Origin of the sequence: Actinobacillus vicugnae, from assembly GCF_901687125.1 — a bacterium.
Taxonomy (GTDB): domain Bacteria; phylum Pseudomonadota; class Gammaproteobacteria; order Enterobacterales; family Pasteurellaceae; genus Actinobacillus; species Actinobacillus vicugnae.
On the sequence record NZ_CABFJY010000003.1, the window covers coordinates 1 to 57,671 of the forward strand.

At 38.7% G+C, this 57,671-nt stretch carries 52 protein-coding genes (1 of these 52 running past the window's edge); 25 read left to right on the forward strand and 27 right to left on the reverse strand.

All coding sequences use genetic code 11. The features are described 5' to 3' along the window. Both F8M47_RS00800 and add read left to right on the forward strand, forming a co-directional pair. Positions 1-99: IS3 family transposase (locus tag F8M47_RS00800; protein ID WP_150538323.1), on the forward strand; the 99-nt coding region annotated here is incomplete at its 5' end. Between the two features lie 161 nt (positions 100-260). Then, a complete protein-coding gene (gene add / locus F8M47_RS00805; protein ID WP_150538324.1) occupies positions 261-1,295 on the forward strand; it encodes an adenosine deaminase in 1,035 nt (344 codons plus the stop codon). 66 nt (positions 1,296-1,361) lie between these two features. Here add and nfuA read toward each other — a convergent pair whose 3' ends face one another. Further along, positions 1,362-1,961: a Fe-S biogenesis protein NfuA gene (gene nfuA / locus F8M47_RS00810; protein ID WP_208790019.1), complete on the reverse strand. Its 600-nt coding sequence runs from the start codon at positions 1,959-1,961 to the stop codon at positions 1,362-1,364. Between the two features lie 472 nt (positions 1,962-2,433). Here nfuA and F8M47_RS00815 point away from each other — a divergent pair, with 472 nt between their 5' ends. The 11 genes from F8M47_RS00815 (at position 2,434) to mnmA (ending at position 11,768) form a co-directional block, all read left to right on the forward strand. Continuing rightward, on the forward strand, positions 2,434-3,765 hold the full coding sequence (locus F8M47_RS00815; RefSeq protein ID WP_150538326.1) for a Na(+)-translocating NADH-quinone reductase subunit A: 1,332 nt from the start codon (positions 2,434-2,436) through the stop codon (positions 3,763-3,765). A 4-nt stretch (positions 3,766-3,769) separates the two neighbouring features. Further along, positions 3,770-5,002 (forward strand): NADH:ubiquinone reductase (Na(+)-transporting) subunit B, encoded by a 1,233-nt coding sequence (locus F8M47_RS00820; protein WP_150538327.1) that lies wholly within the window; start codon positions 3,770-3,772, stop codon positions 5,000-5,002. A 1-nt stretch (position 5,003) separates the two neighbouring features. Then, entirely contained in the window at positions 5,004-5,777 is a 774-nt protein-coding gene (locus F8M47_RS00825; protein WP_150538328.1) for a Na(+)-translocating NADH-quinone reductase subunit C, read from the forward strand. After that, positions 5,777-6,400 (forward strand): NADH:ubiquinone reductase (Na(+)-transporting) subunit D, encoded by a 624-nt coding sequence (locus tag F8M47_RS00830; protein ID WP_150538329.1) that lies wholly within the window; start codon positions 5,777-5,779, stop codon positions 6,398-6,400. Before F8M47_RS00825 ends, F8M47_RS00830 begins: the two co-directional genes overlap by 1 nt. A gap of 1 nt (position 6,401) precedes the next feature. Continuing rightward, positions 6,402-6,998 (forward strand): NADH:ubiquinone reductase (Na(+)-transporting) subunit E, encoded by a 597-nt coding sequence (gene nqrE, locus F8M47_RS00835; protein WP_150538330.1) that lies wholly within the window; start codon positions 6,402-6,404, stop codon positions 6,996-6,998. Positions 6,999-7,008: 10 nt separating this feature from the next. After that, positions 7,009-8,238, forward strand: a complete 1,230-nt coding sequence (nqrF, locus tag F8M47_RS00840; RefSeq protein WP_150538331.1) for an NADH:ubiquinone reductase (Na(+)-transporting) subunit F — start codon at positions 7,009-7,011, stop codon at positions 8,236-8,238. 156 nt (positions 8,239-8,394) lie between these two features. After that, positions 8,395-9,435: an FAD:protein FMN transferase gene (locus tag F8M47_RS00845; protein WP_150538332.1), complete on the forward strand. Its 1,041-nt coding sequence runs from the start codon at positions 8,395-8,397 to the stop codon at positions 9,433-9,435. A gap of 12 nt (positions 9,436-9,447) precedes the next feature. Next, positions 9,448-9,693, forward strand: a complete 246-nt coding sequence (gene nqrM / locus F8M47_RS00850) for a (Na+)-NQR maturation NqrM (protein ID WP_150538333.1) — start codon at positions 9,448-9,450, stop codon at positions 9,691-9,693. 20 nt (positions 9,694-9,713) lie between these two features. After that, complete coding sequence (locus F8M47_RS00855) at positions 9,714-10,127, forward strand: nucleotidyltransferase substrate binding protein (RefSeq protein WP_150538334.1); 414 nt, start codon at positions 9,714-9,716, stop codon at positions 10,125-10,127. Next, positions 10,109-10,429, forward strand: a complete 321-nt coding sequence (locus F8M47_RS00860) for a nucleotidyltransferase domain-containing protein (protein WP_150538335.1) — start codon at positions 10,109-10,111, stop codon at positions 10,427-10,429. Before F8M47_RS00855 ends, F8M47_RS00860 begins: the two co-directional genes overlap by 19 nt. Positions 10,430-10,598: 169 nt before the next feature. Next, on the forward strand, positions 10,599-11,768 hold the full coding sequence (gene mnmA / locus F8M47_RS00865; RefSeq protein WP_150538336.1) for a tRNA 2-thiouridine(34) synthase MnmA: 1,170 nt from the start codon (positions 10,599-10,601) through the stop codon (positions 11,766-11,768). A gap of 692 nt (positions 11,769-12,460) precedes the next feature. On the opposite strand, the gene citC is transcribed toward mnmA, so the two are convergent. From citC to proC, 3 genes are read right to left on the reverse strand one after another with little or no spacing between them, the layout of a single operon-like run. Continuing rightward, positions 12,461-13,516, reverse strand: coding sequence for a [citrate (pro-3S)-lyase] ligase (citC, locus tag F8M47_RS00870; RefSeq protein ID WP_150538337.1), 1,056 nt, complete (start codon positions 13,514-13,516; stop codon positions 12,461-12,463). Then, a complete protein-coding gene (locus F8M47_RS00875; RefSeq protein ID WP_150538338.1) occupies positions 13,509-14,681 on the reverse strand; it encodes a 3-phenylpropionate MFS transporter in 1,173 nt (390 codons plus the stop codon). The genes citC and F8M47_RS00875 overlap by 8 nt, the downstream gene beginning before the upstream one ends. Then, a complete protein-coding gene (gene proC, locus F8M47_RS00880; RefSeq protein WP_150538339.1) occupies positions 14,678-15,499 on the reverse strand; it encodes a pyrroline-5-carboxylate reductase in 822 nt (273 codons plus the stop codon). The genes F8M47_RS00875 and proC overlap by 4 nt, the downstream gene beginning before the upstream one ends. 227 nt (positions 15,500-15,726) lie before the next feature. On the opposite strand from proC, the gene rdgC reads away from it, so the two are divergent. Together rdgC and F8M47_RS00890 are read left to right on the forward strand one after the other, a co-directional pair. After that, the gene (gene rdgC, locus F8M47_RS00885) at positions 15,727-16,635 is read left to right on the forward strand and encodes a recombination-associated protein RdgC (protein ID WP_150538340.1); all 909 of its coding nucleotides are present in this window, start codon (positions 15,727-15,729) and stop codon (positions 16,633-16,635) included. Between the two features lie 9 nt (positions 16,636-16,644). Then, complete coding sequence (locus F8M47_RS00890; RefSeq protein ID WP_150538341.1) at positions 16,645-17,262, forward strand: beta-phosphoglucomutase family hydrolase; 618 nt, start codon at positions 16,645-16,647, stop codon at positions 17,260-17,262. A 123-nt stretch (positions 17,263-17,385) separates the two neighbouring features. Here the strand turns inward: F8M47_RS00890 and F8M47_RS00895 are convergent, their stop codons facing one another. Both F8M47_RS00895 and hutZ read right to left on the reverse strand, forming a co-directional pair. Then, positions 17,386-20,367: a TonB-dependent hemoglobin/transferrin/lactoferrin family receptor gene (locus F8M47_RS00895; RefSeq protein ID WP_150538342.1), complete on the reverse strand. Its 2,982-nt coding sequence runs from the start codon at positions 20,365-20,367 to the stop codon at positions 17,386-17,388. Between the two features lie 65 nt (positions 20,368-20,432). Then, the gene (gene hutZ / locus F8M47_RS00900) at positions 20,433-20,954 is read right to left on the reverse strand and encodes a heme utilization protein HutZ (protein ID WP_150538343.1); all 522 of its coding nucleotides are present in this window, start codon (positions 20,952-20,954) and stop codon (positions 20,433-20,435) included. Positions 20,955-21,302: 348 nt separating this feature from the next. Here hutZ and F8M47_RS00905 point away from each other — a divergent pair, with 348 nt between their 5' ends. Continuing rightward, the gene (locus F8M47_RS00905) at positions 21,303-21,770 is read left to right on the forward strand and encodes a pyridoxamine 5'-phosphate oxidase family protein (RefSeq protein WP_150538344.1); all 468 of its coding nucleotides are present in this window, start codon (positions 21,303-21,305) and stop codon (positions 21,768-21,770) included. 38 nt (positions 21,771-21,808) lie between these two features. Here the strand turns inward: F8M47_RS00905 and F8M47_RS00910 are convergent, their stop codons facing one another. From F8M47_RS00910 to F8M47_RS00930, 5 genes are all read right to left on the reverse strand, one after another. Next, positions 21,809-22,549, reverse strand: a complete 741-nt coding sequence (locus tag F8M47_RS00910) for a TPR domain-containing protein (RefSeq protein ID WP_150538345.1) — start codon at positions 22,547-22,549, stop codon at positions 21,809-21,811. Position 22,550: 1 nt separating this feature from the next. Further along, positions 22,551-22,943: a heme lyase NrfEFG subunit NrfF gene (nrfF, locus tag F8M47_RS00915; RefSeq protein WP_150538346.1), complete on the reverse strand. Its 393-nt coding sequence runs from the start codon at positions 22,941-22,943 to the stop codon at positions 22,551-22,553. Next, on the reverse strand, positions 22,943-23,476 hold the full coding sequence (locus F8M47_RS00920) for a redoxin family protein (RefSeq protein ID WP_150538347.1): 534 nt from the start codon (positions 23,474-23,476) through the stop codon (positions 22,943-22,945). Before F8M47_RS00920 ends, nrfF begins: the two co-directional genes overlap by 1 nt. Before the next feature lie 14 nt (positions 23,477-23,490). Then, complete coding sequence (nrfE, locus tag F8M47_RS00925; protein WP_150538348.1) at positions 23,491-25,392, reverse strand: heme lyase NrfEFG subunit NrfE; 1,902 nt, start codon at positions 25,390-25,392, stop codon at positions 23,491-23,493. Positions 25,393-25,595: 203 nt separating this feature from the next. Beyond that, positions 25,596-28,052, reverse strand: a complete 2,457-nt coding sequence (locus tag F8M47_RS00930) for a class I adenylate cyclase (protein WP_244298025.1) — start codon at positions 28,050-28,052, stop codon at positions 25,596-25,598. Positions 28,053-28,366: 314 nt separating this feature from the next. Between F8M47_RS00930 and fabB the strand changes: the two genes are divergently transcribed. Continuing rightward, positions 28,367-29,584, forward strand: a complete 1,218-nt coding sequence (gene fabB / locus F8M47_RS00935) for a beta-ketoacyl-ACP synthase I (RefSeq protein ID WP_150538350.1) — start codon at positions 28,367-28,369, stop codon at positions 29,582-29,584. A 97-nt stretch (positions 29,585-29,681) separates the two neighbouring features. Here the strand turns inward: fabB and lpxM are convergent, their stop codons facing one another. From lpxM to rsxA, 8 genes are read right to left on the reverse strand one after another with little or no spacing between them, the layout of a single operon-like run. Beyond that, a complete protein-coding gene (gene lpxM / locus F8M47_RS00940; protein WP_150538351.1) occupies positions 29,682-30,638 on the reverse strand; it encodes a lauroyl-Kdo(2)-lipid IV(A) myristoyltransferase in 957 nt (318 codons plus the stop codon). Between the two features lie 8 nt (positions 30,639-30,646). Then, positions 30,647-31,333 carry an electron transport complex subunit E gene (locus tag F8M47_RS00945; protein ID WP_150538352.1) on the reverse strand — a complete coding sequence of 229 codons (687 nt, stop codon included), beginning with the start codon at positions 31,331-31,333 and terminating at the stop codon, positions 30,647-30,649. A 3-nt stretch (positions 31,334-31,336) separates the two neighbouring features. Continuing rightward, a complete protein-coding gene (rsxG, locus tag F8M47_RS00950; protein WP_150538353.1) occupies positions 31,337-31,969 on the reverse strand; it encodes an electron transport complex subunit RsxG in 633 nt (210 codons plus the stop codon). Further along, positions 31,969-33,015 (reverse strand): electron transport complex subunit RsxD, encoded by a 1,047-nt coding sequence (rsxD, locus tag F8M47_RS00955; protein ID WP_150538354.1) that lies wholly within the window; start codon positions 33,013-33,015, stop codon positions 31,969-31,971. The genes rsxG and rsxD overlap by 1 nt, the downstream gene beginning before the upstream one ends. Positions 33,016-33,034: 19 nt before the next feature. Then, positions 33,035-33,679, reverse strand: a complete 645-nt coding sequence (locus F8M47_RS00960; RefSeq protein ID WP_150538355.1) for a trimeric intracellular cation channel family protein — start codon at positions 33,677-33,679, stop codon at positions 33,035-33,037. A gap of 1 nt (position 33,680) precedes the next feature. Further along, positions 33,681-35,921 carry an electron transport complex subunit RsxC gene (gene rsxC / locus F8M47_RS00965; protein ID WP_150538356.1) on the reverse strand — a complete coding sequence of 747 codons (2,241 nt, stop codon included), beginning with the start codon at positions 35,919-35,921 and terminating at the stop codon, positions 33,681-33,683. After that, entirely contained in the window at positions 35,914-36,534 is a 621-nt protein-coding gene (gene rsxB, locus F8M47_RS00970) for an electron transport complex subunit RsxB (RefSeq protein WP_150538357.1), read from the reverse strand. Before rsxB ends, rsxC begins: the two co-directional genes overlap by 8 nt. Then, entirely contained in the window at positions 36,534-37,115 is a 582-nt protein-coding gene (rsxA, locus tag F8M47_RS00975; protein WP_150538358.1) for an electron transport complex subunit RsxA, read from the reverse strand. The genes rsxB and rsxA overlap by 1 nt, the downstream gene beginning before the upstream one ends. 373 nt (positions 37,116-37,488) lie before the next feature. Here rsxA and F8M47_RS00980 point away from each other — a divergent pair, with 373 nt between their 5' ends. The 5 genes from F8M47_RS00980 to nrdD all read left to right on the forward strand — a co-directional run bounded on the left by F8M47_RS00980 (position 37,489) and on the right by nrdD (position 44,565). Next, the gene (locus F8M47_RS00980) at positions 37,489-38,673 is read left to right on the forward strand and encodes a TolC family protein (protein WP_244298019.1); all 1,185 of its coding nucleotides are present in this window, start codon (positions 37,489-37,491) and stop codon (positions 38,671-38,673) included. Position 38,674: 1 nt separating this feature from the next. After that, positions 38,675-40,876, forward strand: a complete 2,202-nt coding sequence (locus F8M47_RS00985; protein ID WP_150538360.1) for a type I secretion system permease/ATPase — start codon at positions 38,675-38,677, stop codon at positions 40,874-40,876. Continuing rightward, positions 40,869-42,092: an HlyD family type I secretion periplasmic adaptor subunit gene (locus F8M47_RS00990; protein ID WP_150538361.1), complete on the forward strand. Its 1,224-nt coding sequence runs from the start codon at positions 40,869-40,871 to the stop codon at positions 42,090-42,092. The genes F8M47_RS00985 and F8M47_RS00990 overlap by 8 nt, the downstream gene beginning before the upstream one ends. 219 nt (positions 42,093-42,311) lie before the next feature. Then, positions 42,312-42,779 carry an anaerobic ribonucleoside-triphosphate reductase activating protein gene (gene nrdG, locus F8M47_RS00995; RefSeq protein WP_150538362.1) on the forward strand — a complete coding sequence of 156 codons (468 nt, stop codon included), beginning with the start codon at positions 42,312-42,314 and terminating at the stop codon, positions 42,777-42,779. A 4-nt stretch (positions 42,780-42,783) separates the two neighbouring features. Continuing rightward, positions 42,784-44,565 carry an anaerobic ribonucleoside-triphosphate reductase gene (gene nrdD, locus F8M47_RS01000; RefSeq protein WP_150538363.1) on the forward strand — a complete coding sequence of 594 codons (1,782 nt, stop codon included), beginning with the start codon at positions 42,784-42,786 and terminating at the stop codon, positions 44,563-44,565. A 76-nt stretch (positions 44,566-44,641) separates the two neighbouring features. Here the strand turns inward: nrdD and pheA are convergent, their stop codons facing one another. The 5 genes from pheA to focA form a co-directional block, all read right to left on the reverse strand. Then, positions 44,642-45,799 carry a prephenate dehydratase gene (pheA, locus tag F8M47_RS01005; protein WP_150538364.1) on the reverse strand — a complete coding sequence of 386 codons (1,158 nt, stop codon included), beginning with the start codon at positions 45,797-45,799 and terminating at the stop codon, positions 44,642-44,644. 126 nt (positions 45,800-45,925) lie between these two features. Continuing rightward, entirely contained in the window at positions 45,926-47,956 is a 2,031-nt protein-coding gene (gene prlC, locus F8M47_RS01010) for an oligopeptidase A (RefSeq protein ID WP_150538365.1), read from the reverse strand. Between the two features lie 156 nt (positions 47,957-48,112). After that, on the reverse strand, positions 48,113-48,850 hold the full coding sequence (gene pflA, locus F8M47_RS01015) for a pyruvate formate lyase 1-activating protein (protein WP_150538366.1): 738 nt from the start codon (positions 48,848-48,850) through the stop codon (positions 48,113-48,115). Between the two features lie 130 nt (positions 48,851-48,980). Further along, complete coding sequence (pflB, locus tag F8M47_RS01020) at positions 48,981-51,293, reverse strand: formate C-acetyltransferase (RefSeq protein WP_150538367.1); 2,313 nt, start codon at positions 51,291-51,293, stop codon at positions 48,981-48,983. A gap of 88 nt (positions 51,294-51,381) precedes the next feature. Continuing rightward, positions 51,382-52,206 (reverse strand): formate transporter FocA, encoded by an 825-nt coding sequence (gene focA, locus F8M47_RS01025; RefSeq protein WP_150538368.1) that lies wholly within the window; start codon positions 52,204-52,206, stop codon positions 51,382-51,384. 201 nt (positions 52,207-52,407) lie between these two features. Here focA and F8M47_RS01030 point away from each other — a divergent pair, with 201 nt between their 5' ends. Next, complete coding sequence (locus F8M47_RS01030) at positions 52,408-52,893, forward strand: YqaA family protein (RefSeq protein WP_150538369.1); 486 nt, start codon at positions 52,408-52,410, stop codon at positions 52,891-52,893. 59 nt (positions 52,894-52,952) lie between these two features. Here the strand turns inward: F8M47_RS01030 and htpX are convergent, their stop codons facing one another. Together htpX and dinB are read right to left on the reverse strand one after the other, a co-directional pair. Continuing rightward, positions 52,953-53,822 (reverse strand): protease HtpX, encoded by an 870-nt coding sequence (gene htpX, locus F8M47_RS01035; protein WP_150538370.1) that lies wholly within the window; start codon positions 53,820-53,822, stop codon positions 52,953-52,955. Positions 53,823-53,908: 86 nt separating this feature from the next. Continuing rightward, on the reverse strand, positions 53,909-54,976 hold the full coding sequence (gene dinB / locus F8M47_RS01040; RefSeq protein WP_244298020.1) for a DNA polymerase IV: 1,068 nt from the start codon (positions 54,974-54,976) through the stop codon (positions 53,909-53,911). A 126-nt stretch (positions 54,977-55,102) separates the two neighbouring features. On the opposite strand from dinB, the gene F8M47_RS01045 reads away from it, so the two are divergent. Then, positions 55,103-56,011 carry a LysO family transporter gene (locus F8M47_RS01045; RefSeq protein WP_150538372.1) on the forward strand — a complete coding sequence of 303 codons (909 nt, stop codon included), beginning with the start codon at positions 55,103-55,105 and terminating at the stop codon, positions 56,009-56,011. Positions 56,012-56,042: 31 nt separating this feature from the next. On the opposite strand, the gene F8M47_RS01050 is transcribed toward F8M47_RS01045, so the two are convergent. Then, positions 56,043-57,323 (reverse strand): isochorismate synthase, encoded by a 1,281-nt coding sequence (locus tag F8M47_RS01050; RefSeq protein ID WP_150538373.1) that lies wholly within the window; start codon positions 57,321-57,323, stop codon positions 56,043-56,045. 173 nt (positions 57,324-57,496) lie between these two features. On the opposite strand from F8M47_RS01050, the gene F8M47_RS01055 reads away from it, so the two are divergent. Next, positions 57,497-57,671 carry the 5' portion of a pyridoxal phosphate-dependent aminotransferase gene (locus F8M47_RS01055; RefSeq protein ID WP_150538374.1) on the forward strand. It continues 1,043 nt past the right edge of the window, so only the first 175 of its 1,218 coding nucleotides appear in the window; it begins with the start codon at positions 57,497-57,499; its stop codon lies beyond the right edge, outside the window.

Genomic DNA, 57,671 nt, shown 5'->3' on the forward strand with positions numbered 1-57,671 from the left:
ACCCTTCACGAGTACATGTATTACTATAACCACGAGCGTATTCAAGTGAAACTAAAAGGACTAAGCCCTGTTGAATACAGAACCCAGTCCTTGAATTAAATGTGTCTAACTTTTTGGGGTCAGATCAAAGGTGGTGTTTTTATATCTGCAAATCTTTGCTGAAATTAAACCGCTTACTTAAGTGGGCATTTTTGTTATAAGTTTATGTTGCGTTTATTCGGCTAGAGTACCCAATTATCAATAATGATCAAGGAGACAATATGGCTTTAAATTTAGCAAAATATGGGGTGATTGATTTACACCTACACCTAGATGGCTCGCTATCTCCAGAATGGATGATAGAATGGGCTACGAAACAACAAATTCAACTTCCCTCAACTGATCCGCAAAAATTACTTTCTTTCATTTCTGTTCCTCAAGATTGTAGCGACTTAAATCAGTATTTAGGTTGTTTCGAATTACCGATTTCATTATTACAAACGCCAGAAGCTTTAGCTTCATCAGTTGTTAATCTGTTACAGCGCTTAGATAAAATGGGCTTGCTTTATGTAGAAATTCGTTTTGCGCCACAACTTCATACCCAGCAAGAAATGAATCAAGAACAAGTGGTATTAGCAGCAATAAAAGGTTTGCAAGCAGGTCTTGCACAAACAAACTTGTTTAAAGCAAATTTAATTTTATGTTGTATGCGTGCAGCGGATAACCAAGCGGAAAATTTAGAAACGATACGTCTTGCACATAAATATTTAAGTCAAGGTGAAGCGGGGATAGTTGCAATCGACTTAGCGGGGGCAGAGGGAATATTTCCAACTGCAAATTTTGCCACAGAGTTTAATTATGCGAATAAATTAGGCGTGCCGTTTACGTTGCATGCAGGAGAGGCTGCGGGGGCTGAGAGTGTAGCGCTAGCATTAAATTTTGGTGCATCACGAATTGGACATGGCGTGCGAGCAATTCAATCAGAAACAGTTATGCATAGACTGATAGCAGACCGAACTCCATTAGAAATGTGTCCATGCAGTAATTTGCAAACTAAAACGGTTCAGCATTTGCAAGATTATCCATTACGTGCTTTTTTGCAACGTGATGTGGTTGCAACGTTAAATAGCGATAATATGACGGTTTCGCAGACCAATGTGCAACATGAGTTTCATGTGTTACAAACGGATTATCAGCTGACGGAAGAAGAAGCAAAACAACTTTTATTAAATGCTGTTGAGGCTACATTCCTTTCGCTTCAAGAGAAAAAAGCCTTATTACACAAAATTCACCAGCGTCATCCAGAGCTATTCTAACAAGCGGTTAAATTTCTCTTAAAATTGACAAAAAAGCACGAGTTAAATGCTCGTGCTTTGTATTTTTTAGTAGTAAGAATGTTCACCGTGTTGATGTTCAGTAACGTCTTTTACTCCGACTAACTCATCAGGGAACATTGCTAATAACTGTTTTTCGATCCCTTCTTTAAGGGTTACATCTACCATTGAACAGCCATTACAGCCACCACCAAATTGGAGGATTGCATATTTATCTTCTGTTACTTCAATTAAAGTTACTCGACCGCCATGACTTGCCAATTGTGGATTGACTTGCGTTTGGATCACATAATCTAAACGCTCAATAAAAGGCGCATCATCTGCAACTTTACGCATTTTCGCATTTGGTGCTTTAAGGGTAAGTTGTGATCCCATTGGATCTGTTACGTAATCAATCTCAGCTTCATCTAAAAACGGTAAGCTAATTTCATCCACAAATGCAGAAAAACCTTCGTATTCAAATTGCGTATCAGTTTCTTCTACCGCATTTGGTGGGCAGTAAGATACGCCACATTCTGCGTTAGGGCTACCTGGATTTACCACAAAAATACGGATATTGGTATTCTCTTCTTGTTGCTCTAAAAGGCGACGAAAATGTGTTTGTGCTGCTTCCGAAATTGAGATATGAATTGCTTCTTGTTCCATGATAAGTTTCCAAATTCGTTATTAAATTGAGTAAAACTGTCGGATATTTTACGCCTTACAAGCGGTTTTTTCTACCCAAAATTTTACCAAAATCAATTGTTAAAAAATTTGCAAAAAGTTTCAAAAATGTAACCGCTTGTTTTTCGAAAAACAAAGGATTTTTTCTTACCTCTTTAGAGGTAAGTTAAAAAAGTTTGGCTAATAAATATTGATTTACTTCAAATATTCAAGGGCTAAAGCCTTAAAAACGTGTGTTTTTGTGGAAAGTTAGCTCGTTTTTGAGGTAAAATACGTCGTTTATTTTATCCTGTGAATTAATAGCAAGATAAGACGCCAAATTTGAGAACTTAATGTAACTTTTTAGAAACAAGTGGGGGAATTCGTTTGTTTTTAAATGCAAAGTTACGGCTCAAGAGAAGTGATTACGATTTTTTCGTAATCTGATTTTTAACCCAACAAAAGTAGTGCAAATAATATGATTACAATCAAAAAAGGCTTGGATTTACCTATTGCGGGTACGCCAGCACAAGTAATCCATAACGGCAATACCGTTAATGAAGTTGCGATGCTTGGTGAAGAATATGTGGGTATGCGTCCTTCTATGAAAGTTCGTGAAGGCGATGTAGTGAAAAAAGGTCAAGTTCTTTTTGAAGATAAAAAGAACCCTGGCGTAGTATTTACTGCTCCTGCAAGCGGTACGGTAGTAACAATCAACCGTGGCGAAAAACGTGTTCTTCAATCAGTCGTAATCAAAGTTGAGGGTGATGAGCAAATTACCTTTACAAGCTATGAAGCTGCGCAATTAGCTTCTTTATCAGCTGAACAAATAAGAACAAACCTTGTTGAATCAGGTTTATGGACTGCGTTCCGTACACGTCCATTCAGCAAAGTTCCAGCGGTGGATGCAACTCCTGCATCAATTTTCGTTAATGCAATGGATACTAATCCATTAAGTGCTGATCCAGCAGTGATCATTAATGAATATAAAAATGACTTTGAACATGGCTTAACGGTATTAACTCGTTTAGGCGTTAAAGTGAACTTAGTTAAAGCGGCGGGGGCAAATGTTCCATCAATTAGCGGTGTAAATACTCATGAATTTGCAGGTCGTCATCCAGCAGGTTTGGTAGGTACACACATTCACTTCATTGATCCCGTTGGATTAACCAAAAGTGTATGGCACTTAAACTATCAAGATGTGATTGCAATCGGCAAATTATTCACAACGGGTGAATTATTTACCGATCGTGTGGTAGCACTTGCTGGCCCACAAGTAAAAACACCTCGTTTAGTGCGTACTCGTCTTGGGGCAAACCTTTCACAATTAACAGCTAATGAGCTAAATGCAGGTGAAAACCGTGTAATTTCTGGTTCTGTGTTAAGTGGTGCAACAGCTACGGGTCCTGTTGATTACTTAGGACGCTATGCGTTACAAGTTTCTGTACTTGCAGAAGGCCGTGAGAAAGAACTATTTGGTTGGATTATGCCAGGTTCGGATAAATTCTCTATTACACGTACTGTATTAGGTCATTTCAGCAAAAAATTATTTAACTTCACGACTGCAGTTCACGGTGGTGAGCGTGCAATGGTGCCAATTGGCGCATATGAGCGTGTAATGCCGTTAGATATTATTCCTACGTTATTACTTCGTGATTTAGCTGCTGGCGATACCGATTCTGCGCAAAACTTAGGTTGTTTAGAGCTAGATGAAGAAGATTTAGCATTATGTACTTATGTTTGCCCAGGTAAAAATAACTACGGTCCGATGTTACGTGCTGCGTTAGATAAGATCGAGAAGGAAGGTTAATAAAATGGGTTTAAAAAATCTTTTTGAAAAGATGGAACCTGCGTTTCACAAAGGTGGAAAATATGAGAAATGGTACACGCTTTTTGAAGCGACATATACCATTCTTTATACACCTGGTACAGTGACTCGTAAAGATTCACACGTTCGTGATGCGTTAGATTCTAAACGTATGATGATCATCGTATGGTTGGCATTATTCCCAGCAATGTTCTGGGGCATGTACAACGTAGGTGCGCAAGCTATTCTTGCTACAAGCCACTTAGGTACATTAGCGGATTCAATCGCAAATAACTGGCACTATGGTTTTTCAGATGCATTAGGCGCAACATTAACTGCAGATGCTGGTTGGGGGAGCAAAATGTTGCTTGGTGCAACATACTTCCTACCTATCTACTTAACGGTTTTCCTAGTAGGTGGTTTCTGGGAAGTGGTATTTGCAATGGTGCGTAAGCATGAAATCAACGAAGGTTTCTTCGTTACTTCTATCTTATTAGCATTAATTGTTCCACCAACTTTACCATTATGGCAAGCTGCACTTGCAACAACATTTGGTGTTGTTGTTGCAAAAGAAGTGTTTGGTGGTGTAGGTAAAAACTTTATGAACCCAGCATTAGCAGGTCGTGCGTTTTTATTCTTCGCTTATCCAGCACAAATCTCAGGTGATTTAGTGTGGACTGCAGCAGACGGCTTCTCTGGTGCAACAGCACTTTCACAATGGGCACAAGGTGGTCAAGGTGCGCTTAAACATGTAGTAACTGGTCAAGAAATTACTTGGATGGATGCTTTCTTAGGTAATATTCCTGGTTCAATCGGTGAAGTTTCAACGCTTATGTTAATCATCGGTGCTGCAATTATCGTGTTCACACGCATTGCTTCATGGCGCATTATTGCTGGCGTTATGATTGGTATGGCTGCAACTGCAACAGTATTTAACTTAATCGGTTCAAACACCAACCCGCTATTCTCTATGCCATGGCATTGGCACTTAGTGTTAGGTGGTTTCGCATTAGGTATGTTCTTTATGGCGACAGACCCTGTATCAGCTGCATTTACTAATAAAGGTAAATGGTGGTACGGTGCGTTAATCGGTTGTATGTGTGTTGTTATCCGTGTAGCAAACCCAGCGTACCCAGAAGGTATGATGTTAGCAATTTTATTCGCTAACTTATTTGCTCCGATCTTCGACTACTTAGTAGTTCAAGGCAATATCAAACGTAGAAAAGCGAAGGCGGCATAAGATGGCTAAATTTAATAAAGATAGCGTAGGCGGTACTTTAACCGTTGTTGTGTTATTAAGTTTAATCTGTTCTCTTATCGTAGCGGGTGCAGCAGTATTGCTAAAACCTACGCAAGATATTCAGAAAGTGCTTGATAAACAGAAAAATATTTTACAAGCAGCGGGTTTAATGCAACCAAATACTAATGTGCAAGAAACCTATGCAAAATTCATTGAGCCAAAAATCGTTGATTTAGCAACGGGTGATTATGTTGAAGGCGTAACAAACTTTGATGCAAAAGCTGCAGCGAAAGATCCTGCACAAAATGTAGCGATCAACCCAGCAGACGATAAAGCAAATATCAAAGTGCGTGCTAAATATGCAGAAGTATATTTAGTAAAAAACGAAGCGGGTAACGTAAGTCAAGTAGTACTTCCAATGTACGGTAATGGTTTATGGTCAATTATGTACGGCTTCGTTGCGGTTCAACCTGATGCTAACACAGTAAATGGTATTACTTACTATGAGCAAGGTGAAACTGCAGGTCTTGGTGGTGAAATCGCAAATCCAAACTGGCAGAAAAACTTTGTAGGTAAGAAATTATTCAACGCAAATAATGAAGTTGCATTAACTGTAGGTAAAGGCGCTTCAGCAGATAAAGAGCATGGTGTTGATGGCTTATCGGGTGCAACACTTACTTCAAACGGCGTAGATGGTTCATTTAAATATTGGTTTGGTGCTAATGGTTTTGGTCCATATTTAGCCAAATTTAAAGCAGCAATGGGAGCTAACTAATGGCGAGTAATAATCTTAAAAAGTTATTGTTATCTCCGATCGCAGATAACAACCCAATTGCATTACAGATCCTAGGTATCTGTTCTGCATTGGCGGTAACGACTCAGCTACAAACAGCATTTGTTATGGCGATTGCAGTAAGTTTGGTTACTGCGTTCTCTAGCCTGTTTATTTCAATGATTCGTAACTATATTCCTAATAGTATTCGTATCATTGTTCAAATGGCGATTATTGCATCACTTGTGATCTTAGTTGACCAAGTGTTACGTGCGTATGCATATGATTTATCGAAACAGCTTTCTGTATTCGTTGGTCTTATCATTACTAACTGTATTGTAATGGGGCGTGCAGAAGCATTCGCAATGAAATCTGGTCCAGTAGAAAGTTTTGTAGATGGTATTGGTAACGGTTTAGGTTATGGTGCAATGTTAATTATTGTTGCATTTTTCCGTGAATTAATTGGTTCAGGTAAAATCTTCGGTATTACTGTATTAGAAACTATTCAAAACGGTGGCTGGTATCAAGCAAACGGTTTATTCCTATTAGCACCAAGTGCGTTCTTTATTATCGGATTTGTTATCTGGGCAATTAGAACGTGGAAGCCAGAACAAGTGGAGAAATAAGATGGAACATTATTTAAGTCTATTTGTTAAGTCTGTATTCATTGAGAATATGGCACTTTCTTTCTTCCTTGGTATGTGTACATTCCTTGCGGTGTCTAAGAAAGTTTCAACAGCTTTTGGTTTAGGTATTGCGGTAATCGTAGTATTAGGTATTGCGGTACCTGCAAACCAATTAGTTTACACACACGTGCTAAAAGCAGATGCACTAGTTCAGGGAGTAGATTTAAGCTTCTTAAACTTTATTACCTTTATCGGTGTTATTGCAGCACTTGTTCAAATTCTTGAAATGATTTTGGATAAGTTCTTCCCTGCTTTATATAGTGCATTAGGTATCTTCTTACCATTAATTACCGTAAACTGTGCGATTTTTGGTGGTGTGTCATTCATGGTTCAACGTGAATACAACTTCACTGAATCAGTGGTTTATGGTATCGGTGCAGGTACAGGCTGGATGCTAGCAATTGTAGCACTTGCAGGTTTAACTGAAAAAATGAAATATGCTGATGTTCCAGCAGGTCTTCGTGGTTTAGGCATCACCTTTATTACGGTAGGCTTAATGGCGTTAGGTTTCATGTCATTCTCAGGCATTCAATTATAAGGAGCATATCGTGGATAGTAATTTTATTTTCGGTATTGTCGCATTTACTGCTCTGGTATTAGTGCTTGCGGTGATCATTCTTTTCGCTAAATCAAAATTAGTGGATTCTGGTGATATCACCATCTCAATTAACAATGACCCTGAAAAAGGTATTACCCTTCCAGCAGGCGGAAAATTGCTTGGCGCTTTAGCGAGCAAAGGTATTTTCGTATCAAGTGCTTGTGGTGGTGGTGGCTCATGTGGTCAATGTAAAGTACAAGTAAAATCTGGCGGTGGTGAGATTCTTCCAACCGAGTTATCACATATTTCTAAGAAAGAAGCGAAAGAAGGCTGGCGTTTAGCGTGTCAGGTAAACGTGAAATCTTCAATGGATGTTGAACTTCCTGAAGAAATCTTTGGTGTAAAAAAATGGGAATGTACGGTTATTTCTAACGATAACAAAGCAACCTTTATCAAAGAACTTAAACTTCAAATTCCTGAAGGTGAAGAAGTACCTTTCCGTGCGGGTGGTTATATTCAGATTGAAGCAGAGCCTCATACAGTTAATTATAAAGACTTCGATATTCCAAAAGAGTATCACGAAGACTGGGATAAATTTAACTTATGGCGCTATGTGTCAAAAGTGGATGAGCATATCATTCGTGCATACTCAATGGCTTCATATCCAGAAGAGAAAGGCATTATTATGCTTAATGTGCGTATTGCAACGCCTCCACCACGTAACCCAGATGTACCACCAGGTCAAATGTCGTCATATATTTGGTCATTAAAACCAGGTGATAAAGTGACTATTTCTGGACCGTTCGGTGAATTCTTCGCGAAAGACACTGATAATGAAATGGTGTTTATCGGTGGTGGTGCTGGTATGGCGCCAATGCGTTCACATATTTTTGACCAATTAAAACGCTTAAAATCTAAACGTAAAATGTCATTCTGGTACGGTGCTCGTTCTAAACGTGAAATCTTCTATCAAGAAGACTTTGACCAATTAGCGGCAGAAAATGATAACTTTGAATGGCACGTAGCGCTTTCAGATGCGTTACCAGAAGATAACTGGACAGGTTATACAGGCTTTATTCATAACGTACTTTATGAAAATTATCTGAAAAATCATGAAGCACCAGAAGACTGCGAATACTATATGTGTGGTCCTCCAGTGATGAATGCAGCGGTAATCGGTATGCTGAAGAGCTTAGGTGTTGAAGACGAAAATATCTTATTAGATGATTTCGGTGGTTAATACTTAACTCTCTGACAAGCGGTCAAATTTGCAGAATTTTTTGCAAATTTGACCGCTTATATATAAATTTTATTTAGAAAATACTCTTTTTATGGCATTTTCTAAATAAAATTTGCAACATTACGAAATATTACCTTTTTTTAAATCATTAAAAGTATGAAACTAAAATCTCTTTTTATTTTTGCAATCTTTTCCTTATTTTTAACCGCTTGTAACAAAACTCCAGAGCAAATTACCTTACAAGGTAAAACGATGGGGACGACTTACACCATAAAATATATTGATGATGGTAATGCAAAAGATTTACCAACTTCGGAAGAAATGCAAAAGCAGTTAGACAGCATATTGGTTGCGGTAAATAATGAAATGTCTACTTACCAAAAATCTTCGCAAATTAGCCATTTCAACCAATTAAGTACGGTAGGGCAAGCGGTCAATATTTCTCAAGATTTTGCAAAAGTGGTTGCTGAAGCAATTAGGCTGAACCAAATAACTGAAGGGGCATTAGACGTTACTGTCGGGCCTTTAGTCAATTTATGGGGATTTGGTCCAGATAAACGCCTTAATAAAGTGCCTTCTGCTGAACAAATTTCTGAACGAGCAAAAGCAGTAGGGATTGAAAAACTAAAATTGGTTACGGGTGAACAGCCATCATTAATTAAATTAGTGCCAGATCTCTATCTCGATTTGTCTTCAATTGCTAAAGGTTTTGGTGTTGATAAGCTTGCAGAGCATTTAGAAGGCTTTGATATTGCTAATTATCTGGTTGAAATCGGTGGTGAATTACGTGGCAAAGGCAAAAATTTACAAGGCGTTGATTGGCGCATCGCAATTGAACAGCCAACCTTAGTACAAGGTCAATCAGCACAAATTACCGTGCCATTACATAATCTTGCTATGGCAACATCAGGTAACTACCGCAACTATTTTGAAGATGAGCAAGGCAACCGCCTTTCGCATATTATTAATCCGAAAGAATTACGCCCTGTAAATCATAAATTAGCTTCTATTACCGTATTTTCGCCAACGACGATGACGGCAGATGGTTTATCCACTGGTTTATTTGTATTAGGTCCAGAAAAAGCACTTGAAGTGGCAGAACGTGAAAATTTGGCTGTTTTCTTGATTATTAAAAATGGCGATACTTTTGAAACGAAAATGTCGAGTGCATTTGAAACATTAATTAACCAAAAATAATTGGAGTGAACAATGGAAACATTATTAATTACTTTCGGCTTTTTTATTGCTGTGATTTTTGCGATGTCGATTGGTTTTATTATCAAAGGTAAAACTATTAAAGGTAGCTGTGGCGGCATTACCGCATTAGGTATGAAAAAAATGTGCGACTGCGAAGAGCCTTGCGATAACTTAAAAGCAAAAATGGCAGACGGCACAGCGGATCCTGAAGAAGTTGCTCGTTTTAATAAAGAACCTCAATTTTATGAAGTGAAATAACCTTTTGAGGGAGCTGTACAATGCAAAATATTCGTTTTAAACAGCGCCTGGATAATTATTGTAAAGCGGTGGATTATTTACAGGCAGAGATCAGCCAGTATGCGGATACAGAGCTAGATATAGTAAAAAAAGGCATTGTTCAGAGTTTTGAGATTACCCATGAACTAGCGTGGAAACTCATGCAGGATATTCTGAAAGAAGAAGGTGAGCAGGATATTTTTGGCTCTAAAACCGCCACACGGTTGGCATTTAATCGAGGGCTCATTTCTCAAGGTGAAATTTGGTTAGATATGGTGAAAAGCCGTAACTTAACTGTTCATACTTATGATGAAATGATTTTAACTGAAGAATTTAACAAAATTATTCATCGTTATTTGCCATTATTTATTGAGTTTAAACAAAGACTTCAACAGTTATGGCAGAATTTGGATTAAGCGAGAGAGCTTGTCGTACTATTTGTACTATTTTAGCTAAATATCCTGAGGTGGAGCAGGCGATTATTTACGGTTCAAGAGCAAAAGGCAATTATCGGGAAGGTTCGGATATTGATTTAACCCTCAAAGGAAGCCAACTAAACCAAACTATTCTAGGTCGTATTTGGTTAGATTTGGATGATTCTGATTCACCTTATCTCTTTGATTTATCTATTTATCATCAACTCACTAACGACAATTTGCGGTCTGAGATTGATCGTTCAGGAAAACTTTTCTATCAACAAGAAAAGAAACTATTTTGAAATACAAGCGGTAGAAATTGTGAATTTTTTTGCAAATTTGATCGCTTGTAACATATCTAATGGCATAAACTCTCGTGTTTATGCCGCTTTCAATATGGGGTAAGTGAATACTTACACTTTTGTTAAACCAACCAATGTGCTTCGCCTTAACCGAAGTTACGGGAGAATTATGACAAATCAAACTCAACTTAACTCAAAAACTTATGACGCACACTTTCCTAAATTAACGGCCGAACAGCTGGCAGAAAATGCGAAGAAGAAAGTGATTATCGGTATGTCTGGTGGTGTAGATTCTTCAGTATCAGCCTTTATTTTGCAGCAGCAAGGCTATCAAGTCGAAGGCTTGTTTATGAAAAACTGGGAAGAAGACGATGATACGGATTATTGCACTGCTGCTGCAGACCTAGCGGATGCCCAAGCAGTTGCTGATAAATTAGGTATGAAGCTACATAAAATTAATTTTGCTGCAGAATATTGGGACAATGTATTTGAACATTTCTTAAATGAATACAAAGCAGGACGTACGCCAAATCCAGATATTCTGTGCAATAAAGAAATTAAATTTAAAGCCTTTTTAGAATATGCCGCAGAAGATTTAGGGGCTGATTATATTGCAACTGGACATTATGTGCGCCGTAGTGATGATGATAACAATGCACAATTGCTACGAGGCTTAGATGAAAATAAAGATCAAAGTTATTTTCTTTATACATTAAGTCATAAACAAGTGGGGCAAAGCTTATTCCCTGTCGGCGATATTGAAAAACCAATTGTACGCCAAATTGCAGAAGATCTTGGTTTAGCAACGGCGAAGAAAAAAGATTCAACAGGTATTTGTTTTATTGGCGAACGTAAATTTAAAGATTTTCTCGCGCGTTATTTACCTGCACAACCTGGTGAGATTAAAACGGTAGAGGGTAAAGTGGTTGGTCGTCATGATGGTTTAATGTATCACACTCTTGGTCAGCGTAAAGGCTTGGGAATTGGTGGTGTAAAAGGCTTAAGTGAAGATCCATTTTATGTAGTAGAAAAAGACTTGGTTAATAATGTCTTGGTGGTAGCGCAAGGGCATGATAATTCGGCATTGCTTTCAAACGGATTAATAGCGACTCAACTACACTGGGTTGATCGCCAACCGATTCGTGAAAACCTACGTTGCACGGTTAAAACACGTTATCGCCAAACGGATATTGCGTGCGAAATTCAACCGCTTGATGATAATACCATTCGTGTGATTTTTGATGAGCCACAAATCGCTGTTACTCCAGGTCAGTCTGCCGTGTTTTACCAAGGCGAAATTTGCTTAGGTGGTGGTGTGATTGAAGAGCAGTTGAAGTAATTATTAACATATCTTTGGTGTAATTAATCATAAATGATAGATATATTTTGATAAATATTTATAAATAAGAACTAAACTAAAAGGGCGAAAGCCCTTTTTTTATTTTATATGTGTTCATTGTTTTAATTAAAATAACTTGTAGATAAATCAAAATAAACGTACCAATCGGATTTACAGTATTTTTCAACTAATATTGGCTTTTTGTTATCTAAATCAAGTTTTGGATTTTAGATTATCTTTCCCAACTATTCTTTAAATAATTTAAATACCCGCAGTATGTAAGTTGATACAGAGTTGGGCATTATCCTTGAATGTAAGGAAGTTACTCAAAATATACGCCATCCTTTATGGGGTCACATACCAATAATGAGCTTAAAGCAAATCCGTTAGATATGTAATTTTGATAAAACAGAAGCAATTGTTAGAATGTGCTTTACAACAAGGGCAAGGAGATGTTCTCTGTCACTAGAAATAGGTTTTGCAATAGATAAAAAATATGATCTAGCTAAGCGGTAAAAATTATTGTAATTATCAACTACCTCTGCTTTGGGCATATCATCGAGAGTTGTGTGAGTAGTTAACTGGTTGTTACAAGCACAAATAAAGATACACAGAGCATCAGCATATAATTCGTTTTATTGGAAACATTTATCCTCTCCTTATTATTAATGAATATAAATCGTGGAATAGCCCTAATAATGTTTTACATTTTCGGTGGCTTGAATTTTAGAAATAATTGGTTTTGCCTGTTCACTAATAAAGAATTGATAGGTGGAGTCTGGTACCATAGTCTTCATTTTTGCCCAATCATTGTGTTTGAGTGCTTCTCTCACCGCAGATGCACTAATAATTTGTGCATTTACACTTTTTCGATTAACCACAACACATTCCAACCCATGTTCAACTAATTTTTCTTGCATAATTTGATTATAAATATTGGTGACGCGGCTAAACGGCTCATCGCCCACATAGCGTCGCTGAATGCCGAGCGCTTTAGCAATAGCCGTAAATATTTGCAGATCTAACATTGCATTACTTTCGATCACCGCGTTATCATTTTCTTGGAAATAGCTAGGAAAGGTAGCAGAGCTAATAATATAAGAGCCACTTTCATGACAAATAACATTACTTAAATGTGCAACACCTTGTAACACCAATTGCTTTCTTACCGAAAAGGGCACTAAGCTTTTATCTTCCGATACTATAAAAAGATGCACTAGATCATTTTCTTTTGCCGCTTTTTCAACTAAATAAAGATGACCTAAAGTAAAAGGATTGGCATTCATTACAATGGCTGCCACTCGTTGAGATGCTTCTGGAGCAGGGCAAGAAGCGGTCAAATTAGCTAAATAATTTGCAAATCCAGTACGTTGATTTTCCATAAAGGAAATTTTCCCTTCAATTCGAGCAATCTCATAAAAGCCTAAACTTTTAAAGAATTGGCTGGCTGAAGTTTTGGTATAGAGGAAAATATGCGAATTACCACGCTCAAATTGCTGATTGACTAAATGAGTTACAATTCGATTCATTAAGCCTTCACCTTGATATTGCTGAGATACTGCTAAACAACGTAATGTATTTGCAAAGCAACTGCCTGTCGCAATCACTTGATCATCTTGATTGAACATTGCACAGGTATAATCAAGATTATGATCGCGGCGAATACCTTCTTGGGCTAATAAGCGATCAATTGCCTGATAAGTTGATTTATCAAAATCAAAAACTTCACCAATATTATATTCAGCCACGCTTTTCCCCCTTTATGAGTTTTACTTCGAATTTTTTCGGCACAATAAAAATAGCAGGAATCACAATAATGGCCATTAGCCAGAAAGCAAAATCAGGCATTTGTTGATAAATCATACCTGAGGCAAAAGTGAAAACTGCCATAAAACCACAGTTTGATAGTGCAAAATAGAGCCCTTGTAGCTTAGTGATTTTTTCGGATTTTTGAGTGGAAATATAGCGGATCATTGCATAATGTGCCATGCCGAAAGTGATTGCGTGGAAAGTTTGCGAAATGGCAAGCGGTATGATTTCAGTGGTTGAAGCCAAAATTGTCCAGCGCAGAATAGCAATCACACTGGCAACTAGCACTAAATGTGAAATTCTCCATGACTTAAATAAACGGTTTGAAAAAAGGAAAAATAAGATTTCGGCACTCACCGCAAAGCCCCATAAAAAACTACTGGTTTGTGTAGAAATACCCGCATTCGCCCAATGAATGGTGCTATAAGTATAGTAAGTGGCGTGTGAGCCTAAAATTAATGAAATTGCAAGCAACATACGTAATGTGGTTGGCTCTTTGAGCAATTGCCAATAGCTTAAATTAGCTGATTGCTGTTGATTTGATGTTGTTTGGAACGTTATCTTGGGCGTAAGTAGTTGCCCTGCTCCTAACAGTACAAAAAAGCTAAACATAATCCAAATAATTGAGCTTTCACCGAGCCAACCTGTTAAATAACCAGTGCTTAGCGAGCCAATCACAAAAGCAATTGAGCCAAACAAACGCGCTTTGCCGTAATCAATTCCTACTTGCTGTTGCCAAAGTGAAGCAATACTGTCGCCGATAGGCATCGCACCTGCATTGAAAATATGGAAGAGCATTAAAATAGGAAACAGTAACCAGATAGATTCAACCGACCAAGCGATTAAAGCGATCGCTAATAAATTTAGTAAAGTGAGCCAACGAGCGATGGGAATTAATTGATTTGGCTCTTTTGCCCACATTGAAGAGAGCATTCCACCCGTAAAGCGAAATAGATAGCCAAATGAGGCAAGTAAGCCGATTATCTCTGTGCTATAGCCATATTGCTTGAGCCAAACGGGTAAAAAAGGTTGAAGTACACCATAAGCGCAAAAAAAGCCAAAAAAGTTAAATGCAGCCCATTGGAAAGGCGAGGTTTTTATCATAGTTGTTGCTCCATTTCTTCAGCGCGGTGAATAGCTGCCCACATTGCTTGATCAACTGTTTGAGCCAGCTGTTTTTGCTCAAATACCGCAAGTGCTTGGGCGGTTGTTCCTCCTTTAGAGGTTACATTTTCTCTGAGGGTAGCAAGCGGAATATTTGGGTTCGCCTCGACTAATTTCGCTGCCCCAACAGCAGCTTGTTGCACCAATAGACGTGCATCTGTTTCACTAAAGCCCATTTGTATGGCACTTTGTTGCATTGCTTCCATAAAATGGAAAAAATACGCAGGGCTTGAGCCTGTAATCGCAATAATATGATTGATTTGTTGTTCTTGCTCTACCCAATAGCATTTGCCTACAGCCGACATGAGTTCCTCCGCAAATCGACAAGCAGTTGAATTTACAGATTTTTTTGCAAATAGCCCTGTCATTCCCTCTCCAATCAGTGAAGGTGTATTCGGCATACTACGTACGATATTGGTTGCGGTCGGTAAAAGCTGTTCTAAACGTGCAACCGAAACTCCTGCTGCAATGGAAATAACCGATTTATGGCTAAAGTCAATGTCGGCAAGCTCAGCACAAACCTCGGCCATCATTTGTGGTTTAACCGCTAACACCACCACTTCTGCTCGTTTAACAGCTTCTTTATTTGCAAAATTTGTGTTAATTCCGACCGCTTGTAATGCTTGTCTACGAACGATATTACTTTTATTACAAGCAATAATTTGTGAGGCGGGATAGCCGCTTTTTAATAGCCCTTGAATAATAGCGTACGCCATATTGCCAGAGCCAAGGAAAGTGAGGAGAGGGTAATGTTTCATCTTTATTTCCCGCTAGTGTTAATCAATTTTATCTGTTGTTACCACTTTATTGACTTAGCCAAAGAAAGTAACCAAAAAATAGGAAAATTGGTTATTTACCCTCTTAGGTCTGCTTACTTTCTTTGTATTAAAATAGTGATAAATAAGAAAAGTCACAAAGGATTCGGATTTTTCGGTAAAATACTTCCTTCATTGTAGCGCAAATATGAAAAAAAGGATCTGTAAAAATGATTTGGTTCAAGAATGTAATGATTTATCGCCTGACTTCGCCACTTTCGCTTGAAAGTAACAGTCTAGAAGCTCAGTTACAGCAAACAAAATTTACTCCTTGTTCGCAAAGTGATATGAGTAAATTTGGTTGGTCGAATCCGCTTGCGAGTTCGGAATTATTGCACTTTTCACAAGCTAAGCAATTTTTATTGGTTTCGCATAAAGAAGACAAATTATTGCCTGCTAATGTAATCAAAAAAGAAACAGAAGAGCGAGTGGCAGCTTTAGAAGAGAAAGAAGCCCGTAAGCTTAAAAAAACCGAGAAACAGGCGATTAAGGATGATGTAGTTGCTATGCTACTTCCTCGTGCATTTAGTAAACACCAGTTTACGGCGATTTGGCTAGATTTAGAGGCACAATTAGTTTATGTCGATGCCGCATCGAGTAAACGAGCCGAAGATACCTTAGCACTGTTACGTAAAACGTTAGGCTCTCTGCCTGTTGTGCCGATTTCTTTTTCGCTGTTGCCAAGTGAAGTGATGACCAATTGGATTGCGAAAGGGCATACGCCAAATTGGCTAAATTTATTGGAAGAAGCGGAACTTAAATCTTTTGATACGGATAGCATTATTCGTTGTAAACGACAAGATCTTGAAAGTGATGAGATTACTCAGCATTTACAAGCGGGCAAATTTGTCACAAAACTTGCAATTGATTGGGAAAGCCATTTTTCATGTGTACTAAACGAAGATGCAACCCTTTCTCGAGTGAAATTTGCTGATGAAGTTCGAGAAAAAAATGACGATATTTTAAAAGAGGACATTGCCCAACGCTTTGATGCAGATTTTTTATTAATGACCGAAGAACTCAGATTATTTACCCAAAAAATAATTGCGGAATTTGGCGGTATTAAAGAGCGTATTTAGGGGGCATTTATGTTATTGGAACCAGATATTCTTGAAAAATATCAAGCACTTATTTTTGATATGGATGGTACGCTAATTGATACAATGGCAAGTCATGCTAAAGCGTGGGAAATTACAGGTGAACATTTTGGCTACCAAGTAGATAGTAGCGTGATGTACGAATTAGGCGGAGCAACTACTTACACGATTGGGCGCGAGATCATGAAACGAGCCAATATGCCACTGGAATTGCTTGAAGATGTTGTGCAAATGAAGCGACAAATTGCGATGGATTTAACCTATCAACATGCTTCATTATTACCCACATTTGAAATTGTGCGATATTATTCAGGCAAAAAGCCACTGGCAGTTGGCACGGGAGCCCATCGTATTCAAGCCTACAAATTACTTGATAAATTCAATCTTCGACCGTATTTCAATGCGATTGTTGATGCAGATGACGTAATAAAACATAAGCCTGATCCAGAAACTTTTTTGCTTTGCGCCCAGCGTTTAGGTATTGAAGCAAAACATTGCCTTGTATTTGAAGATGCAGATCTTGGTATTAAAGCTGCACTTGATGGCGGAATGGATGTGTTTGATGTGAGAACAAATACCCTGATTAAAGCGGGGTGTAATTCAATTTAATATGTAAACAAGCGGTTAAATTTCCAAATTATTTTATGAAAATGCCCGATAAGTAGAAGCTTATCGGGCATTATGCTTTATAGGATAGCCTAAAACCGCCCGTTTTGCGGGCGGATTGTGAGCTTAGAAAGTCAGCTCTGCATTGAATTTATAATTTCTTCCAGGTGCATAGAAGCGGTTAATCCCTTGCCCTGTTTCTTGGTCAATCATATTGCTTGTTCCAAACGAACGAATAGAACGAGCAGCATCCCAAGTGATGTATTTACGATTAGTTAGATTGTAAACACCTGCTTGTAATGTTAAATTTTCCCAAGGTTTAAAATACCCTGTTAAATCAACAATGCTGTAACTTGCACTTCGCCATTTGATTGTGCTGTCGGTTTTTCCTTCTTCTTTGTGGAACATATTGTAGGTATCTTCCGCTTTTTTGCGACTAACGTGGCTGACGTACATATTAAAACCAAATAGTTTACTTGGCGCATCATAACCCACACTAAAGACAGAAGTCATTGGCTGGATTGCATTCATTGGAATGCCTTCGCCTGTTTTACCTTTTTGGCGTGTTAATTTATAGCCTAAATTAAGCCCTTGCAATGATTCATATAATGAGCCTACATTTAGATTTGCATTAATTTCAAAGCCTTGCACACGAGCAGTTTCACGGTTTACGCTTTGGTAAAGTGGATAACGTCTGCTTGATGTGGTAGCAGCGGCTGAATTACCTTTGAAAATAAAATCAATAAAATCTTTATAGTCAGTACGGAACACACTACCTGTAATAAAGCCCATGTCATTGTGTAATGTTAGCGCCAACTCTTTGGTTTTAGCAATTTCAGGCTTTAAATTCACATTTGGCAACACGGTAATATCAGGGTGTTGGAACGTGAAATACATTTCATCCGTAGTCGGCATTCTGAAACCTTTCGCATATTTTGCTTGTAATCTCACATTATCAGTAACATCATAAGTACCTTCCAAAGAATAAGATTTTTCTGTAAATTTTTTTGGTTTAGAGAAATATGCAATATTTTTTTCTGGATTTTTAGCCACTTCGGCATCATAGGTAGCTTTACGTTGCTCATAAGCTTGCTTATCTGCAATATATTGTGGATCGTTATAGCTACTATAGTCCCACCATTTTGGCTCTTCACCCACATTATTTTCAGGCAACGGAATAAACAAACCTTTTACCATATCGTCAGGAATTTTCGCAGTTTGCCCAGCCACATAATTCGGTTTATATTTAACCGAGTTATAACGAAAACCAACATCTAATGCAAAGCGATCGTGTAAACGAATATTATCTGTAAGGTATAACGATTTATCTTTGGTCTTAACAGGAATTAGGAATGAATAAGTATCTTCTCGTGGGCAAGTTAATGAAGTTACATTCGAACTTTTCCCCCAGCTATTATCAGCTCTTGCAGCATCACAGGAGCTATAAGGCACACTATCTTTATTCACACCAATAAAGCGATTTGCCCACCATTTTGGATTTCTAGCGTTATAGCCTGTGCGATTGACCATTGATTTTTCAGTCTCACCATAAGCAAAACCATATGTGAAGTTATTTGGTTTACTTAAAATATCAACACTTTTTGTAAAATCAAAATTTAATTGCTTAGTATTTGTATTTAAGTCACGATCTGTATAAATATTTTCTAAGTATCCTGTTGAACGAGGAATCACTAAATAGTCAGAATAACCAAAATCACTAGAGGTAGCATAAGTTTTACCAGTGATTCGATCTTTATATTTTTTATCAAGTACAGATTCCTTAGTAGCTACAGTTTTACCACTGCCCCAGCCTGATGTTGAATATGTAGGGATTTTGCTATTACAATCAAAAATAGAACAATCGAACCAATATTCTTTTGCTCGATAATCTAAGTTATCTGTTCCGACAATGTTGCCTTTTGAATCAACGAGAGCCTCCTTTTTCTCGGTGTCAATGTAGCCACCCCAATCTTTTTTATATTCTTTTATTTCAACTTTTGGCGTATTTCCCTCTTTATCGACAATTTTGCCATTTTTAAGTTGTAAGCCATAAGGATTATCGTAACCTTTACAAGCATCTCCACCATCACAATAATCATCTGTACGTGCTTTAGTTGTGATCTTTTGATTAGAGAATGTTACTTTTGCTGTATCCCAAAATAGGTTTGATGCCATATTTTCATAGCTAATAGAAAATAATTTACGTTTAGTTTTATCATTTGTATGGCGTAAATCATCTTCTGGTGCCGCATCTAGCCACCCTTTTAAATTATAAGAAAAATCGTGTCCACGACTTGTGCGTTCACTTTTATCACTTGTTAAAGTAAAACGATGATTTTCACTTGGCGAGAAAGATATTTTAGCTAATAAACTATCTGCTTCAATTTTATAAGGGTCTGCTTTATCACGTTTTTTACCTTGTGCTAAAGCATTATAATTTTTATAGCCATAGTTTTCCGTTTCATGACCTTTGCGTTTTGTTGCCACCACTAATGCGTCAAACCATTTATAACGCCCTGCTGCCGTTATACTATTTAAATTTTGATTATCAGCTGTTGAGTAACCTGTTTTGTAGCCCAAGTGCCAATCTTTTTTCGTTAAGAAGTCCCGAGCATCTTTCGTTTCAAAAGTAACAGAGCCACCAATCGCCCCACTACCCGCTGCAACAGAATCAGCCCCTTTACGAATAACCGCTTCTTTTAAGGTTTCAATTTCAACACTATTACGTGTATTGTTAAAATTACCATAACCTTCAAAAAGTTCTTTAAAGCCTTGATTTGCAAGCGTTTCTGCTTGACGAAGTCCATCTATATTGATTGCCACACGATTTTCATCTACACCTCGAATTGCATAACCACTTGCACCAAAACGACCTGTTTCAACAACGCTTACACCTGTTTCATAGCGGACTAAATCGCGTGAGTCTTGTACTTGCTGTTTTGCAAGTTGTTTCGCTGTCTTTTTTATTTCAGCGATTTTTTGTTGTGGAACATCGTCTTTTACAATAACAGTATCTAATTGCATTTGTTCTTGTGCTAATGCAATGTTGTATTGTAAAACACACAGTGCAACAATGGATAGATTAAAGCGAAGCTTAATCATAATTATTCTCCTTTAGGCAAGGTAAAAAAACTGCGCTAGAAAAACTAGCACAGTAAGTTGGTCGATCTTTACTATTCTGTTTTGTGGCCTTCATCTAAATGAACAACATTTACAAGGTCATCTGGGCTTACTTCAAATGCTTTACCGAAGCCTTTTACAAAAAGACCATGTGTTGGTTTGAAGCTAAATAATTTGAAATCTTGCATTTTTGACAGCTCATCAATTAAATCGCCATGGCGAGCTTTTAACATTGCTAAACCGCTTTCCCATTCTTTATCTTCACGTTCAATTAAACGAACTGTTGCATCAAAGGTTAAGCGACGACGAGCAAAAATCTGACGGCTTTTACTTTCATCATCAATAAGCATTAATGATACTTTGGGTACTTCAATTAAGTTACGAGCATGGCGAGCAATTGTGGAGATAAGTACTTGATATTCACCGTTATTAATCACAAAAGGCGCATAACTCACATTTGGATTGCCTTCTTTATCAACAGTTGAAAGTACGATGGTTTGAATGTTTTGCTTTAATTCTTGAATTTCTGGTCCTAAACGATTCTGCAAAACTTCTTGACGATTAGCGGCTGTCATAAGCTCTCCTCTGCTAAATTTATGTAAATTTTATTAATGCTTTTTGTGAATAAAAATTGTTTTTAATTATATTTATATGGTGTTTTTTCGCAATGTCCGAAATGTAAATTTTTACGCTTAATGAATAAATAATCAGCAGATGATTGTGTTACTCTGAATTTAAGAGTCTTTTAGACGTCAAAGGTAGTATTTTGCTTTACTAAACTTACATTTTTGTGTCAGAATCAGGCTATTCGTTTGTTACAAACTTTGCACCTTTAAAAGGATTTACTTATTAGTGCATATGTCATAGTCATTTGTATTGCTGACATATTTTACAATTTATAACGCTTAATGATAGAGGTTCATATGCAGAAACGCATAGCTAATTTTCTTCATAAAAAATATCTCTGTACTTTGTCTGTAACAGAAAATAATCAACCTTGGGCATTTGCTTGTTTTTATAAATTTGATGAAGCTAATTGTCGCTTGCTCTATATGAGTTCAGATCAAACCAACCATTCCCAAATAGTACAACGAAATCCGCAAGTTGCAGGTACGATTTTTTCACCCACTCGATTTCATTCATCAATTCAAGGAATTCAATTTCTTGGTGTCGTGCATCGGTTGAGCGGAGAAGATGCACAATTTGCTAAAGAGTTATATCAAGCTGAATTTAAACCTTATTTTGATGAAACACTTGCTATTTGGGCAGTTGAATTAGAGCAAGTTCGTTTAATTGATAATTCTCTTGGTAAATTTGGTAAGATGGAATGGAAGAAAGGTGATCCTGAAGTCCGAGACGAGTTTCAAACTGTTCAGCTCCATAGTGAATGATAAAAATAGCCCCTGATGTATAAATTCAGGGGCTATTTTTATTGTAGTTGCTGGCGAGCCATTTCAATACTTTGAATAACGGCTCTGCGATCAATTGATTCATTTTCGCTATCTAGTGCTTGGCGCCAAAAATAGATAGCTTGTTGATAGTGTTTATTGGCATATGCATCAGAGGCGAGCAGTAACAAACTGGTTGTTTCTTTTTTGTCTAATGCGAGAGCTTTATCAAGCCATTGTTGGGTCTTTTCTGAAATGTTTTTCCCTTCTTGATAATATTTAGCTGTTGCCATAGCCCCAAAAATTGCTGCTTTATCGCCTAAAACGTGCTGAGCATTTTCATAACAAATTAATGCAGAACCAAAGTCGTTATTAAGTGCATAGGCTTGTCCTAACTCATACCACAGTTCGCCATTATTTGGATTTGCACGCAAACGATCTTGTAGGCTCAATACATAGCGGTTATTTTTTTGTTCTTTATCTTCTTGAGCGACTTGAATTTGAAACGCTTGGTGTAATTGTTCTCCTTTTTGAACGATTTGATAGTGTTCTGTTTGCCAGTAGAAAAAAAGAGAAATGGCTAAGATCGATGTTAATAGACATAGCCAAACAAGCGGTCTATTTGGGGCAAAATTTTGCAATGATTGAGTGGCTTTTTGCTCAAATAAATAGCGTTGTTTTGCCTCTTGTTGATATTCGGATTTTAACTCACCTGCAAAATTTTCTGAGAATTTGAGCGCTTGCTGGTAATTTTCGAGGTTGATTTCTGCTCTTGTCTTCATATTATTTCTTCTTCGTACGACAAACAATTAGGCTTAACAAAATTAAACATAGCCCGAATGGCATTCCCCATAGCACCCAAGTTTGTGAATTAAATGGTGGATCATAATTCACAAAATGCCCAAAGCGATTGGTCATAATTTGAATAATTTCTTTATCGCTTTTGCCTTGGTTCACCATTTCATATACTTCTAAACGTAATTTGTATGCGGTGGCTGCGTTAGACTCGACTAAATTTTGGTTTTGGCATTGTGGACAGCGTAAAGATTTAGCTAACGCAACCGCTCTAATTCGATCTGACTCTCGTTGAAACTGGAAGGTATCTACCATTTCTGCTTGAGCAACTAAGCTAAAAACAAGCGGTAGAAAAAGCCAAATTTTTTGCAAATACTTCATTAAGGCTCCTTGCGTAGTGCTTCTAAACGAGGGAGAAAATCTTGTTCAAAATTAGGATTGTAGCCTTTTTGCTGATAGCGAACGATCCCATGTTTATCAATTAGATAGCTTGAAGGTGCAGAAGATACTTTCAGTGTTTGAATTAAAAAACTGCGTTCATAATCATCAATAACCAGAGTGAATGGATTTCCCCAGCGTCTTAATGCAGCTCTCGCATCATTTGGCTCGTCAGTGTAGGTTAGTCCAACAATTGGTACGCCTTGTTCTTTTAATTTCAATAAAATAGGAAATTCTTTAATACACCAAGTACACCAGCTCGCCCATACATTTAAAATATAAGGCCCTTTTGGCAAGCTGTTGTTATTTAAATGAGCGTGCGGATCTAATAAATTTTTGCTCACAAATTCGGGAAATGGCTTGTCTCGCCAATCTTCTGTTGGCGATAGCGCATCTTTATTGAGTAATGGCACGGTAAGAAAGGCTACTAGCGCAATCAGTAGCAATAAAGGTAAACATAAAAACACTTTTTTCATTTATTTATCCATTATTAAATTGTTTTGCGGCGATAACCAAATAACGCCAAAATTGAAGCAAATACCATAATAATCCCGCCAAGCCACAATGCTCTCACATAAGGCTTATAATGTAAGCGGAACGCATATTCTAAATTGCCGAATTTATCGCCCATCACAATATATATGTCATCTAAGCCGTGATGATACAAACCTACTTCAGCCATGGTCATGGTTCTGACATCATAATAGCGACGCTCTGGACTCACTAATGCAAGCTGTTTTCCTTGTTTGGCTATGCTAAAAATCGCTTTCTCAGCGGTGTAATTTTCACCAATAGCATCACGATATCCTTCATATTTAAAGGTAAAACCCGCTAAATCAGCTTGTTGATCGGGTTTGAGACGAACGCCTACTTCATCGCCATAATAGCTGTTCATCATGGCGCCAATCACGCAAATCGCAAAGCCAATATGCGCTAATCGCATCGCAAGCGGTCGAATTTTCCACATATATTGCAAATACGGAATATGCGTCAAAATTACCCAAATCGCTAAACTCACAAAGAGTAGTGGTAGCACTTCAAACTGATGTAATTGTGTTTGCGCAATGGTATGTTGAATTAACGTCGCGGCAAGCCCAAATGCTACAGGTAAAAGCAATAATTTGAAGCCAATAGTTTTAAACGGAATTTGTTTCCAGCGTAGTACTACCGCTAGCCCCATGGCTAACATCAGAAATACGGTTAAGGGGGCAAATACGCTATTGAAATAAGGTGCGCCAACCGAAATCGCACCCCAATTCATTGCGGTAAAAACCATTGGATAAAAAGTACCGAGTACCACTGCTGAGGTGGCAATAGTTAATAAACCATTTAGCAATAGTAAGCCCGTTTCTTTGGAAAACAATTGGAAACGCACTTCGCCTTGCCATAAATTTACTCGAAAAGCGAATAGTGCTAGTGCAATAAAACTTAAGCTGAAAAAGAGAATCAGTAACGCCATGCCTCTATCGGGATCAACCGCAAATGCATGCACTGAAGTGAGTATCCCTGAACGCACAATAAAAGTCCCTAGCAAACTCAAGGCGAATGCAAAAATAGCTAGAAGAATCGTCCAATAGCTAAAAATACCTCTTTGCTCGCTGACGATAAGCGAATGGATCAATGCCGTACCCAACAACCATGGCATTAAAGAAGCATTCTCAACGGGATCCCAAAACCACCAACCGCCCCAGCCGAGTTCATAGTAGGCCCACCATGCGCCTAATATAATACCAGCGGTTAAAAACCCCCATGAAATCATTGCCCAAGGGCGAATCCAGCGTGCGGTTGCGGCATCTAATACGCCAGACAGTAAACTTGCCACAATCATGGCAAAGCTTACCGCAAAACCAACATAGCCTAGATAGAGCAGAGGAGGGTGAAAAATCAGCCCCACATCTTGCAGCATTGGGTTGAGATCTCGTCCTTCTGGTGGCGGTGGAAAGCTACGTTCAAATGGATTAGAAACCAATAAGATAAAAAGCATAAACCCAAGGCTAATTAGTCCGAGCATGGCTTGTGTTCGATAGGTGAACAAGCGGTCAGATTTATCTGAAAAAATGCAAAATACTCCCGTCCAGAAAGTTAAGGCAGTTAACCAAAATAGCATAGAGCCTTCATGTCCGCCCCAAGTCGCCGCAAATTTAAAAAAATCGGGTAATTGGCTATTTGAATGCTGTGCAACATAGATAACAGAGAAATTATCACTTAAAAAAGCTTGTACTAAGGTGGCAAATGAAAAGATACAACAGACCGCTTGTAAGCCACTAAATAACGGATTGAAACTCAGTAATTGCAGACGTTTAAATAACTCGCCCCACAGCGATAAACCCACTTGAAATGATGCTACCACCGTAGCCAAAATCAATGCAAAATAACCCAACTCAGGGAGCATAAGAATAAACCTTATCTAAACATAAAACAGAAGCTAAGCTAAATAGAATGCTTATCTTTCATAGTGTTATCATGATAAAGAGTTGTTAGCAGGATGTAAACGAAAAGGGCGAGTTATCGCCCTTTGATTTCACAAGATTTGATCTAATCCGAATTTTGTTACCGAATCTTTAATAAATACTGAGTTGTAAATTTCAGCGCAATTTAGCTCGCTTGTAATTTTGCTAAATAATCTCTGTGCTGTTTACTTTGGAATGGCACTATTTGTATTACGTTTTCTTTTTCAATCAGCTGATAAAATTGTGGGAAATTAAAGCTATTAGCGACAAGTGTTGCATTTTTATCAGCAGAATGTAACCGATTGATTTCTTTTACTTTTTCTTCTTTAGAACCAAAGCAATCATAGTATGCTTCTAACATATTTTTTTCATCTAAAATATAAACATTGAAGCTATTGTCTTGGTTATCTTCAAAAAAGAATTGTAAAAAGCCTTCACTCGCAAATTCATCAATTTCTCGGGGGAAAGACGCATTGTTTCGCTCAGTTAGTTGCCCTTGAGTTGCAAAATTCTGGGTAAAATCGACCGCTTGCTGCTCTTCTACTTGCTGAATCGCCACCTTCTGTTTTCCAAAAATAAATTGCCAAGTTTTACCCGCAACTTTTAGCGTGTTTAGCGAATTTCTGTGTGAAATGATGCCTGTTTGAATCGTAATACAACGATGTACCAAGTCAGCAATAAACTCACGTAATTCGCTACGAAAACGACGGCTATAACAGAAAACATTAACAGATTGTGGCGGTGCAGAGCCTCGATAAATTTTATTTGAAATCAGCTTTAATGCTTTTAGGATAGCGTCGTCGCCCTCAAAATGTGAAGTGCGAATTTCATTCCACATATTGCGGTAAATAATACTTACACTACCCACTAAATTTTCTTGCGAAGATCCAAAATTAAAGAGATCGCTCGATTGTACACTGCGGCGAACATCTGCCAATTTTTGGGTTGGATCATTGACTAAATTAACCGCTAAAATCAGACTACGGATTTCATTTGGGTGTAACATTTCCTGATCACTAATCACAGGAGCAGTGACAGGGAAAGACAGCCTTAAATCAGTAATAAATTGACGCAATTTTGGTAAGTCTAAACTACGACTAATTAAGTGTAACTGAGTATTTGAAGTGATAATCCCATTAAAATAGCCCCATGCCACCAGTTTGATCAGGGTTTTAGCGTGGCGAACATAACGTAGCTCTGAGTTATATGGACTTTTTGGGGCTTGATTAATCAAATACCAACCTGATTGTAAAGCCGATCCTTCTCTTGCCTCAATAAATGTAACGGCACTTTCCGCTAAATTTTTTGCAATATGTGGATTGATCAGCTGTATTTTGCCAGGTAAAACTTCAAATACCGAATAAAGTTTACGCATTAATGTGTCTATATCATGCGTTAAAATGCTGGGATCAATATGGAATTTACGGGCAAAGTGAATTAAGTTTCGATAACTCTGCAGTAATAAATCCACAATCGTTTGTTGGTGATTAATCGCTTGCTTAATTTTCCAGTTTTCACGATTATTTAATAAATTAATTTCGTTACATTTCCATTGCCAACTATCCACTAATGCTGATAAAGCTTGCTTACGCCAAGAATCTGTTCTATCTCCTTCGTTTGCTTTCATGTAAAAGCACATTCTCACATGCCCTAAGCGTACAAATTCTTTGCGATTGGTTAAATAGACCGTTACTTGTTCAAGCATGGCTAAATAAGGATCGAAATGATATTTTTCCGCATTTTTGCTTAATAATTTGTGCTTAAATAGTTTTGAAATAAGTGCTGTTTCTGGATAAGTTTCTGCATAGCTTTCCAGTAATAAAATTTTCAGCACCGATTTATATGGGCAATCGATCCCTTTATACAATTGCCATAAACTGGCACCAAAAAATTCAGCAGTAGAAAGCGAAGAAAAATCGCCAAAATCAATCCATTCACTTTGATTAAATTCACTTGATGTGATGCATTTTTGGTACTGTTTATCACTCAAATGAAGCCATAATAAGCGTTTACCCGCTAAACGAATGGCAGAGCGATAAAACTCATCGAGCAAGAAAAAATGTTGTGCAGATCCACTGTGTTCGCTATTTACATCATTACTCGCTAAATTCGCTTTAAAATGCTGAGGATTCATTAAATAAAAGTTGAGCTCAACATCGAAATGTTTTGCCCAATGCTTTATTTTGGCAAGTTTTTGTTCAATGAGTTGGTATTCAATAGCACTTAATTTGTCAGAATAACAAAGCCATAAATCTAAATCAGATAAGCTTGTTTGCGTAATACTGCCAGTACTTCCCATAGAATATAGCGCATCAAATGCGGGGTCTTCTGAAAAGTGGGTTAATAGTGCTTCATTCAAGACGAGACTGTTTAAGTAATGTTGTTGGAAATCAGATAGCTGAAATTGCGCAATGCCACTCGGTGCATTTTTTACATAAGCGGGCAGTTCAGGGCAATTGGTATGAATTAATAGTGGCAATAACGAAAAAACGTACTGAAACTGCGGGTTATTCGCAGCTAAAGCACGTTTAATTCTGAAATCATTTAGGGCATCTACACGAGGAATTGAATAGGCTAATTGGTGTGAAATTGGAGACAAAATGCCCGAGACATCAGGTAATGCCTGATGCAAATAAGCCGTTGATAACTCCAACTTTTCCACGTGAAATTCCTTATCGTAAAAAATGTGATAAATTTAACATTTTGTTTAAAAAAGTAAAGCAAGTCTCTTGGTAACTTTTGACATCTCGCAAAAATTTGTACAAAACAGCTCGGATCAGACCGCTATCTTTCCCGAAAAGAGTTCAGACCAGCCTTAAAATCATGTAAAATAAGTAAGTTTTACTAGCTTACTTGAGCGAACAAGTGTAAGCTGAACTTAATATCTTATAAAATCAATATGATGAAGGAAACAAAATGAAAAGAGTCGTTATCACTGGTTTAGGCGTTATTTCTAGTATCGGTAACAATAAAGAAGAAGTGTTAGCTTCATTAAAAGCAGGTAAATCAGGCATTGAGTTCGTTCCTGAATTCGCTGAAGTGGGGATGCGCAGTCAGGTGGCGGGTACTATCAAATTAAATCCAGCCGAATTAATCGATCGTAAAATTTATCGTTTTATGGGTGATGCAGCGGCTTATGCCTATCTTTCAATGAAAGAAGCAATCGAAGATTCAGGCTTAACTGAAGACCAGGTTTCAAACGACCGTACAGGTTTAGTTATTGGTGCGGGGACTGGTTCAGCACATAGCCAATTGGTTGCTTGTGATGCAGTTCGTGGTCCTCGTGGCGTAAAAGGTGTTGGTCCTTACGCAGTAACTAAAACCATGGCATCAAGTGTATCAGCGTGTTTAGCAACGCCATACAAAATTCGTGGTGTGAACTATTCAATTAGTTCAGCATGTGCAACTTCAGCACACTGCATTGGTCATGCAATGGAATTAATTCAATTAGGCAAACAAGACGTTGTTTTTGCAGGCGGTGCAGAAGAACTTTCTTGGGAATGTGCGACAGAGTTTGATGCAATGGGGGCAGTTTCAACTAAATATAACGATAACCCAACTAAAGCAAGCCGTGCTTATGATGCAAACCGTGATGGTTTCGTTATCGCAGGTGGTGGTGCTGTGGTAGTGGTTGAAGAATTAGAGCACGCTCTTGCTCGTGGCGCAAAAATTTATGCAGAAATCGTAGGTTACGGCGCAACTTCAGACGGCTACGATATGGTTGCACCAAGTGGTGAAGGTGCAGAACGCTGTATGAAACAAGCATTAGCAACAGTAAATGGTGCAGTGGAGTACATTAATGTACATGGTACATCAACTCCAGTAGGTGATGTGAAAGAGTTGGGGGCAATTAAAAATGTATTTGGTGAAAATAGCCCAGCAATTTCATCAACTAAATCAATGACTGGTCACTCGTTAGGTGCTGCTGGTGCACATGAAGCAATCTATTCATTATTAATGTTAGATAACGGCTTTATCGCACCAAGCATCAACATTGAAACTTTAGATGAGCAAGCTGCAGGTTTAAATATTGTGACTGAACGTCAAGATAAAGCATTAACCACAGTAATGTCTAACAGCTTCGGTTTTGGTGGTACAAACGCTTGTTTAGTATTCCAAAAATACCAAGGCTAATGTTAAATTAGAGCTTTAGAGATAAAAATAAAATAATCCAGCTATTTCTTAGCTGGATTATTTTTTTATAAGCGGTTAAATTTCTGCTGAAGTTTAATTAGCGTTGATAAATATCTTCGCCGTTTCGACGAGTTTTAAGCAAGCGTAAAATCCAAACATATTGTTCTGGATTTTTGCTAACAAAATACTCAATAACCTTATTCATTTCGCGTGCAGATTGCACAGGATCGCCAGAAAATGCTAATGCAGGCAAAATTTCCATTTGGTATACGCCTTTTTCGGCGTCGTAGATTGGGAACATAGGAATCACGACTGCATTTGCCACTTTTGCCATTTTATTTAAACCTGGTAATGTTGCTTTTTCTGTTGCAAAAAAGTCAACATAAACACTAAGTTCTTCTCCAAAATCTTCATCAGGTAAGAAATAACCTAAATTGCCCTTACGAACATCGGTAAGAAAAGGTTTAATACCGTTTTGGCGTGTATGCATTTTTCCACCAAAGCGTTCACGAGTAATATTCCACAGCCAATCTACCAGCGCATTGCGATGTGGATTATACATTGAAACCATAGGCATTCCATACGTGTGCATAATAATACCAGATGCATCAATTGCCCATGTGTGGGGGACAAGCAAAATCACATTTTTTCCGTTTTCACGAGTCTCTCTAATATATTCAAAGCCATTAAACTCGCAACGTTTTTGTAAATATTCGGTTGAGCGTAATGCGGTTTCACCAATAGCAAGCATAGTTTGTGAAACGGTAATAAACATTTTCTCAATCACCTCTGCTCGCTGTTGTGCAGTCCATTCAGGAAAACAGTAGCGTAAATTAACATCAGCACGATGATATTGCTTTTTCCCTTTTTTCCTCAGATATTTGGTGACCACTTTTCCAACAAATACTGCCAACTTATCACGTAAGCGATATGGAACATATGCAAGCATGATCAACATCAATACACCAAGCCATACGCCCCAATATTTCGGATATAAAAATTCCGTTAAAAATTTATGCTCATACCCTTCTCGGGCAGTAATTCGTTCCGTCATTCGCTTCTCTATTTTTTATCAATCAAATTCTTCAGAGCCAAAATTACCCCAAGTCCAATAAATGCACCAGGTGGTAAAATTGCCAATAATAAACCCGAGTCTAAGTGTAACACATCAAGACGTAAAGATTTTGCCCAGTCGCCCAGTAATAAATCTAAACCATCAAATAAAGTACCATTTCCGATCATTTCTCGGATTGCGCCTAATATCACTAAACTGAAAGTCATACCAAGCCCCATCGCAAAGCCATCAAAGGCCGAATGAGCAACCGAATTTTTAGAAGCAAAGGCTTCTGCACGCCCAATCACAATACAGTTGGTTACGATAAGCGGAATAAAAATACCAAGCGATTGATAGACTGGATAAGCAAATGCATTCATCAGTAATTGCACCGCCGTTACTACGGTTGCAATGACCATCACATAAATCGGAATACGAATATCATGCGGGGTAAATTTACGAAATAGTGAGACGGTACTATTGGTGCAAACCAACACTAACAAGGTTGCTAGCCCTAATCCTAGCGCATTAGTTACATTATTTGAAACCGCCAGCAACGGGCAAAGTCCTAATAATTGCACTAAAGCACCATTATTTTTCCATACACCTTCAGCTAGCAAATTGCGCCACATGGATGGTTCTGCTGGTACTGTAGTATCAATTTCTACCACAGGGATTTGATTTTCAGTATTCATATTTTATTTACAACTGCTAAAAGAATCTAATTGTTCTGGTGATTTAGCCAATTCGCTAATCACCCATTTTGCACTTTGGCGAACATTATTCACCACGGCTCGAGGTGTGATGGTTGCACCTGTAAATTGATCAAATTGTCCACCATCTTTTTTAACTGCCCATTGTGGCTCGTTTTCCAAGCTAAACAACTTATTACTAAATGACAAAATCCAGTCCGAAATACGGGTTTCAATTTTATCGCCTAATCCTGGCGTTTCTTTATGCGCTAAGGTGCGAACGCCTAGCACTTTACCATCGGGCTGAATGCCGATTAACAATACAATATTGCCTGAATAGCCGTCTGGAGCCGTGGCTTGAATTGCATAAGCAGTTAAATTTTCTGATTTTTTTGCAATATAAATGCGATTTAAATAGGGCGCATCAGGTAAATTCACGATTTTGCACGAGCCTAATAAATCGTTGTCAAAGTAGCTAGTGGGCACAACTTCTTGCAATAATTGACGCTGCTGAGTCGCAGTAACTTCATCAATTCGTCCTTTGGTTAATAAATAAACGCCTGTGGAAAGCGCCGTACAAATAAAGGCAATTCCCGCTAATAAAAAAGCGTATTTTGTTGTGATTTTTGAGGTGTTCATTATTTTCTGGTCCCATATAATCTTGGTTGAGTGTAGTGATCAATTAATGGCACACAGATATTCGCCAGTAATACTGAGAAGGCAATCGCATCGGGGTAATTACCGTAATAGCGAATTAAATATACAAATAAGCCAACTAACCCACCGAAAATTAATTTGCCTTTAGGCGTAATTGAAGCCGTAACAGGATCGGTGGCAATAAAGAAAGCACCAAACATCATTGCACCGCTGAAAAGCTGGCTAAATACATTCAAATGCGTTTGTGGTAGCACGAGATCTGTGATTGCACTAAAGAGGCTAAAAATAACTAACATTGCCACAGGAATTTGCCAATGAATAATACGTTTAGCAATCAACAATAAACCGCCTGCTAAAAAAGCTAAATTGATTTGCCACCAACCGTTTGCCCATAGTCCGTTAAAAATAGGTGATTGAAGTACGCCATCAATCCCCAATTTTAGTATACTGGTTTTGGCGCTATCAAGCGGAGTTGCTTGTGCAATACCGTCGACACTTCCCAATAATTGATGAATGCTAAATCCATCACTAGTCACGCCAGAAAATACCAACGAAATTGAATCACGAAATGTAGGAGGTTCATTTAATAAATTAAGTGGAACCAGCCAGCCTGTCATCTGCACTGGAAACGAAACTAAAAGCAGAGCATAGGCTACCATAGCAGGGTTAAATAAATTTTGCCCTAACCCGCCATAAACGTGTTTTGCGAGTAACAACGCAACCACAACACCAATCACGATAACCCAATAAGGTGCATAAGCTGGAATCGACATCGCTAAAATTAATGCTGTGAGTAAACCGCTTAAATCGGCAAGATAAAAAGCGGTCGGTTTTTTGCGAAGTTTTGCAAGTGCAATTTCAATTACGACCGCAAGTGAGAGCGCAATAAGAACTTGTAACAACACCCCATAGCCAAAGAAATACCACTGTAACCCCAATGCAGGTAACATTGCTACCATTACCCACAGCATAAATTTCGCCGTTAAATTCGACGAATGAGTATGGGGAGAGCTGACCATTTTGAACATCAAATAATTCCTTTTCCGCTTAAATTTTTGGTAAATGTAGATTAAATCGAATAGATAATAATCGGATAAAAATCACCGTGCTAACCGTGGCAATATCAACCCAACGGCTTTCTACGCCTGCTGAATAAAACAGTACGAAAATAACACCGCCAACTAGACTTGCCGTCACATACACTTCTCTTTGCAACACAATAGGCACTTCATTACGCAAAATATCACGAATAACGCCACCAAAGCAGCCGGTGATTCCGCCTAACGCTATTGCAATCAGTGGGTGAAGCCCGAAATCCAAGCCCTTTTGCACGCCAATTACGGTGAAAACACCCAAACCTATTGCATCAAAAATCAGTAAACCTTTTTGCCATTCTTTTTTGCTGATTTTATTTTTAAAAATCGCCGTAAGTACCACTGCCACGCTAATCATTAGCACATAAATCGGCTGTTTCATCCAAAACACAGGCGTGCTACCAATCATTACATCACGTAGTGTGCCTCCGCCAACGCCCGTCACAAATGCCAAAATAAACATTCCGAAAATATCCATTTTGTGCTGTCGCGCTGCCATTGCGCCTGATACGGCAAAAACAATGGTGCCAATCAAATCTTGAACAAACAAGAAAGACCATGGCAATGGCTGCAATAAGCTTTCAAGCCAATGAGTCATATTAAGCTCCCGCGTTCATTTTCTTTGCTTTGGCACGCGCGATTGCAGCGGCTACCGCTGCTTTTCTTGGATCAAGCTCAACTTGTTCAGCGCTAGAAGCTGGCATTTCATTTGTACTTGTATTGGCATTTGCAATATTTTTGCTATTTTCGCCCGCTTGTTGTGCTGCTTTTTTCGCTTTAGCCCGCTCAAGTGCAGCGGCTACCGCTGCTTTTCTTGGATCAAGCTCAACTTGTTCAGCGCTAGAAGCTGGCATTTCATTTGTACTTGCATTGGTATTTGCAATATTTTCGCTATTTTCGCCCGCTTGTTGTGCTGCTTTTTTCGCTTTAGCCCGCTCAAGTGCAGCGGCTACCGCTGCTTTTCTTGGATCAAGCTCAACTTGTTCGGCGCTAGAAGCTGGCATTTCATTTGTACTTGCATTGGCATTTGTAATATTTTCGATATTTTCGCCCGTTTGTTGTGCTGCTTTTTTCGCTCTTGCTCGGGCGAGTGCTGCGGCAACCGCAGCTTTTTTCGGGTCAGTTTCTTCAATCTTCTCAATGGCAGTAACTTTGTTTTCGCCCAGAGAAGTTGTTGCCATTTCCGCTTGTTTCGCCAAGCGTCTTGCTCGGCGTTGCGCCATTAACTCGCTATTATCAGGCTCACCGTTAGCTTTTACTTGTGTTGGCTCGGTAGTTGGCATTTCGGCTTTTTTCGCTTTAATACGAGCCAGAGCAGCCGCTACAGGATCTTCTCCCGCAGATGTTGCAATTTCTTCTCGGCGTTTATCAGCTGCTTGAGCAATACGAGCAGTACGAGCTTCTTTTTCTTTTTGTAAGCGTGCTTCTCTCGCTTCAAAGCGAATTTTTGCTTCTTCTGCTTTTTTCGCTTTTTCCTTAATTTCCGCAATTTTGGCTTTTTCTTGGCGGAAATATTGGATCAGTGGAATATAACTTGGGCAGACGTAAGCGCAAACACCACATTCGATACAAGCATCTAAATGATATTCTTTTGATTTGTCATGATCATCTGAACGAGCAAACCAATAAAGTTGCTGTGGTAATAAGCCAACAGGGCAAGCATCGGAACAGCTTGAACAACGAATACAGTTACGCTCAGGCTCTGGTGGCGCATATTCAAAATGATCTGGCGCAATAATACAGTTTGCCGTTTTAGTTACAGGCGCTTGAAGCGATGGCAGAATAAAACCTGTCATCGGACCACCTAAAAATACAGGAAAACGGTTATCTGCTTGGTAATCTACTTGTTCTAGTAGGTGTTGAATTGGCGTACCGAGTCTTGCCCAAACGTTGCCTTTATTGCGAATTTTATCACCCGTTAGGGTGACCACTCGTTCAATCAACGGCTCATCGTCAATAATGGCTCGTTTAACCGCGAATGCGGTACCCACATTGTGCATTACAATGCCCATTTCGATGGTGCGTTTACCTTGTGGAATTTCTAAACCTGTTAAGAGTTGCACGAGCTGATCAGAAGCACCCGATGGATATTTAGTTGGAATCGGTTGCACGTGAATATCATCTGAGCCTTTTAGTGCTTTTTGTAAGGCTTTAATCGCTTTAGGTTTATTATCTTCGATTGCGAGCACGACTTCTTCAGGACGTAACACATAGCGCAGAATGCGGATACCTTCGATTAATTCTGCGGTGTAATCTTGCATTAAGCGATCATCACAAGTGATATAAGGCTCACACTCAGCACCATTAATAATTAAAACTTTACAACGTTTATCCGCTAAGCTTAGTTTAGAAGCCGTTGGGAATACCGCACCGCCCAAGCCAGCAATGCCATATTGGTAAACTTTTTGAATAATTTGATCGCTTGTGAGCGTTAAAAAATCTTCAATCGGTTGACGAGAGAGCCATTCATCTTTACCGTCCGTTTCAATAATCACCGTCATTTCTGGTAGCCCAGAAGGGTGAGCTGAAACGTGTGGCTCAATCCCAATTACTTTACCTGAAGTTGGACTATGCACGGGCAATTGACGATAATTATCACCTTTGGTAAGCGCTTGCCCTTTGAAGACCTGATCACCGACCTTCACGATTAATTCGCCCGCCCAGCCTGAATGCTGTACCACTGGCACATAGAAAAATTTAGGTAAATGGAGACTACGAATCGGCTTTTTATTCGATTGTTTTTTATTCTCTATTGGGTGAATACCACCTGGATATGCCCAAAGTTTACCTGTTTGCTTGATTTGACGAATACGCTCAAGAACTAAATTAGGATTAGGCATCTTTCTCTCCTTTTTCAGTTCCGATAATCATTTTTTTCTGTAGCTCCGTGGTATTTACGATAGGGATAATCAGATTTTCATCAAATTGCCAATTCCATGAACGAGCAGTTGGCTTCACTTTAATCATTTCAATACAGTTAGTTGGGCAAGGAGCAACGCATAGCTCACAGCCTGTACAGAGATCGGCAATGATAGTATGCATTGCTTTATTCGTGCCGATAATTGCATCAACAGGGCAAGCTTGGATACATTTAGTACAGCCGATACACATGTCTTCGTGTATGAAAGCCACCTTAGTTTCAGGCTCTTCAGCACCATCCATTGCAGGTACTTCAACTCCCATGAGATCAGCGATTTTCACCACTAATGGTTGCCCACCTGGCACACATTTGGTAATGATATCGCCATTTGCAATCGCTTCGGCATAAGGCTTACAACCAGGGTAACCACATTGCCCGCATTGGCTTTGTGGTAGAAGTGCATCGATTTGATCTACGATGGGATCAGCTTCCACTTTGAGTTTAATTGACGAATAGCCCAACACCGCCCCAAAAATTAAGGCAATAACGGCAATAGCAATTAAAATATAGGTAATAATTGGTAAGTCTAACATTAGATTTTCACCAATCCTGTAAAGCCCATAAAGGCAAGAGACATTAACCCCGCTGTGATAAGCGCAATTGAAGCACCTTGGAATGGGCGAGGGAGGTCTGCTGCGACTAAACGCTCACGCAATGCTGCAAACAACACTAACACCAATGAAAAACCTGCAGCTGCGCCAAAGCCATATAACACGGATTCGACTAAATTATTGGCTAAATTTACGTTCAGTAACGCCACTCCCAACACGGCACAGTTGGTGGTAATGAGCGGTAAGTAAATCCCTAGTAAACGATAAAGAATAGGGCTGGTTTTATGCACGATCATTTCTGTTAATTGCACAATCACTGCTATCACTAAAATAAATACGAGTGTGCGTAAGAATTGCGCATTAAGTGGCGAAAGAATAAAGGTTTCAACTAAATAAGCAGATAATGAGGCAACCGTTAATACAAACGTTGTTGCCATACCCATACCTATTGCGGTTTCAACTTTTTTTGACACGCCCATAAACGGACAAAGTCCTAGGAATTTCACTAGGACAAAGTTGTTTATCAAAGCGGTGCTAATAATTAACAGAATATAATCGACCATAACATCCACAGTAAAAAACTTGAAATATATAACAAGCGGTTGTTTTAGAAGGAAATTTTGCAAAAAATAGGGAAAATTTAACCGCTTGTTACTGAAAAAATAAAAATTGTCGCCTATTATCCAGCCTTTTGCTTTTTCGAACAATAAAAAATATGAGGTATATTGATCTTTCTTAGAGTAATGACCCTAATTTAAAGTTGCAGGGGCAGTTGACCTTTGTTGATTTTTTCTGAACCTTTGTTTACATTAATTGTCTAATTGATTACTGTCTGTTCACATTTCACTGAATAATTTCGTAATGAAAAAGTCCTATTATACGCTACTAAGTGTAGCTTTATTATTCTGCAATCCCTCATTGGTTCAAGCCGAAAGTTTGAAACAAATCTTACAATATGCTTTAGCTCATGACCCCAGCTTAGAGGAAGCTCGAGCACAAATTCGTATTGCGGAAACTCAAACTAAAATTTCAGAAGCTGGACATCAGCCTGTGATCTCATTAAGTCAAAATGGGGTGATTGCTCAGAAACATACCTATCAAGGTAAACGTCGTTCAGAGCCTAGTTTAAATGGACGAATCAATCTTTACTCGTGGGGCGCAATTGAAGCGGAAATTGAGCGTGATAAACATAAAGCAGATTACTATCATTATAAATTTTATGAAACAAGAGAACTCATGGGGCAACGCATTAGTCAGTTCTATTTAGGGGCGTTAAGAGCGAAAGAAAACATTGCGATCTATCAGGAAAGCCTTGCCCGTCATAAAAAATTAGTTGACGATTTAAACGTGATCGTTTCTTACGATAGAGGTCGTACTTTTGAATTAACAGAGGCACTTTCTCGTCTTAATCAAGTTGAATCAAATATTGCTCGCCAAGAACGAATACTTTCTACCAATTTGAGTCAATTAATTCGTTACACTCAAACGCAAATTGATGAACATTCATTACAAGATCCTTTTTCATCACAAGATACTCATGCCTTTTTAAAACGCTACGAGAATCACGATATTTCTGCTAATCCCTCTTTTTTAGCGCAGAAAAAAGAAGTGAGAAGCAATGAATCTGCGGTAAAAGCGGCGGAAGCACGTAGAATGCCAGCGATCAATCTAGAAGGTTCGGCAAGCCGTAGAGAGCGAGAGGTGTATGTTGGCGTTTCTTGGGATATTTATAATCAAGCAACGAAATATGAAATGGAAAAAAGTCAGTATACTAAGGCGGCAGCTGAAGCAAAGTTACGTGAAATTGCGTTAGAGGTAGCGGAAAAAGCTCGTACGGCTGAATTAGAAATGTTTCGCTCACAAAAATTAGTTAAAACCACCCAACGTCAAATTAAGCTACAACGGAAAGTGGTTAATGACACAGAATTACAATTTGATATTGCAGCTAAATCATTACTTAATTTGCTTGATGCCTATCAAGAGTTAACCAGTGTACAGGCGGAAGAAGTTGCTGCGCGTGGTGACTATCGAGATGCGGCATTACTTTATTTAGTTTCGCAAGCAAAAGTAGCCAATTGGGCAGGTTTCAGCACCCTGAATTTAACGGAAGAAGGTAAATAAATTGAAAGCGATCATCGAACATTTAGCGTATATCACTCAATTACATGGTTCGCCTGTTGCCAAAGAAGCATTGGCTGCACAAGTAATAAGAGAGCAAAATCTTAATGTTAATTTTCACTCATTGGTTGAAGTGTTACGTGCATACGGGTTTGAAAACCAAATTTCTCGTCGTGAATTAAAAGATATTCCTTCCCTTTCCACACCGTTATTGGTGGTTTTAAGAAATGAAGAAGCTGCGATTGTCACTAAAATTGAAGGTGCAGGTAGTGAGCGAGTTTATCATTTATCTCAAAATGGCGTAACTCATACGGTGAGCGCTGATTCATTAGCGCAAAATTACCTTGGTTATTGTTGGTTTATTAAGCCTCAAGCAGTAAAAGATGAACGTTCTGAATTGCCTGAATACCATATGCCAAAGGCGTGGTTCTGGAAAGTGATTTGGCGCTTCCGTTCTTACTATTATCAAGTAATTTTAGCTACCTTTATCATTAATTTCCTTGCATTGGTTAGCTCACTTTATGTCATGAATGTGTATGATAGAGTGATTCCAAATAAAACTTATGAAACTCTTTGGGCATTAAGTATTGGGGTTGTGCTTGCGATTAGCTTTGAATTAGTCGCAAAACTTATTCGTGGTCATCTCACTGATATTGCAGGTAAAAAGGCGGATTTGTTGATAAGCTCTGCACTATTTCGGCGTGTGATGTCGTTAAAATTAGTCGATAAACCTGCATCATCGGGGTCTTATGCCAATAACTTACGTGAGTTTGAATCTGTGCGAGAATTTATGACGAGTGCCAGCTTATTGGTATTAGTTGATTTACCGTTCATTCTATTATTTATTTTTGTTATTTTCCTTGTTGGTGGGGCTTTAGCGCTTGTGCCATTGATTATTGTCCCGATTGTGGTGATTGTTGGTTTTGCGGTACAACCAAAAATTGCGGAAAATATTAATAAAACCATGCGAGAAAGCTCACAGCGTCAAGGTTTGGTGGTTGAAGTTATTGATGGTATCGAAACACTAAAAACCAATAATGCGGCAAACTGGGCGCAACAGCGTTGGGATGCTTATACGGCTAAGACAGCGGCTACGCAAACTAAAGTGAAAGATTTAAGTAACTTTGTGATTAATTTTGCAACCGCAATGCAGCAACTTAATACCGTATTTTTAGTAGTCGTAGGAACTTACTTAATTCATGCTGAAGATGAAGCCTCTCGTATTACCATGGGGGCATTGATTGCTTCGGTGATCCTTTCAGGTAGAGCATTGGCACCTTTATCACAGATTGCAGGGCTTGCAACACGTTTTCAGCAAGCTCGGTTAGCATTAAAAGGTGTTGATAGCATTATTAAACGTCCGATTGAACGAGAGCCTGAGCGTAAATACATTACTCTTTCTGCGATTCAAGGTTATATCCAATTTAATCAAGCTAGTTTCCAATATCCAGGACAAGGTAGTGATATTGTGGCGGATTTGAATCTGCAAATTAAGCCAGGTGAAAAAATTGGTATATTGGGCAGAATTGGTAGTGGTAAAACAACCCTGCTAAAACTTGCTTCAGGTTTATATGAACCAAGTAAAGGTAACGTAACATTAGACAATGTTGATTTGCGCCAACTTGATCCAAATTTTTTACGTAACCAAGTTGCGCTTTTTAGTCAGTCACCACGCCTCTTTTTAGGCTCGTTGCGTGAAAATTTGGATTTAGCACGCTCAGATAATTTTGCTAGTGACCAAGAATTGCTTCTTGCTTTACGACGTTTTGGCTTAGATCGCATTATTCAAAAACACTCGCGAGGCTTAGATATGCCATTGGGCGAAAACGGTCAAGGTTTATCAGGTGGGCAGAAGCAATTAGTAGCGTTAGCGCGTTTAACCTTAAAAGATCCTAAAGTTGTGTTACTTGATGAACCTACCAGCGATTTGGATCAAGGTTCAGAAATGATGGTGTTAAATGCGTTAGCGAATTGGACTAAAAATCGAACAATGCTCGTAGTCACACATCGTCCGCAGGTACTTAGAATCGTAGAGCGTGTGATTGTTGTTGAAAATGGCAAAATCGTATTAGACGGGCCCCGTGATACGGTACTGGCGAAATTACGAGAAAATGAACAAGCAAAAAAACAACAAAATTCGACCGCTAGCACTAAAACTGCTGAACCAATAACGGCACAAGCTCAAGGAAGCGAAAAGAATGAGTAATCAAGAAAAAATTAGCAAAGCAGATCTGACGCTTATTAATGATCTGAATGCGGCGTTACAAACAGAAAAACACCATGGTACTTTTGCAGTAATCATGCTGTTTTCTGCTTTGCTAGTCGTTTTTGTCGTGTGGGCATACTATAGTCCTTTAGAAGAAGTTACTCGTGGGCAAGGTAGTGTTATTCCGACAAGTCGAGAACAAATTGTTCAGAGCCTTGATCCTGGCATTATTAGCGAAATGAAAGTAAAAGAGGGAGATATTGTTGAGAAAGCTCAGATTTTACTGACTTTAGACGATACTCGTAGCTCTGCGGTTTTACGTGAAAGTGAAGCAAAAGTCCTTAATTTACAAGCAATTGCTGCTCGTTTGCAGGCGGAAGCATACGCTATACCGCTGAAATTTAGCAGTACGATTCCCGCAGAAATTCAAGCAAGAGAAAAAGCAGCTTATCAGGTTCGTTTACGGGTAGTAAATGATGCAGTACGTGGCTTAACTCAAAGTAAAGCATTACTTGATCGTGAAATTGCGATCACATCGCCTATGGTGAGTAGAGGGGTGATGTCAGAAGTTGAGCTGTTACGTACGAAACGTCAATCGGCAGATCTGGCACAACAGATTACAGAGCGCAAAAACCGCTATATTGAAGAAGCGAATGAGGAATTAGTGCGTATTGAATCTGAATTAGCGCAAGCAAAAGAAACACTTGCGATGCATGCTGATCCTGTTGAACGCTCACAAATTAAGGCACCTCTTAGAGGTATTGTGAAAAATATTAAAATCAATACCGTTGGTGGTGTAGTACAGGCAGGGCAAGATATTCTAGAAATTGTTCCGATTGATGAGAATTTATTAGTACAAGCTTACATTAGTCCAAAAGATGTGGCATTTATTCGAACAGGGCAACCTGCCTTAGTCAAAATTAGTGCTTATGATTACGCTATATATGGTGGACTAGAAGGAAAAGTGACCCTTATTAGCCCAGATACATTGCAAGATGAGCGAACCTCAAGTACTCTAAAACTTAATCCAGAAGAATCTTATTACCGTATTTTAGTGGAAACGAGTGAAAGTAAAATCTTCGATAAAAATGGTAATCCGTTGCTGATTACTCCAGGTATGACGGCAACGGTTGATATTAGAACTGGCGAAAAAACCATCTTTCAATATCTGATTAAGCCGATTACCCGCATGAAACAGGCAATGCAAGAACGCTAAATCGTTCTCGTTTTTAATAGGCTGTCTAGTTGTTAGGCAGCTTTTTTTGTTATAAAAATTTACAATTCACTATCCGCTTTATTTTTCCGCCACTTAGCAAATTGCAACCCCTCTTATTCAAATTTTTTGGTTTTATTTTCAAAAAAAAAAACTAAAATGCACAATATCTTGTGTTTGGTTGATTTATTTACACAATATCTAGTAACAAATTTATAACAAATGGAAAATCTTAGATTTTGTTCAGAACAAATTGTTTGGCAAGAAGTTCCGCATGAAACCTCGCTCGCTTTTCTTATTACGGGTTGTCCGTTGGGCTGTAAAGGCTGTCACAGTACCGATAGTTGGAAAGCTGGAAGCGGTCAAATTTTGACGAAAACTTACCTTGCCGAACAACTTAATAGATACCAAGGCTTAATTAGTTGCGTACTGTTTATGGGCGGAGAATGGCTACCCGAACAGCTTTTACCTCTTTTAACTTTTTGCCAGCAACAAGGGCTACGCACTTGCCTTTATACAGGGCTTGAACGCGATGAACTCTCCGAGGTATTACTTTCGCAACTGACATATCTCAAAACAGGGCGCTGGATTGCCGAGCGGGGCGGACTAAATAGCCTTACCACTAATCAACGTTTTATTGATTTACGCACTGGCGAAAATCTAAACCATTTATTTATCAAGGGAGTTTAATCACATGATTCGCTTACAACCTAATCAACTTGAAGGCAAATTAGGCTTTATCGATCATTATCTACATGCAAAAAATGCGGCAGACGGTTCTAAAATGGATGCAAATGCTAACGTTACTCAAAAAAATATTGCAACCATGGAAAATGAGATGATGAAAGATTTCTTTGTGCAGATTAATCGTGCCAAAGTAAGTCATAAAATTGCAGAATTATTTGGTGATGATTTAGCAGGCGAATATTTACGCCAAATTGAAGCGCATGAAATTTATGTACATGATGAAACAAGCTTGAAGCCTTATTGCGTTTCGGTCACGATGTATCCTTTCTTACGTGATGGTTTAACTAAGTTAGGTGGCGAATCAAAAGCACCAAAACATCTTGCTTCATTTTGTGGCTCGTTTGTGAATTTTGTATTCGCTGTAAGTTCACAATTTGCAGGAGCGGTTGCAACGGTTGAATTTTTGACCTATTTCGACTATTTTGCGCGTAAAGATTTTGGGGATAACTATCTTGAAACTCACCGTTCTGAAATTGAAAACCACCTTCAGCAAGTGGTGTATAGTATTAATCAACCCGCAGCAGCGCGAGGTTATCAAAGTGTATTTTGGAATATTTCGCTTTACGATAAACATTATTTTGATGCGATGTTTGGCAATTTCGTGTTTCCTGATTTTGAACGCCCGAATTGGGAGACCACTTCAGTGCTACAAATTTTCTTTATGAAATGGTTTAACAAAGAGCGTAGCAAAGCGATTTTAACTTTCCCTGTGGTTACCGCAGCAATGCTGACGGAAAATGGTAAATGCAAAGATAATCAATTTGCTGATCAAATGGCGGAAGAACTAGCACAAGGCAATTCGTTCTTTGTGTATCAGTCGGATAATCCAGATTCACTTGCTTCTTGTTGTCGTTTACGTAATGAAATTTCGGATCACACTTTCTCTTATTCATTAGGTGCGGGCGGGGTTGCGACAGGTTCAATTAACGTGATTACGATCAATATGAACCGTTTAGTGCAAGATGGACGTGATTTAGCGCAAGAAGTCAGCAAAATTCATCAATATCAATACGCTTACCGTAAATTGATTGAAGAATATCTCGCCGCAGGAATGTTACCTGTTTATGATGCAGGCTTTATTTCGCTTGATAAGCAATTCCTCACGATTGGTATAAATGGCATGGCGGAAGCAGCGGAATCGCAAGGTTTAACTGTTGGTTATAATCAAGACTATATGCAGTTTGTGCAGAGCCGTTTAAAAGTGATTTTTGAAGCCAATCAGACTGCTTCTAAAAAATATGGTGTGAAATTTAATACCGAGTTTGTACCTGCGGAAAATCTTGGGGTGAAAAATGCGAAATGGGATAAAGAAGATGGCTATTTTGTACCTCGTGATTGCTATAACTCATATTTTTACGTTGTAGAAGACGAGAATACCAATGCGCTAGATAAATTCTTATTGCACGGCAAGCAGTTAATTGAGTGGTTAGATGGTGGCTCGGCGCTCCATTTAAATTTAGATGAGGCGCTCACTCAAGCGGGCTACCGCTCACTCCTTGATATTGCTGCAAAAACAGGCTGTAACTATTTCTGTATCAATGTAAAAATCACCATTTGCAATGAATGTGCGCATATTGATAAACGTACGTTATGTAGCTGTTCAAAATGTGGTTCAACAAATATCGATTACGGCACACGTGTTATCGGTTACTTAAAACGTGTTTCAGCTTTCAGCTCCGCACGCCAAAAAGAACACGCTTTGCGTTTTTATCACAGAGAAGCGGCATAATCATCGCAATAAAAAATAAGCTAACATGGGGAACTCATGTTAGCTTTGTTAATTTTCTCGTAAATCTGACCGCTTGTTATAGTTTAACAGGCTCAATAATCTCACTTGGGTAACACCCTAATACTTTTACATAGCTGGTTACTGTTTCGAGTGCTTTTAATGCCTGCTGTGTATTTGCAGAATGCACATTTGTCTCTAATTCTACATAGAACATTTCTTCCCAAGGCTTGCCGTAAATTGGGCGAGATTCTAATTTTGTCATTTGGATTTGATGCTGTTTAAATACCATTAATGCGTCCACTAAGGCGCCCGCTTGTTGCGAGGTGGTCATCAATAATAACGTTTTTGTTTGCACTTGTGGCGAAACTTTAATTGCCTGTTTAGCTACCACAATAAAGCGGGTAATATTATTTTGCTGGTTGGCAATATCGGTTTTGATATTGGTTAAACCATAAAGTTTACCACCATCTTCGTTACCTAACGCCACAATATTCGGTTTATTTAAACGTGCAACCATCTGCATAGCGTGAGAGCTACTTTCACAATATTTGATATGAACTTTATTCAGGCTTTGAATAAACTGGCTACATTGCTGAATGACCTGTGGATGGCTATACAAAGTATCAATTTCAGCTAAATCAATATTGCCGTTTGCCAGTACACAGTGTTTGATAGGATAAGCCAGTTCGCCAACTACAGCTAAATCAGTATGTTGTAATAAATCATAAACATCGTTGATAGAACCCGATGTCGTATTTTCAAGCGGTAACACACCAAATTCTGCTTCGCCTTGATTTACTTTATCAAATACTTGTTGGAACGAATCACAGCTCAATTCAATTAGTGAACCTTGATATTTTTTAGCGAATTGACGAGATGCCATATTTGAGTAAGACCCACGCATGCCTAAAAAGGCAATAGAGATATTCTGTCCTTTTTGCTCATTTAATTTGTTTTGTAGGTAATTTTGCTGAGTTAAAACAGAGTCTTCAATAATACGTTGGAAAATTTGCGTCACATACTGTGGATCTAATTGATAGTTTTCCGCTTCAGCATGATTAACCAGTTCTTGTAGCAATTCTTTTTCACGAATGACATCACGGAGAGGTTTTTGGGTAATTTCTTTACTGCGCACCACATCAAAAGCAAGGCGATGGCGTTCAGCAAGGAGTTTAAGCAGGTGACGATCAAGTTGGGTAATTTGCTGGCGGATATTGGATAAATCTAAAGACATTGCGTTTTCTCTTTTAATTATTTGATTAATCAAGATTATAGCGATTTGGTAGATAAAAAAAAGCTAAGCGGTCAAATTTGCAAGATTTTTTGCAAATTCGACCGCTTGTTAAAATTAACTTATGCGTTACGCAATTCCCTTATGGCGTAATAGGGCATCTAAAGTCGGTTTACGGCCACGGAAGCGCTCAAAGAGTACCATAGGTTCTTCTGAGCCACCACGGGTGAGAATGTTATCTAAATAAGATTGACCCGTTGCACGATTGAAAATACCGTCCTCTTCAAATTTAGCAAAGGCATCAGCGGATAACACTTCAGCCCATAAGTAACTGTAGTAACCCGCTGCATAACCGCCTGCAAAAATATGGCTAAAGCTGTGTGGAGTACGAACCCACTCTGGCGCCCGAACTACCGCAACATCGGCTTTGACTGCTTTTAACGTATCTAACACTAAACCTTCACGCGGTTGTGCTAAGTGCAGGCGGAAATCGAACAAACCGAACTCTAATTGTCTTAGCACAAACATTGCTGCTTGGAAGTTTTTCGCTTTAAGCAATTGAGTCAGTTTATCTTGTGGTAGCGGTTCGCCTGTTTGGTAATGTCCTGAAATAAATTCAAGCGCTTCAGCTTCCCAGCACCAATTTTCTAAGAATTGGCTTGGTAATTCAACTGCATCCCATGGCACACCGTTAATCCCTGCTACATCACCAACATCAATTTGTGTGAGCATATGATGAATACCGTGTCCAAATTCATGGAATAAGGTGGTTACTTCATCATGTGTGAATAGCGCAGGTTTATCACCAATTGGTTTATTAAAGTTACAAGTTAAATAAGCAACTGGTTTTTGTAATGAGCCGTCCGCTAAGCGTTTTTGGGTGATACAATCGTCCATCCATGCGCCACCACGTTTGTTTTCACGTGCGTATAAATCTAAATAGAATGCGCCTCGTTCTTCATTTTGTTCATCGTAAATTTGGAAGAAACGTACGTCCTCGTGCCAAGTATCAATACCGAATTTCTCTTCGATTCGTAAACCGAAAATGCGCTTCATCAATTCAAATAAACCTGAAAGTACACGATCTTCAGGGAAATATGGACGAAGTTCTTCATCATTGATCGCATATAACGCTTGTTTTTGTTTTTCGCTATAGAATGCAATATCCCATGGTTGGAGTTCGGTTACACCGTATTCTTGTTCAACAAAAGCGTATAATTCTGCTAATTCTTTTTCGCCTTGCGCTTTTGAGCGTTTAGCTAAATCTTCTAAGAAATCAACCACTTGTTGTGGGTTCTCGGCCATTTTGGTTGCAAGCGAGAGATCTGCATAAGTAGCAAAACCTAATAATTGCGCCATTTCTAAACGTAATTTGAGTTTTTCATCAATATTGGCTGAGTTATCCCATTTGCCTGCATTTGAACCTTGATCAGAAGCGCGAGTGGCATATTCTTTATAAATTGAAGCACGTAACTCACGGTTTTCACAGTAGGTGAGAACAGGGTAGTAGCTAGGAAATTCTAGGGTAAAGCGATAGCCCTTTTTACCTTTGCTTTCAGCCGATAATTTAGCTGCTTCTAATGCAGATTCAGGTAAACCTTTAAGCTGTGCTTCGTCAGTAATTACGATATCCCAGCCCATGGTCGCATCGAGCACGTTATTGCTAAATTGCGAACTGAGTTCAGATAAGCGAGCAGAGACTTCGCCATAACGTTTTTGTTTGTCGGTTGGCAGTGAAATACCCGAAAGTTCGAAATCACGCAGGCTGTTTTCAATCGCTTTTTTCTGAGCAAGTGAATAATTGGCAAATTCAGGTGAGTTTTTAAGTTTTACATAGCCTTGATATAAGCCTTGGTGTTGCCCTGCCCAAGTACTGTATTCTGAAAGGAATGGCAAGCAGGCTTGATAAGCTTCACGCAGTTCAGGTGAGTTTTTCACTGCATTTAAATGCCCCACTGGCGACCATGCACGTGCGAATTTATCGCCAGCAATCGCTTGTGGCATATAGAAATTTTCCCAAGTTGGATTTTCAATTTGGGCGACTTGTTCAATCGTATCACGACATGCTTTAATAACAGCTTCTACCGCAGGTTGGATATGTTCTGGTTTAATTTGTGAAAATGCTGGTAAACCAGTGTAGTTTAAAAGAGGGTTAGACATTGTTTAAAGATTCCTTTTGTTGAGTCAAAAAGTGTTGTTATGATTGGGCTTACAAAGCAAAAGATCAAGTCTTTTAAATAAAAGCGGTCGAATTTAGCTAATTTTTGCAAAAAACTGACTAAATTCGACCGCTTGAATGAAAGAAGTTAATAGATTTTAGTATTTAACGGTATGACCGTAGCTTTCAATAATCGCTTGTAGGCGCTCTAAGGTTTCTTTTGGTGGCGGTAATACGCCGTCTAATTCATATTTATAGCCGAGTGTTTCCCACTTGTGCGCACCTAAACGGTGGTAAGGTAATAACTCAACTTTTTCAATATTTTGCATACCTTGGATAAATTGTCCTAAACGGTGCGCCGAATCATCGTCGTCAGTATAACCAGGCACAACTACATAGCGAATCCAAGTGCGTTTATTCAATTTTTGTAGGTAACGAGCAAAATCCAGCGTGCGTTTATTTGATACGCCAACCAAATCTTGGTGGATCTCATCATTTAATTGCTTTAAGTCGAGCATCACTAAATCAGTGACTTCCAGCATTTCATCCACTACAGGGCTGTAGCTACGTACAAAGCCATTCGTGTCTAAGCAAGTGTCAATCCCTTCTACTTTACAAGCTCTAAACCAATCACGTACAAATTCCATTTGTAATACAGCTTCGCCACCCGAAGCGGTTACACCACCACCTGTTGCTTTCATAAAATGCTTGTAGGTTACCACTTCTTTCATTAAATCTTCAACGCTGATTTCTTTTCCACCGTCTAAATCCCAAGTATCACGGTTGTGGCAATATTTACAACGCATTAAACAGCCTTGTAAAAACAGGATAAAGCGGATCCCTGGTCCATCAACAGTACCGCAAGATTCGTATGAATGGTAACGAGCAATAGACATATATGATTCCTTCGATTAATAAAATAATAAATTCGTTATCGTTATTCTAACAGAATATCAATAAACAAGCGGTCAGATTCCGCAAAATTTTTGCAAAATCCGACCGCTTAAAAGAATGTAATATATGGGATTACATTGATTCAGTAAATGTACGAGTAATTACGTCCATTTGTTGCTCTTTGGTTAAAGAGTTGAAACGTACTGCATAACCAGATACACGAATGGTTAATTGTGGGTATTTCTCTGGGTGTTCAACCGCATCTAATAACGTTTCGCGATTTAACACGTTTACATTTAAGTGCTGACCACCTTCTACGGTTGCTTCATGGTGGAAGTAACCATCCATTAAGCCTGCAAGATTACGTTTTTGTGCTTCGTAATCTTTACCTAATGCGTTTGGTACGATAGAGAAGGTGTATGAAATACCGTCTTTAGCGTAAGCAAACGGAAGTTTAGCCACAGAAGTAAGTGACGCCACCGCACCTTTTTGGTCACGACCGTGCATTGGGTTTGCGCCTGGACCAAATGGTGCACCAGCACGACGACCATCTGGTGTATTACCTGTTTTCTTTCCGTAAACCACGTTAGAAGTGATCGTAAGAACAGATTGTGTTGGTGTTGCATTGCGGTAAGTTTTGTGCGTTTGAATTTTCTTCATGAAACGTTCAACTAAGTCACAAGCAATTTCGTCTACACGGTTATCGTTGTTACCGAATTGTGGATATTCGCCTTCGATTTCGAAGTCTAACGCTACGTTTGAAGCTACTACGTTACCTTCTTTATCTTTGATATCACCACGAATCGGTTTAACTTTTGCATATTTAATTGCAGATAATGAGTCTGCTGCAACAGAAAGACCTGCGATACCACACGCCATGGTACGGAATACATCACGATCGTGGAATGCCATTAATGCTGCTTCGTAGCTGTATTTATCGTGCATAAAGTGGATAATATTTAATGCAGTCACATACTGTGTTGCTAACCAATCCATAAAATGATCCATACGCGCCATTACATCGTCAAAGTTTAAGTACTCATCTGTAATTGGAGCTGTTTTCGGACCAACTTGTACACCAGATTTTTCATCGATACCACCGTTGATTGCGTATAACATTGTTTTCGCTAAGTTTGCACGTGCACCGAAGAACTGCATTTGTTTACCTACCACCATTGGTGATACACAACATGCGATTGCATAGTCATCGTTATCAAAGTCTGGACGCATTAAATCGTCGTTTTCGTATTGTACTGATGAAGTATCGATCGATACTTTTGCACAATAACGTTTGAAACCTTCTGGTAATTGTTCAGACCAAAGAATGGTTAAGTTTGGTTCTGGTGAAGGCCCCATTGTGTAAAGCGTATTTAAGATACGGAAGCTGTTTTTGGTTACTAATGTACGACCATCTAAGCCCATACCCGCTAAAGTTTCTGTTGCCCACATCGGGTCACCAGAGAATAATTGATCATATTCAGGGGTACGTAAGAAACGCACCATACGTAATTTCATTACTAAGTGGTCAATTAACTCTTGTGCTTCTTCTTCAGTGATTTTACCCGCTTTTAAGTCACGTTCGATATAGATATCTAAGAATGAAGATACACGACCGAATGACATTGCTGCACCATTTTGTGATTTCACTGCAGCAAGGTATGCGAAGTAAGTCCATTGAACTGCTTCTTGAGCTGTTTCGGCAGGACGTGAAACGTCAAAACCGTATGATGCAGCCATTTGTTTGATCTGACCTAATGCACGGTGTTGTTCTGCAATTTCTTCACGTAATTGGATTGTCGCTTGAATGTCTTCGCCCGCTTCTAAACGAGGTTGTAATGATGCAAATTGTTTTTGCTTATCTTTCATTAAGAAGTCTGCACCATATACAGCTAAACGACGATAGTCACCGATAATACGACCACGACCGTAAGCATCTGGAAGACCAGTAATTACACCTGATTTACGGCAACGTAAAATATCTGGTGTGTAAACATCGAATACACCTTGGTTATGTGTTTTACGATATTCAGTAAAGATTTTTTCTACTTCTGGGTTTAAGGTACGGCGGTAAACTTCGCATGAACCTTTAACCATTTTGATACCGCCAAACGGGATAATCGCACGTTTTAATGGCGCATCTGTTTGAAGACCTACGATTTTCTCTAAAGCTTGGTCGATATAACCAGCTTTGTGAGAAGTAATCGTTGATGGAATTTCGCAATCAATATCGTACGGTTCGTGAGTTTTGTTCTCAACTTTGATTTTTTCCATCACTTCTTCCCATAGCTTAGTGGTTGCAGCAGTTGCACCAGCTAAGAAAGACTCGTCACCTTCATATGGTGTATAGTTTTTTTGGATAAAATCACGTACGTTTACTTCAGTTTGCCAGTCGCCACCAGTAAACCCTGCCCATGCTTTTTGTTGAGCTTCAGTTAGTTGAGTCATCTTAAGTCCTCTGTTTGTTAGTAAATTAAGTCTTACAAACGGTCGTTTTTTGCAAAGTTTTGCATAAATTTGGCCGCTTAAATTAGAATTAGTGTTTACGAATATATAAGAACCATTGTACTAAGCCGATAAAGAATACACCGCCTACAATATTTCCTAATGTTACTGGAATGAGGTTCTTAACGATAAAGTGATAAAAATCTAAATCTGCAAATTGTGCGGGATCAATATTAATCGCAGTCCAAAATTCAGGTGAAGCAAATTGTGCAATTACCATGCCCATTGGAATCATAAACATATTTGCCACACAGTGTTCAAAACCTGATGAGACAAACAATGCAATTGGCATAATCATAATAAAGGCTTTGTCTGTTAAACTTTTACCAGCATTTGCCATCCATACAGCCAGACACACCATAATGTTACATAAAATACCCAGCGTAAAAGCTTCTATCCAAGAGTGGTGAATTTTATGTTGTGCTGTTTTAAGAATGGTTAAACCCCATTGACCATTGGCTGCCATGATTTGACCAGAAAGCCAAATCAGTACGACCATACTTAATCCACCAATAAAATTACCGCCATATACGATGAACCAGTTTCTAAACATTTGGAACCAAGTAATGCGGCGGGTTGCTTTTGCAACAGCGGTTAATGTGGATGAAGTAAATAATTCTGCACCGAACACTACGCATAGGATGACACCAAGAGAGAAAACAGTACCGCCAACTAATTTAGCTAGCCCCCATGGCACATCGCCTGCGCCAGTTTGGGTGGTGGTGTAGAAAACAAATGCAAGGGCAATAAAACCGCCTGCTAAAATTGCCGAAATAAAAGAGTATAATTGATGTTTTGTCGCTTTATAAACTGCTCCATCTTCAGCAATTTTTGCCATTTCAGCAGGTGAGAACATTTATAATCCTTAAATATAAATTTGAAAAATTACAGAAATTGTTGAGAATTATAGACCTGTTACTGTAATCCTCAAAATGAAATTGTAATTATTTTGAGGTAAATCAAATATGCATTTTGATATAGATCAAATCAAAACTGAATTGAAAACTTTTATTAAAATCTAAAGATCATTTCATTAACAAAAACGTTACAAATTAATATGTTAGATTATTTAACTTCATTTTTTAGCTTATTCTTTTCACTAGAAAACCAACTTATCACAATGTTTTTCAGTGCATTTTTGAGTGCAACGGTATTGCCTGGTAATTCTGAAATTATTTTTAGTACGCTAGCATCAAAAAATTTACTGGTAAATCAGACCATTTTTTCTACAAGTATGTGTTGGTTAGTACTAGTTGCAACATTTGGTAACAGCCTTGGCAGTATTGTTACCTATGCAATGGGGTTATTAATTCCTAAGCCGATAAATGTGCAGAAATCTGGTACTAGATGGGCTCTGGCATTATGTGAAAAATACGGAGTATTTGCACTTTTGCTAACTAGTTTACCAATTGTGGGTGATGTATTATGTGGCATCGCTGGCTGGCTTAGGTTAAATATCTGGCAATCAGTACTGTTTATTACGTTAGGCAAATTAGCGCGCTATTTGTTATTGCTTTTCATGCTTTATCCATTTGCATTTTAGCTACAATAAAAAAGCGGTCTGTTCTTGCAATTTTTTTGCAGAATCAGACCGCTTGTTGATTATAGATTGTTTAACGCTGCGATACGTTTTTCAAGTGGTGGGTGGCTCATAAATAATTCTTTAGAGCGTGCGCCGTTAATCATAAACGCAGCAAGGGAGCCTTGCATTTCTTGTGGTTCGTGAACCTGTTGCAAACGCTGTAATGCCGCAATCATTTTCTCTTTACCTACTAATTGCGCAGAGCCTGCGTCCGCACGATATTCACGATAACGAGAGAACCACATTGCAATCATCGTTGCAATCACACCGAAAATCATTTGTAGTGCAATATCTACAACCCAGAACACTAAAGTATTTTGTGTGCTATTGCCGTTTTGGTCTTTGCCACTTGCCACAGCAGTTGAAATAATGCGTGATAAGAAGATAACGAAGGTATTTAATACGCCTTGTAATAAGGTCATGGTTACCATATCGCCATTAGCAATGTGGGCGATTTCATGTGCAACCACCGCTTCAGCTTCGTCCTCTGTCATATTGTCTAATAAGCCAGTACTTACAGCTACTAAAGAGTTGTTTTTGGTGGCACCTGTGGCGAATGCGTTTACATCAGCAGAGTGATAGATAGCAATATCAGGCATTGGAATACCTGCTTGTTGAGATTGGCGTTGTACCGTATCGAATAACCATTGTTCTGCATGATTTCGAGGTTGTTGGATAACCTCAGCACCAACTGAACGTAACGCCATGCTTTTTGACATAAATAATGAAATTAAAGAACCAGTAAAACCAAACACAAGCGACATCACTAAAATACCACCCGTGCTACCGCCTTGAATGCCTGTTACTTGGAAAATAAGGTTTAATACAATGCCAAGAACAAAGGTAATCGCTAAGTTAGTTAATAAAAATAAGACAATTCTTTTTGCCATAGATAGATAAATCTCCAAAAAAGAGTGAGAACAAACAGCTCCTTAATTGGAGGCAATTTTATAAGAATTCAAGTCTTTAGCAACAATTATTCCCACAAATTTAACTGTTTTTTAACCTTTTCGGCTGGGTAATGTACAGAAAGCCCAATCAGTCGCACGGAACGATGCGCTGTTCTTTGCCAAACTTGTGCTAATAATTCTAAAAAACGTTCGAGTGATAGTCCATCGGTGGTTCGTTCTAAAGTGGTTTGTGTGAAATCGCCAAACCTTAATTTGATACTCAATTTTTTGAAATCTTGTAACGAATGTTCGCCCCAATTGCGCTGTAGCCGAAATACAAGTTTATTGAACAGTTCGGCAACAATTGCTTGTGCTTCAGTTAAATGCCAAATATCGCTTGGTAAGGTGTTTTCAACGGCTAATGATTTGCGTGGGCGACTTACTTCAATTTGGCGATTATCAATACCATGGCTGAAGTCCCACAACCGTTGTCCAAATTTACCGAATGTTTGGTAGATAAAGGCTTTATCGCTGTTTTGAATATCGCGGCAAGTATGTAATCCTAATTGTGCGAGCTTTTCATTGGTTACTTTTCCAACCCCAGGGATTTTCTTTAATGGCAAATCTTGTATAAAAGCGCTCATATTTTCAGGAGCAATGACAAATTGCCCATTCGGCTTGTTTTGGTCGGAAGCAATTTTGGCTAAAAATTTAAGCGGAGCAACGCCAGCAGAAGCAGTTAGATGAAGCTCTTGCCAAATTGCCTCACGAATTTCTTGTGCTATCCAAGTTGCAGAACCAGAGCATTGCTGGCAATCAGTTACATCTAAATAGGCTTCGTCTAATGAAAGCGGTTCAATAATGTCAGTATAGCGCCGAAAAATTTGGTGAATTTGTGTTGAGATCGATTTATAGAGGGGCATATTTACAGGCACAAGAATTAAATTGGGGCAACGTTTGAGCGCTTGCGCCGTTGGCATTGCGCTATGTAAGCCAAATTTTCTCGCTTCATAATTACAAGTGGTTAAAACGCCTCGCCCTTCCACCGAACCACCTACTGCCACAGGTTTGCCGACTAAACTTGGGTTTTCTCGCATTTCTATCGCAGCATAAAAGCAGTCCATATCAATATGAATAATTTTTCGTTGTGTCATTTGCAAAAAATTCCTTAAATTGGACCGCTTGTAAGCCATTTAATAACTGTATATAAAAACAGTTTTATTTTATGCTGTTACCGCTAAAATTTCAACTCAAAAATTAATAACGATAAGGAAAATACAATGTTATACGGTTTAGCAATTGTGCTAATTCCTCTTTTTTTAGGTTATTTATTTAAGTTGAATAGCCATAAGTTACAAATTGTCAATTATGTGGTGAATGTTTGCTTATATTTGATTTTATTTGTGATGGGGATATCACTCGGACAGTTGGACGATATTGCAAGCAAATTGCCACAAATTGGTGGAATGGCGCTTGGGTTAAGTTTAATTATTCAATTTTCTAATATTGTTGGATTGATGATGTACGACACGTGGCAGCCGATGCTACGCGAAAATGTAAATCCACAAGATATACCATCTCGTTGGGTTATGTTATTGGATTCCGCTAAACTTATTGGTGCGACCATCGCAGGCGGCATATTTGGCTTTTTGAGCAAAGGTGTTCTTAATTTCCCATTGCATGCCAGCACTTATGTTTTAGAAGTAATGATTTTTGGGGTAGGGATACAGCTACGTAATAGTGGCATTCCATTACGAGAGGTGTTTTTTAACAAACGTGGTATTTATACCTCGCTAGTGATGATTATTAGTAGCCTTATTGGTGGTGTTATTGCGGCATTTGCGTTGGATTTATCGGTTATGCAAGGTTTAACCTTTGCTTCGGCTTTTGGTTGGTATTCGCTATCCAGTGTGCTAGTAAACGATGCTTGGGGACCAATTTACGGCAGTATTGCCTTTTTTAACGATCTCTCTCGAGAAATTTTCTGCTTATTTACTATTCCATTTTTTATGCGAGCATTTCCTTCAACCGCAGTGGGCTTAGGGGGGGCAACGTCATTGGATTGTATGTTACCCGTAATTCAAAAATCGGGAGGGACACAAGTTGTGCCGTTAGCAATCAGTTTTGGCTTTATTGTGAATTTAGTCGCACCATTATTACTCGCTCTGTTTATCGGATTAGCGGGATAAAATAATGGCAGGAATTAACCTGCCATTTTGTTTAAGAAAGATTGAGTAATTTAGCTAGTGCCAGTGATTTACGTTCGATTTCTTGCCATTCTGACTGTGCTTCAGACTCCTCAACAATTCCCGCACCTGCATAAAGCGTGAGGCGATTTTGTTCAATTTGCGCTGAACGTAATGCAACACAAAATTCAGCTTGATCGGGTTGCAAATAGCCTAAAGTGCCAGCGTACCAACGGCGACTAAATTGCTCGTATTCTGCAATAAATTGTTTGGCAGCCTGACGAGGTAAACCCGCCACCGCTGCGGTTGGGTGAATGCGAGTAAGGCAATCAGCATCGCGAATATTGGCTTTTAGTGTTGCTGATATTTGGCGACGCAAATGTTGTACGTTATGCAAGCGTTTGATACCCGCTTTGCTTATCTCTAAATTGGTTACGCAGTCTGCTAATTGAGTTTGAATATCATCGACTACCAATTGATTTTCATAAATATTTTTAGGATCGGTCAGTAGCCATTCGGCATTGAGCTCGGTTTGTATTTCACTTTCTGTCACAGGCGCTGTGCCCGCTAATGCTTCGGTGTTAAATTGGTTGGCTTTACGTAGATATAAGCGCTCAGGACTAGAGCCTACAAATGCGGATTCTGCATCTTCCGCCCACAGAAAATGATAGCAACCTAAATTGGTGGTTTGGCTCGCAGAAAGCAAATCATAAGCGGAAAGTGTTTGCTCAAACTCAAGTGTTTTGGCATTGGCTAACACGACTTTATTAAAGCGCTGTTGTTGAATGTGCTGAATTGCACGTTCAATATTTTGTTGCCAGCTTTCAAAATCATAAACCGACTGGCGAGAAATTAGCGGGTTCTCAGTTAATTCAAGTGGTAAGCATTGGTTGAAATTAGCAAAATATTGCTCAAAAATGACCGCTTGCTGTGCTAATTCATGCTGATTAAGATAAAAATAAGCGGTTAAATTTTGCTGATCTTTTACTAATTGCAAACGAGGCAAGATAAATAAGCAATCGCCTTCAAATTGTACGCCACCAACCAATTTAAACTGAGTTTGTTGTACAAATTGTTGAGCCGTTTCAAGGTTGTTAAAAGATTTAGCAGTGCCGATACTTACAATGGTCTGATCAGTGTCGCGCGCTTGCCAAAAGAAATGCGGATAATGATCCTGTGCTTTTAACCAGCTTAATAAAGCAACACTTTCTTCAGTAATAGCAACGGAGACACGATATTCGATCCAGCCTAATGTTGTTTGGTGTTCTGAAGTTCGTTTTGTAAGTTGTTGTTTTAATTGATTAAAAATAGACATTTGCAAAATTTCTAAAGAATTTGACCGCTAGTTTTTAGCTATTATAAAAAAGGTGGTTATTTTAGCTTATTTCCTCTTTAAATTCCTACCAAATCAGAGTAAAGTTGAGCGATTTTCTGCAATAAACAACGGTCTATAGACCCAACAATTTACTTATAAACAGGACAAACACAATGGAACGTTTCCCTAAATCCGACAAATTAACTCAGGTTCGATATGATATTCGCGGACCAATTCATAAAGAAGCTCTTCGCCTTGAAGAAGAAGGTCATAAAATTTTAAAGCTGAATATTGGTAATCCCGCTCCATTTGGTTTTGAAGCGCCAGATGAAATTTTAGTGGATGTGA

What these genes read in the sequence shown, in the direction of transcription:
- focA (WP_150538368.1), bottom strand. Translation starts at nt 52,206, where the DNA reads ATGTTCTCACCTGCTGAAATGGCAAAAATTGCTGAAGATGGAGCAGTT.
- F8M47_RS00960 (WP_150538355.1), bottom strand. Translation starts at nt 33,679, where the DNA reads ATGACTCATTGGCTTGAAAGCTTATTGCAGCCATTGCCATGGTCTTTC.
- pflA (WP_150538366.1), bottom strand. Translation starts at nt 48,850, where the DNA reads ATGTCTATTGCTCGTTACCATTCATACGAATCTTGCGGTACTGTTGAT.
- rdgC (WP_150538340.1), top strand. Translation starts at nt 15,727, where the DNA reads ATGATTTGGTTCAAGAATGTAATGATTTATCGCCTGACTTCGCCACTT.
- pheA (WP_150538364.1), bottom strand. Translation starts at nt 45,799, where the DNA reads ATGTCTTTAGATTTATCCAATATCCGCCAGCAAATTACCCAACTTGAT.
- prlC (WP_150538365.1), bottom strand. Translation starts at nt 47,956, where the DNA reads ATGTCTAACCCTCTTTTAAACTACACTGGTTTACCAGCATTTTCACAA.
- dinB (WP_244298020.1), bottom strand. Translation starts at nt 54,976, where the DNA reads ATGACACAACGAAAAATTATTCATATTGATATGGACTGCTTTTATGCT.
- proC (WP_150538339.1), bottom strand. Translation starts at nt 15,499, where the DNA reads ATGAAACATTACCCTCTCCTCACTTTCCTTGGCTCTGGCAATATGGCG.
- fabB (WP_150538350.1), top strand. Translation starts at nt 28,367, where the DNA reads ATGAAAAGAGTCGTTATCACTGGTTTAGGCGTTATTTCTAGTATCGGT.
- F8M47_RS01050 (WP_150538373.1), bottom strand. Translation starts at nt 57,323, where the DNA reads ATGTCTATTTTTAATCAATTAAAACAACAACTTACAAAACGAACTTCA.
- F8M47_RS00845 (WP_150538332.1), top strand. Translation starts at nt 8,395, where the DNA reads ATGAAACTAAAATCTCTTTTTATTTTTGCAATCTTTTCCTTATTTTTA.
- rsxA (WP_150538358.1), bottom strand. Translation starts at nt 37,115, where the DNA reads ATGGTCGATTATATTCTGTTAATTATTAGCACCGCTTTGATAAACAAC.
- F8M47_RS00920 (WP_150538347.1), bottom strand. Translation starts at nt 23,476, where the DNA reads ATGAAAAAAGTGTTTTTATGTTTACCTTTATTGCTACTGATTGCGCTA.
- F8M47_RS00990 (WP_150538361.1), top strand. Translation starts at nt 40,869, where the DNA reads ATGAGTAATCAAGAAAAAATTAGCAAAGCAGATCTGACGCTTATTAAT.
- F8M47_RS01030 (WP_150538369.1), top strand. Translation starts at nt 52,408, where the DNA reads ATGTTAGATTATTTAACTTCATTTTTTAGCTTATTCTTTTCACTAGAA.
- F8M47_RS00890 (WP_150538341.1), top strand. Translation starts at nt 16,645, where the DNA reads ATGTTATTGGAACCAGATATTCTTGAAAAATATCAAGCACTTATTTTT.
- F8M47_RS00860 (WP_150538335.1), top strand. Translation starts at nt 10,109, where the DNA reads ATGGCAGAATTTGGATTAAGCGAGAGAGCTTGTCGTACTATTTGTACT.
- F8M47_RS00855 (WP_150538334.1), top strand. Translation starts at nt 9,714, where the DNA reads ATGCAAAATATTCGTTTTAAACAGCGCCTGGATAATTATTGTAAAGCG.
- rsxB (WP_150538357.1), bottom strand. Translation starts at nt 36,534, where the DNA reads ATGTTAGACTTACCAATTATTACCTATATTTTAATTGCTATTGCCGTT.
- rsxC (WP_150538356.1), bottom strand. Translation starts at nt 35,921, where the DNA reads ATGCCTAATCCTAATTTAGTTCTTGAGCGTATTCGTCAAATCAAGCAA.
- F8M47_RS00815 (WP_150538326.1), top strand. Translation starts at nt 2,434, where the DNA reads ATGATTACAATCAAAAAAGGCTTGGATTTACCTATTGCGGGTACGCCA.
- nqrE (WP_150538330.1), top strand. Translation starts at nt 6,402, where the DNA reads ATGGAACATTATTTAAGTCTATTTGTTAAGTCTGTATTCATTGAGAAT.
- F8M47_RS00825 (WP_150538328.1), top strand. Translation starts at nt 5,004, where the DNA reads ATGGCTAAATTTAATAAAGATAGCGTAGGCGGTACTTTAACCGTTGTT.
- nrdD (WP_150538363.1), top strand. Translation starts at nt 42,784, where the DNA reads ATGATTCGCTTACAACCTAATCAACTTGAAGGCAAATTAGGCTTTATC.
- F8M47_RS00905 (WP_150538344.1), top strand. Translation starts at nt 21,303, where the DNA reads ATGCAGAAACGCATAGCTAATTTTCTTCATAAAAAATATCTCTGTACT.
- F8M47_RS00910 (WP_150538345.1), bottom strand. Translation starts at nt 22,549, where the DNA reads ATGAAGACAAGAGCAGAAATCAACCTCGAAAATTACCAGCAAGCGCTC.
- hutZ (WP_150538343.1), bottom strand. Translation starts at nt 20,954, where the DNA reads ATGACAGCCGCTAATCGTCAAGAAGTTTTGCAGAATCGTTTAGGACCA.
- F8M47_RS00830 (WP_150538329.1), top strand. Translation starts at nt 5,777, where the DNA reads ATGGCGAGTAATAATCTTAAAAAGTTATTGTTATCTCCGATCGCAGAT.
- pflB (WP_150538367.1), bottom strand. Translation starts at nt 51,293, where the DNA reads ATGACTCAACTAACTGAAGCTCAACAAAAAGCATGGGCAGGGTTTACT.
- add (WP_150538324.1), top strand. Translation starts at nt 261, where the DNA reads ATGGCTTTAAATTTAGCAAAATATGGGGTGATTGATTTACACCTACAC.
- F8M47_RS01045 (WP_150538372.1), top strand. Translation starts at nt 55,103, where the DNA reads ATGTTATACGGTTTAGCAATTGTGCTAATTCCTCTTTTTTTAGGTTAT.
- htpX (WP_150538370.1), bottom strand. Translation starts at nt 53,822, where the DNA reads ATGGCAAAAAGAATTGTCTTATTTTTATTAACTAACTTAGCGATTACC.
- nrdG (WP_150538362.1), top strand. Translation starts at nt 42,312, where the DNA reads ATGGAAAATCTTAGATTTTGTTCAGAACAAATTGTTTGGCAAGAAGTT.
- rsxG (WP_150538353.1), bottom strand. Translation starts at nt 31,969, where the DNA reads ATGAACACCTCAAAAATCACAACAAAATACGCTTTTTTATTAGCGGGA.
- F8M47_RS00820 (WP_150538327.1), top strand. Translation starts at nt 3,770, where the DNA reads ATGGGTTTAAAAAATCTTTTTGAAAAGATGGAACCTGCGTTTCACAAA.
- nrfE (WP_150538348.1), bottom strand. Translation starts at nt 25,392, where the DNA reads ATGCTCCCTGAGTTGGGTTATTTTGCATTGATTTTGGCTACGGTGGTA.
- nrfF (WP_150538346.1), bottom strand. Translation starts at nt 22,943, where the DNA reads ATGAAGTATTTGCAAAAAATTTGGCTTTTTCTACCGCTTGTTTTTAGC.
- rsxD (WP_150538354.1), bottom strand. Translation starts at nt 33,015, where the DNA reads ATGTTCAAAATGGTCAGCTCTCCCCATACTCATTCGTCGAATTTAACG.
- F8M47_RS00875 (WP_150538338.1), bottom strand. Translation starts at nt 14,681, where the DNA reads ATGATAAAAACCTCGCCTTTCCAATGGGCTGCATTTAACTTTTTTGGC.
- lpxM (WP_150538351.1), bottom strand. Translation starts at nt 30,638, where the DNA reads ATGACGGAACGAATTACTGCCCGAGAAGGGTATGAGCATAAATTTTTA.
- mnmA (WP_150538336.1), top strand. Translation starts at nt 10,599, where the DNA reads ATGACAAATCAAACTCAACTTAACTCAAAAACTTATGACGCACACTTT.
- F8M47_RS00945 (WP_150538352.1), bottom strand. Translation starts at nt 31,333, where the DNA reads ATGAATACTGAAAATCAAATCCCTGTGGTAGAAATTGATACTACAGTA.
- nqrM (WP_150538333.1), top strand. Translation starts at nt 9,448, where the DNA reads ATGGAAACATTATTAATTACTTTCGGCTTTTTTATTGCTGTGATTTTT.